General features: G+C 72.3%; 45 protein-coding genes and 2 tRNA genes. 33 read left to right on the top strand and 14 right to left on the bottom strand.

The genetic code is table 11. From position 1 onward, the window contains the following. Positions 1-8: 8 nt before the first annotated feature. From cobA to ACFQRF_RS13580, 7 genes are all read left to right on the top strand, one after another. Positions 9-1,340 (top strand): uroporphyrinogen-III C-methyltransferase, encoded by a 1,332-nt coding sequence (gene cobA / locus ACFQRF_RS13610; protein ID WP_379871442.1) that lies wholly within the window; start codon positions 9-11, stop codon positions 1,338-1,340. 32 nt (positions 1,341-1,372) lie between these two features. Then, a complete protein-coding gene (locus ACFQRF_RS13605; protein WP_379871749.1) occupies positions 1,373-3,259 on the top strand; it encodes a GTPase in 1,887 nt (628 codons plus the stop codon). Beyond that, a complete protein-coding gene (locus ACFQRF_RS13600; RefSeq protein WP_379871441.1) occupies positions 3,256-7,707 on the top strand; it encodes a GTPase in 4,452 nt (1,483 codons plus the stop codon). The genes ACFQRF_RS13605 and ACFQRF_RS13600 overlap by 4 nt, the downstream gene beginning before the upstream one ends. A 637-nt stretch (positions 7,708-8,344) precedes the next feature. Continuing rightward, a complete protein-coding gene (locus ACFQRF_RS13595) occupies positions 8,345-9,631 on the top strand; it encodes a GGDEF domain-containing protein (RefSeq protein WP_379871440.1) in 1,287 nt (428 codons plus the stop codon). A 116-nt stretch (positions 9,632-9,747) separates the two neighbouring features. Beyond that, the gene (locus tag ACFQRF_RS13590; protein WP_379871439.1) at positions 9,748-10,869 is read left to right on the top strand and encodes a DUF4192 domain-containing protein; all 1,122 of its coding nucleotides are present in this window, start codon (positions 9,748-9,750) and stop codon (positions 10,867-10,869) included. Positions 10,870-10,886: 17 nt separating this feature from the next. Continuing rightward, positions 10,887-12,551 (top strand): energy-dependent translational throttle protein EttA, encoded by a 1,665-nt coding sequence (ettA, locus tag ACFQRF_RS13585; protein ID WP_379871438.1) that lies wholly within the window; start codon positions 10,887-10,889, stop codon positions 12,549-12,551. A gap of 188 nt (positions 12,552-12,739) precedes the next feature. After that, complete coding sequence (locus ACFQRF_RS13580; RefSeq protein WP_379871437.1) at positions 12,740-13,231, top strand: globin; 492 nt, start codon at positions 12,740-12,742, stop codon at positions 13,229-13,231. Here ACFQRF_RS13580 and ACFQRF_RS13575 read toward each other — a convergent pair. Next, positions 13,224-14,426, bottom strand: a complete 1,203-nt coding sequence (locus tag ACFQRF_RS13575; RefSeq protein WP_379871436.1) for an MFS transporter — start codon at positions 14,424-14,426, stop codon at positions 13,224-13,226. The two genes, ACFQRF_RS13580 and ACFQRF_RS13575, sit on opposite strands and share 8 nt — an antisense overlap. 96 nt (positions 14,427-14,522) lie before the next feature. Between ACFQRF_RS13575 and ACFQRF_RS13570 the strand changes: the two genes are divergently transcribed. Together ACFQRF_RS13570 and ACFQRF_RS13565 are read left to right on the top strand one after the other, a co-directional pair. Further along, positions 14,523-15,305, top strand: a complete 783-nt coding sequence (locus ACFQRF_RS13570) for a MerR family transcriptional regulator (RefSeq protein ID WP_379871435.1) — start codon at positions 14,523-14,525, stop codon at positions 15,303-15,305. 1,221 nt (positions 15,306-16,526) lie between these two features. After that, positions 16,527-17,189: a hypothetical protein gene (locus tag ACFQRF_RS13565; RefSeq protein WP_379871434.1), complete on the top strand. Its 663-nt coding sequence runs from the start codon at positions 16,527-16,529 to the stop codon at positions 17,187-17,189. Between the two features lie 98 nt (positions 17,190-17,287). On the opposite strand, the gene ACFQRF_RS13560 is transcribed toward ACFQRF_RS13565, so the two are convergent. Both ACFQRF_RS13560 and ACFQRF_RS13555 read right to left on the bottom strand, forming a co-directional pair. Then, positions 17,288-17,740, bottom strand: a complete 453-nt coding sequence (locus tag ACFQRF_RS13560) for an acyl-CoA thioesterase (RefSeq protein WP_379871433.1) — start codon at positions 17,738-17,740, stop codon at positions 17,288-17,290. 98 nt (positions 17,741-17,838) lie between these two features. Then, positions 17,839-19,965 carry a prolyl oligopeptidase family serine peptidase gene (locus ACFQRF_RS13555; RefSeq protein ID WP_379871432.1) on the bottom strand — a complete coding sequence of 709 codons (2,127 nt, stop codon included), beginning with the start codon at positions 19,963-19,965 and terminating at the stop codon, positions 17,839-17,841. A gap of 362 nt (positions 19,966-20,327) precedes the next feature. Here ACFQRF_RS13555 and ACFQRF_RS13550 point away from each other — a divergent pair, with 362 nt between their 5' ends. Beyond that, entirely contained in the window at positions 20,328-20,828 is a 501-nt protein-coding gene (locus tag ACFQRF_RS13550) for an HNH endonuclease (RefSeq protein WP_379871748.1), read from the top strand. 51 nt (positions 20,829-20,879) lie between these two features. Here ACFQRF_RS13550 and ACFQRF_RS13545 read toward each other — a convergent pair whose 3' ends face one another. Next, on the bottom strand, positions 20,880-21,251 hold the full coding sequence (locus tag ACFQRF_RS13545) for a hypothetical protein (protein WP_379871431.1): 372 nt from the start codon (positions 21,249-21,251) through the stop codon (positions 20,880-20,882). Between the two features lie 153 nt (positions 21,252-21,404). On the opposite strand from ACFQRF_RS13545, the gene ACFQRF_RS13540 reads away from it, so the two are divergent. Next, on the top strand, positions 21,405-21,614 hold the full coding sequence (locus tag ACFQRF_RS13540; protein WP_379871430.1) for an FmdB family zinc ribbon protein: 210 nt from the start codon (positions 21,405-21,407) through the stop codon (positions 21,612-21,614). A gap of 88 nt (positions 21,615-21,702) precedes the next feature. Here ACFQRF_RS13540 and ilvD read toward each other — a convergent pair whose 3' ends face one another. Further along, entirely contained in the window at positions 21,703-23,574 is a 1,872-nt protein-coding gene (gene ilvD / locus ACFQRF_RS13535; RefSeq protein ID WP_379871429.1) for a dihydroxy-acid dehydratase, read from the bottom strand. A gap of 249 nt (positions 23,575-23,823) precedes the next feature. After that, positions 23,824-24,654, bottom strand: a complete 831-nt coding sequence (locus ACFQRF_RS13530; RefSeq protein WP_379871428.1) for a nuclease-related domain-containing protein — start codon at positions 24,652-24,654, stop codon at positions 23,824-23,826. Positions 24,655-24,818: 164 nt separating this feature from the next. On the opposite strand from ACFQRF_RS13530, the gene ACFQRF_RS13525 reads away from it, so the two are divergent. Continuing rightward, positions 24,819-26,246 carry an amidase gene (locus tag ACFQRF_RS13525; protein ID WP_379871427.1) on the top strand — a complete coding sequence of 476 codons (1,428 nt, stop codon included), beginning with the start codon at positions 24,819-24,821 and terminating at the stop codon, positions 26,244-26,246. A 326-nt stretch (positions 26,247-26,572) separates the two neighbouring features. On the opposite strand, the gene ACFQRF_RS13520 is transcribed toward ACFQRF_RS13525, so the two are convergent. Then, positions 26,573-27,787 (bottom strand): MFS transporter, encoded by a 1,215-nt coding sequence (locus ACFQRF_RS13520; RefSeq protein ID WP_379871426.1) that lies wholly within the window; start codon positions 27,785-27,787, stop codon positions 26,573-26,575. 158 nt (positions 27,788-27,945) lie between these two features. On the opposite strand from ACFQRF_RS13520, the gene malQ reads away from it, so the two are divergent. Next, entirely contained in the window at positions 27,946-29,991 is a 2,046-nt protein-coding gene (gene malQ, locus ACFQRF_RS13515) for a 4-alpha-glucanotransferase (RefSeq protein ID WP_379871425.1), read from the top strand. Positions 29,992-30,061: 70 nt separating this feature from the next. Here malQ and pepN read toward each other — a convergent pair whose 3' ends face one another. After that, positions 30,062-32,605, bottom strand: a complete 2,544-nt coding sequence (gene pepN, locus ACFQRF_RS13510; protein ID WP_379871424.1) for an aminopeptidase N — start codon at positions 32,603-32,605, stop codon at positions 30,062-30,064. A gap of 244 nt (positions 32,606-32,849) precedes the next feature. Between pepN and ACFQRF_RS13505 the strand changes: the two genes are divergently transcribed. The 5 genes from ACFQRF_RS13505 (at position 32,850) to ACFQRF_RS13485 (ending at position 36,021) form a co-directional block, all read left to right on the top strand. Next, positions 32,850-33,461, top strand: coding sequence for a mycothiol-dependent nitroreductase Rv2466c family protein (locus ACFQRF_RS13505; protein WP_379871423.1), 612 nt, complete (start codon positions 32,850-32,852; stop codon positions 33,459-33,461). A 29-nt stretch (positions 33,462-33,490) separates the two neighbouring features. After that, complete coding sequence (locus ACFQRF_RS13500; RefSeq protein ID WP_379871422.1) at positions 33,491-33,655, top strand: hypothetical protein; 165 nt, start codon at positions 33,491-33,493, stop codon at positions 33,653-33,655. An 88-nt stretch (positions 33,656-33,743) separates the two neighbouring features. Beyond that, positions 33,744-35,174, top strand: a complete 1,431-nt coding sequence (locus ACFQRF_RS13495; protein ID WP_379871421.1) for an aldehyde dehydrogenase family protein — start codon at positions 33,744-33,746, stop codon at positions 35,172-35,174. Between the two features lie 102 nt (positions 35,175-35,276). Beyond that, a complete protein-coding gene (locus ACFQRF_RS13490) occupies positions 35,277-35,429 on the top strand; it encodes a hypothetical protein (protein WP_379871420.1) in 153 nt (50 codons plus the stop codon). A gap of 124 nt (positions 35,430-35,553) precedes the next feature. Continuing rightward, positions 35,554-36,021, top strand: coding sequence for a ribose-5-phosphate isomerase (locus tag ACFQRF_RS13485; RefSeq protein WP_379871419.1), 468 nt, complete (start codon positions 35,554-35,556; stop codon positions 36,019-36,021). A gap of 556 nt (positions 36,022-36,577) precedes the next feature. On the opposite strand, the gene ACFQRF_RS13480 is transcribed toward ACFQRF_RS13485, so the two are convergent. Further along, the gene (locus ACFQRF_RS13480; RefSeq protein WP_379871418.1) at positions 36,578-37,861 is read right to left on the bottom strand and encodes a GNAT family N-acetyltransferase; all 1,284 of its coding nucleotides are present in this window, start codon (positions 37,859-37,861) and stop codon (positions 36,578-36,580) included. Between the two features lie 420 nt (positions 37,862-38,281). On the opposite strand from ACFQRF_RS13480, the gene ACFQRF_RS13475 reads away from it, so the two are divergent. The 4 genes from ACFQRF_RS13475 (at position 38,282) to ACFQRF_RS13460 (ending at position 42,408) form a co-directional block, all read left to right on the top strand. After that, the gene (locus ACFQRF_RS13475; RefSeq protein ID WP_379871417.1) at positions 38,282-39,385 is read left to right on the top strand and encodes a PP2C family protein-serine/threonine phosphatase; all 1,104 of its coding nucleotides are present in this window, start codon (positions 38,282-38,284) and stop codon (positions 39,383-39,385) included. Positions 39,386-39,797: 412 nt separating this feature from the next. Then, entirely contained in the window at positions 39,798-41,138 is a 1,341-nt protein-coding gene (gene mgtE / locus ACFQRF_RS13470; RefSeq protein WP_379871416.1) for a magnesium transporter, read from the top strand. A 112-nt stretch (positions 41,139-41,250) separates the two neighbouring features. After that, positions 41,251-41,460, top strand: coding sequence for an antitoxin (locus tag ACFQRF_RS13465; RefSeq protein WP_379871415.1), 210 nt, complete (start codon positions 41,251-41,253; stop codon positions 41,458-41,460). Between the two features lie 84 nt (positions 41,461-41,544). Further along, a complete protein-coding gene (locus tag ACFQRF_RS13460) occupies positions 41,545-42,408 on the top strand; it encodes a peptidoglycan DD-metalloendopeptidase family protein (protein WP_379871414.1) in 864 nt (287 codons plus the stop codon). Between the two features lie 6 nt (positions 42,409-42,414). Here the strand turns inward: ACFQRF_RS13460 and ACFQRF_RS13455 are convergent, their stop codons facing one another. After that, complete coding sequence (locus ACFQRF_RS13455) at positions 42,415-43,239, bottom strand: ABC transporter ATP-binding protein (RefSeq protein WP_379871747.1); 825 nt, start codon at positions 43,237-43,239, stop codon at positions 42,415-42,417. 215 nt (positions 43,240-43,454) lie between these two features. Between ACFQRF_RS13455 and ACFQRF_RS13450 the strand changes: the two genes are divergently transcribed. Next, positions 43,455-43,952 carry a (2Fe-2S) ferredoxin domain-containing protein gene (locus tag ACFQRF_RS13450; RefSeq protein ID WP_379871413.1) on the top strand — a complete coding sequence of 166 codons (498 nt, stop codon included), beginning with the start codon at positions 43,455-43,457 and terminating at the stop codon, positions 43,950-43,952. Between the two features lie 115 nt (positions 43,953-44,067). After that, positions 44,068-44,286 (top strand): EF-hand domain-containing protein, encoded by a 219-nt coding sequence (locus ACFQRF_RS13445; protein WP_379871412.1) that lies wholly within the window; start codon positions 44,068-44,070, stop codon positions 44,284-44,286. Positions 44,287-44,445: 159 nt separating this feature from the next. On the opposite strand, the gene ACFQRF_RS13440 is transcribed toward ACFQRF_RS13445, so the two are convergent. Beyond that, positions 44,446-45,498: an aldo/keto reductase gene (locus ACFQRF_RS13440; protein WP_379871411.1), complete on the bottom strand. Its 1,053-nt coding sequence runs from the start codon at positions 45,496-45,498 to the stop codon at positions 44,446-44,448. 149 nt (positions 45,499-45,647) lie between these two features. On the opposite strand from ACFQRF_RS13440, the gene ACFQRF_RS13435 reads away from it, so the two are divergent. The 3 genes from ACFQRF_RS13435 to ACFQRF_RS13425 all read left to right on the top strand — a co-directional run bounded on the left by ACFQRF_RS13435 (position 45,648) and on the right by ACFQRF_RS13425 (position 48,873). Continuing rightward, on the top strand, positions 45,648-46,259 hold the full coding sequence (locus tag ACFQRF_RS13435; RefSeq protein WP_379871410.1) for a TetR/AcrR family transcriptional regulator: 612 nt from the start codon (positions 45,648-45,650) through the stop codon (positions 46,257-46,259). Positions 46,260-46,443: 184 nt separating this feature from the next. Next, entirely contained in the window at positions 46,444-47,046 is a 603-nt protein-coding gene (locus tag ACFQRF_RS13430; RefSeq protein ID WP_379871409.1) for a TetR/AcrR family transcriptional regulator, read from the top strand. Between the two features lie 210 nt (positions 47,047-47,256). Next, positions 47,257-48,873, top strand: coding sequence for an MDR family MFS transporter (locus tag ACFQRF_RS13425; RefSeq protein ID WP_379871408.1), 1,617 nt, complete (start codon positions 47,257-47,259; stop codon positions 48,871-48,873). A 113-nt stretch (positions 48,874-48,986) separates the two neighbouring features. Here the strand turns inward: ACFQRF_RS13425 and ACFQRF_RS13420 are convergent, their stop codons facing one another. Further along, positions 48,987-50,876, bottom strand: a complete 1,890-nt coding sequence (locus ACFQRF_RS13420) for an ABC transporter ATP-binding protein (protein WP_379871407.1) — start codon at positions 50,874-50,876, stop codon at positions 48,987-48,989. A 612-nt stretch (positions 50,877-51,488) separates the two neighbouring features. Here ACFQRF_RS13420 and ACFQRF_RS13415 point away from each other — a divergent pair. Further along, complete coding sequence (locus tag ACFQRF_RS13415; protein WP_379871406.1) at positions 51,489-52,700, top strand: IS701 family transposase; 1,212 nt, start codon at positions 51,489-51,491, stop codon at positions 52,698-52,700. Positions 52,701-52,758: 58 nt separating this feature from the next. Here ACFQRF_RS13415 and ACFQRF_RS13410 read toward each other — a convergent pair whose 3' ends face one another. Both ACFQRF_RS13410 and ACFQRF_RS13405 read right to left on the bottom strand, forming a co-directional pair. Continuing rightward, positions 52,759-53,262 (bottom strand): adenylyltransferase/cytidyltransferase family protein, encoded by a 504-nt coding sequence (locus tag ACFQRF_RS13410; RefSeq protein ID WP_379871746.1) that lies wholly within the window; start codon positions 53,260-53,262, stop codon positions 52,759-52,761. A gap of 270 nt (positions 53,263-53,532) precedes the next feature. Further along, positions 53,533-53,606, bottom strand: a tRNA-Gly gene (locus tag ACFQRF_RS13405). Positions 53,607-53,716: 110 nt separating this feature from the next. Between ACFQRF_RS13405 and ACFQRF_RS13400 the strand changes: the two genes are divergently transcribed. The 5 genes from ACFQRF_RS13400 to ACFQRF_RS13380 form a co-directional block, all read left to right on the top strand. Further along, positions 53,717-53,791 (top strand) — tRNA-Pro (locus ACFQRF_RS13400). Positions 53,792-54,028: 237 nt separating this feature from the next. Then, positions 54,029-55,468: a trigger factor gene (gene tig, locus ACFQRF_RS13395; RefSeq protein ID WP_379871405.1), complete on the top strand. Its 1,440-nt coding sequence runs from the start codon at positions 54,029-54,031 to the stop codon at positions 55,466-55,468. Between the two features lie 295 nt (positions 55,469-55,763). Continuing rightward, entirely contained in the window at positions 55,764-56,327 is a 564-nt protein-coding gene (locus ACFQRF_RS13390) for a ClpP family protease (protein ID WP_379871745.1), read from the top strand. Between the two features lie 69 nt (positions 56,328-56,396). Next, complete coding sequence (locus ACFQRF_RS13385) at positions 56,397-57,056, top strand: ATP-dependent Clp protease proteolytic subunit (protein ID WP_379871404.1); 660 nt, start codon at positions 56,397-56,399, stop codon at positions 57,054-57,056. Between the two features lie 278 nt (positions 57,057-57,334). Then, positions 57,335-57,671 (top strand): ClpX C4-type zinc finger protein (locus tag ACFQRF_RS13380; RefSeq protein WP_379871403.1); only part of this gene is annotated, 337 nt, incomplete at its 3' end.

Below are 57,671 nucleotides of genomic sequence, written 5' to 3'. Positions count from 1 at the left end.
CTGTCTCGGTGACGTATCTTCTTGGGTTGCGCCTTGAGGGACGCGACGTGCTCGTGGTCGGGGGTGGTCGGGTCGCCCAGCGGAGGGTGCCTGTTCTTCTCGACGCCGGCGCCCGCGTCACCCTGGTGGCACCCGAGATCACCGCCGCCCTTGAGGACCTCGCCGCCGCCGGCCGCATCACCTGGCAGCGCCGCCCGTACCGCCCGGGCGACGTGCACGACGGCGAACTCGGCGACTTCTGGCTGGTGCACGCCGCCACCGACGCCCCCGACGTCAACGCCACGGTCGCCGCCGAGGCGGAGACGCGGCGGATCTGGTGCGTGCGTGCCGACGACCGGCACGCCTCCACCGCGTGGACCCCGGCCAGCGGGACCGCCGCGGGCGTCACCGTGGGCGTGCTCGCCGACGGGGACCCGCGCCGGGCGGCCGGCCTGCGCGACGCCATCACCGACGGCCTCGCCGACGGCACCCTCGACGCCAGACGCGGCCGGGAGCCGCTGCGCGGTGTGGCCCTGGTCGGCGGCGGTCCCGGCGATCCTGGGCTCATCACCGTGCGCGGACGCCAGCTGCTGTCGCAGGCCGACGTGGTGGTCGTCGACCGGCTCGCACCCGCCGCCCTCCTCGACGAGCTTCCCGGCGACGTCGAGATCGTGGACGCCGCCAAGATCCCCTACGGGCGGTCGATGACCCAGGAGGAGATCAACCGGGTCCTCATCGACCGTGCCCGGGCCGGCCGGTTCGTCGTCCGCCTCAAAGGCGGCGACTCGTTCGTGTTCGGCCGCGGCGCGGAGGAGATCGCGGCGTGCGTCGCCGCGGGCGTGCCGGTCACCGTGGTCCCCGGTGTGACGAGCGCGCTCGCCGGACCGGCGGCCGCCGGCATCCCCGCCACCCACCGCGGGGTGGCGCAGGACGTCCACATCGTCTCGGCGCATGTGGCCCCCGGCGATGAGCGGTCGACCGTCGACTGGGCCGCCCTGGCCCGCTCGCACGGCACCATCGTCGCCCTCATGGGAGTGGAGCGGATCGACCGCATCGCACGCGCCCTCCTCGACGGAGGGCGGGCCCCCGACACACCGGTCGCGGTGGTCCAGGACGCCACACTGCCCACCCAGCGGACCATCACCGCGACCCTGGGGACCGTGCACCAGGCCGCCACCGACGCCGGCGTGCGGCCTCCGGCCGTCGTCGTGATCGGAGAAGTGGTCAACGTGGCGCGCGACCTTGACATACTGCACGGGGGTCGATACGTCGCCTTCCCGGGGCTCCCGACCGCGCAGTCCGCGGCGGCGACGGCCGCGACCACGAGTGATACGGCCTCCAGAGGGAATCGGGTTCCGTGACCGCGAAGACCGACGAGAAGGGCGGTACCGCCATGACTCGGCCGCCTGCTGTGCCAGCCACGACGGAGCAGGCCGGATCCACGCCGGACGACACCCCCGAGGCCCCCGCGGTCGCCGCGTCCGCGGTCGAGGCGGCGCCGGTGTCACGGAAGCCGCCGGCACCCCCGCGAGCGGGTGTGCCCGACGCGCCACCGGCCGCACCCCGCCCCGTGGGCGCCCGCAGCCGGGCCAAGCACCGCGGTCCCGTCGCGAGCGACGCCCAGCTGGAGCGTCAGCTGGAGGAGCTGCGCACCCGGGTCAGGAGCATCGAGTTCGCCCCCGGCCTTCCCGGTGCCACGGAGGGCGAGACCGCGCGCGCGGACGTGCTGGACCAGCTCAACGACTACCTGCTGCCCCGGGTGCGCAACGCCGACACGCCGCTGCTCATCGCCGTGGCCGGGTCCACGGGGGCCGGCAAGTCCACGCTGGTCAACAGCCTCGTCGGCGAGCAGGTCACCACCACCGGCGTGCGGCGCCCGACCACGAACAGCCCGGTGCTGGCCTGCAACCCCGCCGACGTGCACTGGTTCAGCGAGGCCGCGTTCCTGCCCAGCCTGCCCCGGGTCCGCCAGCAGGGGCTCGCCATGCCCGGCAAGGACGGGATGCTGGTGCTGGCCGCCAGCGAGTGCATGCCCCAGGGGGTCGCCCTGCTCGACACCCCCGACGTCGACTCCGCGGTCTCGGCGCACCACGAGTTCGCCGCCAAGTTCCTCGACGCCGCCGACCTGTGGGTGTTCGTCACCACCAGCCGGCGGTACGCCGACGCACGGGTCTGGGAGTTCCTCCAGGTGGCCCGGGACCGCGACACCTCCCTCGCCGTCGTGCTCTCCCGGGTACCCCGCCGTGGGCGGGAACAGCTCACCGCCCACTTCGGCGCGATGCTGGCCGCCAACGGCCTCGGCCACGCCGCGCGGTTCACCATCCCCGAGACCGACCAGATCGCCGGGGGCCGGTTCACCGCCAACACCGCCGACCAGATCCGCAACTACCTCGCCGACGTCGCCGGCGACCTCGCCAAGCGCGACCTCGTCTCCCGCCGCACCTTCGTGGGCGTGCTGGATAGCTTCCGCACCCGCGTCCCCGAACTCGCCCGGCAGGTCGAGGTGCAGGCGGAGGCGGCCAGGAGCCTGACCGCCGCCGCCGAGCGCGCCTACTCCGCCGGACTGGCCGAGATCGACGAGGCGACGCGCAACGGTTCCCTGCTGCGCGGCAAGGTGCTCGCCCGCTGGCAGGACGTCGCCGCCAGCGGCGAGCTCGGGCGGTCGCTGCGTGTGCGCGGGCGGCGCAAGGCCAAGCCCGAGGGGATGGGAACCCGGGCACAGGGCCTGGAGAAGGCCATCCGCGATGCGCTGGAGGCGCTGATCGTCTCCACGGCGGAGCGTGCGGTCGAGGACATCGTCGAGCAGTGGGACGAGATCCCCGGCGCGCGGGAACTGGCCGACACACACGGCCTGACCACGCTGCCCGAGGAACTGCCGCGACAGGCGCGGGCCGCCGTCACCGAGTGGCAGCGCCGCGTAGTGCGGCTCATCGCCTCCGACGGGGTCACCAAGCGCTCCGTCGCCAGATTCGTCACCTACGACGAAGAGGCGTTCGGCCTCGTTCTCATCGTGGGGCTGCTAGGGTTCGGAACCTCTGAGGTGACGGTCTCGGGAGGAAGCAGCGCCGCGCCGCAGCGCTTGCTCAAAGGCGTGTTCGGCGCCGAGTCCCTGCGTAACATCGGGGCTACGGCGCGTCAGGACCTCCGTGACCGCATCAGTGGGCTCTTCGAGGATGAGCAGCGGCGATTCGCCGAAGCGCTGGCCGCCGCGCGCGTCCCCGGCGACGATGACGCCGCCCAGCTCCATCAAGCGACGAACAACCTTGAGATTGCGCGATGACGACTCACCGGAACTCCGCTCACTCCGACGACGAAAGGGAGGTGGCGGAGAACCAGGGGGAGACCGTGGAACCCGCCGCGAACGGCCCGGCCGCACCGGCTGACCCGGGCACCGGCGACGCACCCGCTGCCGAGCACACCGGCGGCGACGCGTCCGCCCAGCGTGGCACGGCACCCGCCCAGGCCACGGGAGACACAGACCCATCCGATCCGGCCGGCGCACAGCGGACCGGCGCGGCCGTCCCGGACCCGGCCCGGCCGGACGCCGAGGACGGGGCCGCCGACCGCTCGGCGGAGAACCCGGCGTGGTTCCGGGATCCCGAGACGACCGGCGGCGTCGACGTCGAGTGGTACAGCCGGGTCTACGACCAGGCCGGTGTCGGGTCCCGTACGGCGCCCGGGGAATCCGGCGACCTCCTGGACCCGGCCTCCAACCCCTACCCCAGCCTGCGCCGCGCCGTCGATCGCGCCAGCGAGACCGGCCCGCAGCCGGTGGACCGGCACGGTCCCGGCGAAGCCGGGCGGTCACCCAGCGACCCGCAGCCCGGCGCTCCGGCCGCACCCGACGCCGGATGGCACCGGCCCACCCCGTCCACGAGCAGCGAAGCCGAGGACGGCGCGACGACCGGGGGAGACACCCCCGGTCGCCCCATGGAGACCCCACGGCACCGGCCCACCACGGCGGGAACCGTGTCCGCCGCATGGCCGGAGGCCACCGACACCGGCTGGCTGCGCCCGCTCCCGCCGCCCGAGCCGCCCGTGCCGGACCCGGCGCCCTCGGCCGAACCCGGTGACGGCCGGCCCGCCGCCGGAACCGCCGGGCAGTGGCGCTCCGACGGCTTCGAGACCGACGAGCGCGGCGGGTGGTTCGACCAGCACTCCTCCGGCGGCGCCGCGACCACGCCAGCACGGCGTTCGCCGTGGCCCGCGGCCCCGGACGCCGACCCGGATCACGGCCGGGTAGGGGCGTCGCCTGACCAGCGGTCGTCCGGCGCCGGCGAACCGGTCTCCGGACGGCGACCGCAGCCCACCGGGGAACACGGGGGATCGGACGGCGGGGGCGCCCGGGGCGTGGCCGAGAGCGGTGCCGCCGACGTCCTGGCGGGGCCCGGACGCCGGTCGGCGCCTTCGGCCGGCCCCCGGTCCGGCGGCGCGGACGCGCCCGACGCCGGGTGGCGTTCGGAAGCGGCGGACGCCGGTGCGCACGTCGGTGGTGCGGTCGAGGGCCGTGCCGTGGGCGATCGGGCGGAGGAGGGCCGCCGTTCCGTCGGCCCGTCCGACCCGGGCTCCCCGGACACCGCGGTTGCGGCGCCGGGCCGGCGCCGGGCCGTGCCGGCCGATGACCGGCGTGGCGCCGCGACCGGCGGGCACGCCGCACGCGCCGCCGCGCCGCCGAGTGACCTCGATTCCGCGTCCGGTGACCGTGCCACCGAAGGGACGACGGCGGACGGCCGGGCCGTGTCGCCCCTCTCGGACCCGCCGTCCGCTCCGTGGGCGTCGCGAGCCGACGTGTCCGCCACGGACCGGTCCCGCCCCGATGCGGGCACCGACCGGCACGCCTCCGGCGCGGCGGCCGGGCCGGAGGGCGGCACCGGCAAGGGGCGGGACGCCGGGCGAACCATCGAGTCTCCGGCACCACCGTGGCCCGGTGGCGTCAACGAGCCGAACGCGGGATGGCGGCACCCGGAGTCGGCGGCCACCCAGAGCGGGGCACCCGCCGATACCGCGGGCGGCCGGCCCGGCGGCGACGAAACGGACGCCCCTGCCGGACCCCCGGCGGCGCCGGGGGTGTCCGGTGGCACCGTTCCGGACGCGGGCTGGCGACGGCCGATGGCCGAGGACCGAGGCGCCCCCTCCGGTACCGGAAGCGGCACCGGCGTGCCGGGCGCGGATCGGCACCGGCCGGAGGCGGCCGAGGAGTCGCCGTCCGCTGTCGCCGACGCCGCCGCGGCCGACCGCCGTGCCGATGGCGGCGCCGCGTGGTCGCAGGGGGCCGACGTGCCCGACGCGGGCTGGCGGCGGCCCGAGACGGACGACGAGCGCCGCGCCCCCCGGTCCGGGACGCACGCCGACGAGCTCGGGACGGCGGACCGTGGCGCCGACGCGGCGGCCGAGCCGGCCGGATCGGAGGACGGCGCCGACCGGCCCGCCCTTCCCCGGCGAGGGTCGCACGGCAAGCACGCGGCACCGTCCCGGCGCAGCGCGGCGGCCGTCTCCGGACCGGACGCGCGACCCCGTGGCGATGACGCCGACGGCGGCGACCGGCTCGACCCCGACGACCCGGAGGACCTCGCCGGGTGGGTCGGCAGCCTGGCCGAGGCGGTCGACGACGACAGCATCGCCGGTCGCAGGACAGGGCCGCAGGCCAAATACGTGGCCTACGCCGTCGACGCGCCCATCGCCGAGGAGAACCGGCATCCGGCCGAACCGGCGGCCTCGGCCGACGGCACGGCCGACGACGCCTCCGACCCCGGCGAACGTCCGGCGGCGGCCGGACCGGCGGGCGAGATGGACGCCCCCGCCGCGGCCGAAGCCGCAGCCCGGGACGACGACGCCCAGGACGGCGACGCTTCCGAGCCGTTGGCACGGACCGGCGGCGATGACCCCGTGACGGCGCCCGTGGCCGCCGAGCGCGAAGACGACCAGCCGGCCCGGGAATCCGTCGCCGAACCCGCCGCCTCCGTGCCCCCGCCCCAGACCGCCGCTGAGCCCGGCAGCGGAGACGCGGAGGAGGAACCCGAGCCGGAGTGGGAGCCGAGCCCGGTCTCCGTCGTCGAGGAGGACGACGAGTACCAGCCGGTCACCCGCGAAATGTGGCAGCCCATGCCGGCCACCACCCGCGAGGAGCTCATCGCCCGGCTGGACGGGCTCGCCGCCATGCTCGAAATCGGCGGCGACGACATCGACGCGGACCTCGCGGCGCGCGCCCGGCAACTGCTCGACCACGCGGGGGCGCGGCTGCGGCTGTCCGCCGACCACACCGTCGTCGCGCTCGCCGGTGGAACCGGAAGCGGCAAGTCCTCGCTCTTCAACGCGCTGTGCGGGCTGGAGTTCTCCCGGGTCGGCATCACCCGGCCGACCACCTCCTCCGCGCACGCCTGCGTGTGGGGGAACGAGGGCGCCGACGGCCTGCTCGACTGGCTGGGCGTGCCGCCGCGGTACCGCCGGTCCCGCACCAGCGAACTCGACCGGGGCGACTCCGAGCTCACCGGGCTCATCCTGCTCGACCTTCCGGACCACGACTCGGTCCGGGCCGCGCACACGGTCGAGGCCGACCGCCTGATCGGCACCGTCGACCTGCTCATCTGGGTGCTCGACCCGCAGAAGTACGCCGACGCCGCCGTCCACCACCGCTACCTCGCCGAGATGGCCGGCCACGGCGCGGTGACGGTGGCGGTCCTCAACCAGGTGGACCGGGTGGACGGTGACGAGGTCGAGGAACTGCTCACCGACCTGCGCCGGCTGCTGGAGACCGAGTCCGGGGTCCAGCCGCGCGTGCTCACCACCTCCACCGTCACGGAGGAGGGCATACCGGCGCTGCGCGAACTGCTCCGGGAGACCGTGACCGAGCGGCGGGCGGCGATCGACCGTCTCGTCGCCGACCTGGAGCGGGTCACGAAGGACTTCGAGCCGTACAGCGCCGCCGTGGACGCGCCGACCCGCGTGCCCGACGCGGCGCGGGAGTCGCTGACCACCGAGCTGACCGGCGCGGGCGGCGTCCCCGCGCTCGCCGACGCGGTCGAGACCGCCCACGAGCGCCGGGGCACCCGCATGGTGGGATGGCCGATCACCCGGTGGCTCCGCCGGTTGCGGCGGGACCCGTTGCGGTCGATGCAGCTCGACTTCCTGCACGAGGACCTCACCGACGCGGCGACCGCCCCCGTCGGCGCGCAGCAGGCCGAGATCGACACGGCCGTCGGCGCCGTCGCGGACGAGGTGGCGGCCGGGCTACCGGCCCCCTGGCCCCGACGGGTCCGGGCGGCCGGGCGCGGCGTCGCCGACGAGGTCGCCAACGAACTCGGCGCCGCCATCGCCGGCACGGTGCCGGACCCGAAGGAGACGCCGTCGTGGTGGCGGGTGGTCCGGGTCCTGCACTACCTGCTGGTGGCGATGGGCGTGGCCGGTCTGGCGTGGCTGGGCGTGCTGGTGGCCGGTCAGTTCACGGGCGCGCTGACCGCCGTTCCGGCGCTGAGCGCCCCGGTCTTCATGGGATTCGCGGGAGCGGTGGTCGCCGCCGCGCTTCTGGTCGGCTGGCTGACCGGGGTCGGCTGCCGCAACCTCGTGTCGGTCGCCGCGGCGCGCAAGCGGGAACAGGTCGCGACGCTGGGCCGGGAGCGAGTGGCGGCCGTGGTCGCGGACAAGATCGTGGCGCCCATCGAGGCGGAGCTGACGGAGTACCGCCGCTTCACGTCGGGGCTGCGCGCGGCGCGGGGCGACGAGACGTCCTAGCAGGGACGGGAGATAGGACCTGCGGGCCGCACATAGCGGCGAACGCGAGCCGGGTGAGGGGACGTCCTCCGCCCGGCTCGCGCGGTTCGGGCTCTGGACCCGTTGGACTAAATCCAGTGAAGATTGCGTCCCATGGTTCCTCCAGAATCGGTCGTGAGCGGACAGACTTCCTTCCCGCGTGCGGTGCCCACTGCGGGAGGATTGTCGCCCTGATCCCCCCAGTTTGTCCGTGCGTGTCGTGGATGCGAGTCAGGACCGCACCATAGTCCGATGAGGTCTACGGAGCAGGCCCCCACGACCTGCGAACCTGACCGTCTTGTGGCATCCACTACAGCGATCAAGGTCGACGTCGTCGCCTTTGAGCGCCTTCCAAATGTAGCCGCATCCACCACGGGGCGCACGTTTAGCGACTATCCTATTACTGAATGTCACGCTGTGTTGGAGGGCTGTCCATGGCCCGAGGGCAGAGTATGTGCGGATGAGGGACGGGTCAGCGCGCTCCGGTTGATCTGGAGTCGCTCGGCGTCCGGGATCGGGGGCGGTCAGGGTGGCGGCGTCACGGCGAACCGTTGCTTTGCGAGGACGGTTTCGCAGCCACTCGTTCCGCGACTGGCCACTGTTCGCCCAGTCTCCAGCAATGGTCCGCTACTTCTTCGTGGTGGTGATCGCGGCGTGTGTTGCGCTGGTGTTCGAACTGGCGACGACAACGGTGGAAGCCGCGGACCTCATCACCTTTGGAGCATTGGTCGGCTGCACCTCCGTCTGTGTCGAAGCCATGCGGCGGCTGGGTATGCCGGCAGGAATCTCCCGGGATCTGCTGGGGGCCTGGTGGCTGCCCGCGTTCCTGCTGCTCCCGCCGCTGTACGCGTTGCTCATCCCTATCCCGATCTACGTTCTGCACCAGGTTCGGGTCCGGCGAACGCTGATCTACCGCCGCGTCTTCAACGCAGCGACCGTGGCCTTGGCCGGTTATGTGACATCGACGCTGTCCCGTCTGGCCGGGGGAGGGCTCACACCGAACCTGGACGGGCTCGCGGAGTTCACCTCCTACCCGGTTGAGTTCAGTGGACAGGGGCTACTGACATCGATCGTGTGCGGCGCACTGTTCACGCTGCTGGACACGATGCTGATCATCACGGCCGTCCGACTCAGTGCGCCCGAGACTTCGTTGCGGGAACTCCTGTGGGATCGTGAGGATCTGCTCGTCGACACCGCAGAGCTGTGCATGGGCATCATGGTCACGATCCTGTGCGGACTCTCGCTGATACTCGTGGTGATTGCACTGCCCTCGGTTCTCTTGCTGCATCGGAGCCTGCTCTTCCAGCAGTTGCAGACAGCGGCGCGAACCGATCCGAAGACGGGGCTGTTGAACGCTACGACCTGGCAGAGCGAAGCAGAGGCGGAGCTGTCTCGGGCACTGCAGGTCGGTCGATCGATGGCTGTGCTGATCCTGGACATCGACCACTTCAAACGGGTCAACGACACCTACGGTCACCTCTTCGGCGACCAGGTTCTCGCCGGAGTCGCCAACACCATCACCCACCAACTCCGCCAGTCGGACGTCGTCGGACGCTTCGGAGGCGAGGAGTTCGTCGTCCTGCTCCCGGACGCCGACATGGCGGAGGCGTGCCGCGTGGCCGAGCGGTTGCGTTCGAGGGTGGGGCGCATGGCGTTGCCGGTGGACGAGACGACCGTGACGATCACGATCTCGGTCGGCGTGGCGCTGCTGGCCGTCCACGGGCGGGACCTGATCGAGTTGATGGCGGCGGCCGATCTCGCTCTCTACCGTGCGAAGGACGCGGGGCGGGACCGGGTCTGCATGCCGGTCACCAGCAACCTCACCGTGTCCGGCCCGCCGGACACCGCGCGGCGGCGCGGTCCGGCGGCGCGCGAGTTGCGGGGGCGGCCGGCCGCGGCCGAGTGAACGGCGCCGACCGCAGCGGCGGCCGTACCCGCACCTCCCCGCGTCTCCGTACCGGGTTATCCACAGGGCGGAGATCCGGCTTGCCGGCACTGTTTCCGGTAGCCAAGAGTGGCCGTATGACCACGAAAAAGAACGTCGAGTCCGTCTCCGTCCCCGATTCGGTTCCGACGCTCAGGCTCGGCACCCCCACCGACGTCATCGCGGCCGTCCCGTACCTGCTCGGCGTCCGGCCCCGCGAGGAGAGCGTGGTGATTCTCGGGGTGGACCGTGCGTGCCGCAGGGTGCGTTTCGTCAGCCGGTGCGACATCCGGGGCGGCACGGCCGAGGCGGCGCGGCGGCTGGCGGATCGGCTGGTGGAGCCGTTCGCGCGGCACCGGTGCGACCAGGGCCTGATCGTCGGCTATGGGCCGCCGGCCCGGATCACTCCATGTGTCGACGCGCTGCGCGCGGCGATGGCCGCCGCGGGGGTCCGGCCCCGTGACGTGCTGCGGGTGGAAGGGGGACGCTACTGGTCCTACCTGTGCCCGTCCACGGAGTGCTGTCCGCCCGAAGGCGTGGCCTTCGACGTCGATACGTCCGTGGTGCCCGCGACCGCTGTGGCCGCCGGGCTGGCCGCCCGGGACGAGGGGGAGATGCGCGGTCGGGTGGCTCCGGTCCGGGGCGCCGTCCGTACGGCCATGGAACAGGCCACGGTCCGTGCCGAGGCGCGCTGTGCACGCATGTGGGGGCCGGCCGATCACGGCGGGCGGACGTCCTTCGAGACCGCGCTTCGGGTCGAAGGCGTGCGGGCGGTGCGCGCGGCGGTCGCGGGGGCCATGCGCGGCGAACCGCCGAGCGACCCCGACCGCCTCGCCTGGCTCGGGGTCGTCCTTGTCTCCCTGCGAGTCCGGGACGAGGCGTGGGCGCACATCCAGCGCGACCGGATCGAGGCGCACGTCCGGCTGTGGACGCAGGTGCTGCGGCACGTCGAGCCGGCCTACACCGCCGCCCCCGGCGCGCTCCTGGCGTTCGCCGCCTGGCAGCAGGGGGACCGGGGGCTCGTGGAGGCGGCTTTGCGCCGGGTGCACGAGGCCGAACCCGACTACGCGATGGCGGCGCTGATCCGGCAGGCCCTGCGGCGCGGCGTCTCACCGCGAACCTGGCGGCACTTCACTCCGGAGTGGCTGGCCGGCGAATCTCCGGTTCCGGGTGCAGAGGTACCGGGACGTTCCGCCACCTGGCCGGGGCACCGGCCGTGACGCCCTAGGCTTGAGGCATGCCGGAGTACATCTACCAGATGCGAAACGTGCGTAAGGCGCACGGCGACAAGGTCGTCCTGGACAACGTCTCGGGGTCGTTCCTCCCCGGGGCCAAGATCGGTGTCGTCGGGCCGAACGGTGCGGGCAAGTCCACGCTGCTGAAGCTCATGGCCGGCATCGAGCAGCCGTCCAACGGGGAGGCCCGGCTGATGCCCGGATTCTCCGTCGGGCTGCTCGCGCAGGAACCGCAGCTCGACCCGGACAAGACCGTCCTGCAGAACGTCGAGGACGGCGTGGCCGAGACCAAGGCCATGCTCAACCGGTTCAACGAGGTCGCCGAGAAGATGGCGACCGACTACTCCGACGAACTCCTGGAGGAGATGGGCAAGCTCCAGGAACAGCTCGACCACCGGAACGCCTGGGACCTCGACAGCCAGCTGGCGCAGGCCATGGACGCGCTGCGCTGCCCGCCGCCGGACTCCGAGATCTCGGTGCTGTCCGGTGGTGAGAAGCGCCGGGTCGCCCTCTGCCGGCTGCTGCTGGAGCAGCCCGACCTCCTGCTGCTCGACGAGCCCACCAACCACCTCGACGCCGAGAGCGTGCAGTGGCTGGAGCAGCACCTGGCGTCCTACCCCGGCACGATCATCGCGATCACCCACGACCGGTACTTCCTCGACCACGTGGCCACGTGGATCCTCGAACTGGACCGCGGCAAGCTCTACCCCTACGAGGGGAACTACAGCACCTACCTGGAGACGAAGGCCGCCCGGCTCAAGGTCGAGGGCCAGAAGGACATCAAGCGGCAGAAGCGCCTGCAGGACGAACTGGAATGGGTGCGGTCCAACGCCAGGGCGCGCCAGACGAAGAGCAGGGCCCGCCTCCAGCGCTACGAGGAGATGGCCGCCGAGGCCGCGCAGACCCGCAAGCTGGACTTCGAGGAGATCCAGATTCCGCCGGGTCCGCGCCTGGGCGGCACCGTGGTGGAGGTCAAGAACCTCAGCAAGGGCTTCGGCGACCGGGTGCTGATCGAGGACCTGAGCTTCTCGCTGCCGCCCAACGGCATCGTCGGCGTCATCGGCCCCAACGGTGTCGGCAAGACCACGCTGTTCAAGATGATCGTCGGCGAGGAGACCCCGGACACCGGCGCCATCAACGTCGGCGACACGGTGAAGATCTCCTACGTCGACCAGTACCGCGGGCGGATCGACGACAAGAAGAACGTGTGGGAGGTCATCTCCGACGGCGAGACCTTCATCCAGGTCGGCAACGTCGAGATCCCCAGCCGCGCCTACGTCGCCGCGTTCGGCTTCAAGGGCTCCGACCAGCAGAAGTCGGCCGGCGTCCTCTCGGGCGGCGAGCGCAACCGGGTCAACCTCGCGCTGACGCTGAAGCAGGGCGGCAACATGCTGCTGCTGGACGAGCCCACGAACGACCTCGACGTCGACACCCTCGGCTCGCTGGAGAAGGCGCTGCTGGACTTCCCCGGCTGCGCGGTGATCACCAGCCACGACCGGTGGTTCCTCGACCGGGTGGCGACCCACATCCTCGCGTGGGAGGGCGACGCCAGCTGGTTCTGGTTCGAGGGGAACTTCGAGTCCTACGAGAAGAACAAGATCGAGCGCCTCGGGCCCGAGGCGGCGCGTCCGCACGCCGTCACCCGTCGCAAGCTGACCCGGGACTAGGGCGGCGCGCGGACCGATCGGTGCACCCGGCGGCCGCCTTCCCGGGAGACGCGTTCTCCCGGGAAGGCGGCCGTTCCGGTTCCCGTGGCCCTGGCCGCGACGCGCGGCCGTGCCAGGCCGTCTGTGGCCGGTGACCCCCTCAGCACGTAAGCTGGCAGGCGATTATGACTTCCCCACGCGATGACCAAGTGACCTTCTACGAGGCCGTGGGCGGCGAGGAGACCTTCACCCGGCTCGTCCGCCGCTTCTACCAGGGGGTCGCCGACGACCCGGTGCTGCGGCCGATGTACCCCGAGGAGGACCTCGGCCCGGCCGAGGAGCGGCTGCGGCTGTTCCTCATCCAGTACTGGGGCGGTCCGCGCACCTACAGTGAGCAGCGCGGCCACCCGCGGCTGCGGATGCGGCACCACCCTTTCCGCATCGGCGGGGCCGAGCGGGATCGCTGGCTGGCGCACATGCGTGCGGCGGTCGACGAGCTGCGGCTGCCCCTGGCACTCGACCGGCAGCTCTGGGAGTACCTGTCCCAGGCGGCGTACAGCCTGGTGAACGTGCCGGACGAGTTCGAGCGGCCGGCGGCCGGCGAGGTGCCGAACCCCACCGGCATCACGGTGCGGCCCGCGTCCGAGCGGCCCCGCCCCGACGATGACGACGGCGAGGCGATCCGCATCTCCCTCAGGTAGCGGACCAACGGGCAGCGCCCGCCGCACCCCGCCCCGGCCCGGGGACGGCCACGATGGCGAGGGCGGCGAACACTCCCGCCAGGGCGAACGCGGCCGGGAAGCCCCAGCCGTCGACGGTGAGGCCCATCAGCAACGGTGTGACCGTCGAACCGAGCGCCTGCAGCGAGTTCTGGGTGGCCATCGCGCGTCCGGCCCACGCCAGCCCGGCCGTCTCGGCCACGGCGGTGAAGGTCAGGCCGTTGTGGCTCACCGACAGCACCAGGCAGACCAGCAACAGGACGACCGCCGCACCCGGCAGCAGCGTCGACGCGCCCGCGAGCAGCAGCAATGCCGCGGCGCACGCCGCGGCGAGGATCCGCACGGGACGCAGGCGGCTGCCGGTCCGGTCCGACCAGACCCCGGCGGCGAGCCGTGCGAGCGCCCCCGGCACTTGGCCGGCGGCCACCACGGCCCCGGCCACCGGCGCCGGCCAGCCGTGCTCGTCCACCAGGTAGACCAGCGAGTACGTGGCCAGCGTGAACTGCGGAACGATCAGCAGCACGCTGGCCCCGTGCACCCGCCAGATCCGCCAGTGCCGGTACGGCGAACCCGGGTTCGCGGTCCGCGCCGGATCCCCGCCGGAGGCCGGGCTCCGGTCCGGAGCGGTGGCGAACAGCAGCACGAAGGGGACGGTGGCCAGCGCCAGCACCGCCGGAAGCAGCATCGCCACCACGAACCCGTGGTGAGCGGCCGTCAGCGGCAGCACCGCGGCGGCCAGCGCCATCCCCAGCGGCTGCGCCCCCTGCCGGATCCCCATCGCGAGCCCGCGCTCCCGGGGCGCGAACCACCCCAGCACCAGCCGCCCGCTCGCGGCGTTCACCGGCCCGCCGGCCGCACCCACCAGCAGCAGCACCACACCGACACCGGTCGCGCTGTCGGCGGCACCGAGCAGCATCAGGAACCCGGCGGTGAGCAGCAGACTCACCGTCATGGTGAACCGCTCGCCGCGGCGGTCGATGACGACACCCCAGCCGATCAGCGTCAGCAGCAGGCCCAAACTCGGCAATCCGGCGAGCGCCCCGGCCTGCGCGGTGCTCAGGTGGTAGGCGTCGCGAAGCTCCGGGATCACGAAGGGGACGCCCAGCATCCCGGACACGCTGGCGATCTGTGCGACGACGGCGATACCAAGGATGAACCAGCGACTGCCCCTGACCACCTGCGTCAGGGTAGTCAACACCGTTTACGCGTGATCATCCGGGGACCGGATGCCGGACTTGAACCTCCCGTGACGGGAGGCTCTACCGTGGCGGACGTGATCGGGAGAGACCCCGCCGGGCGGCGGTGGAGCATCGGGCAACTCGCACAGGCCAGCGGCGTGACCGTGCGGACCCTCTACCACTACGACGACATCGGCCTGGTGCGGCCGAGCGAGCGCACGGCGTCCGGACACCGCCGCTACACCGAGGACGACCTGCGCCGGCTGTACCGGGTACGTGCGCTGCGGGCGCTGGGGATGTCGCTGGAACAGATCGGGGGCGTGATCACCGAGTCGGCGACGGACTTGGTGACGCTACGCCGGCTGCTCCGTGCCCAGCTGGCCGACCTGCGGACGCAGGCCGGGCGGATCGAGCGGCTCACGGAGCAGGTGCACGGCCTGCTGCGCCGGCTCGACCAGTCGTCGATGCCCGATCCGGACGAGTTCGTAACGACCTTGGAGATGATCTCGGTGCTGGACGGCCACTTCACGCAGGAACAGCAGGAACGACTGGCACGGCGCAGGGCCGAGCTGGGCCACGAGACCGTCGAATCGGCGCGGACCCGGTGGGCCGGGTTGGTGGCGGAGCTTCTCCCGCATGTTCGGATCGGCACCCCGGTGGACGACCCGCGGGTACAGGAACTCGTCCGGCGCTGGGATGAACTCGGTGCCGCCTTCCACGCCGGAGACGGCGACACCGAGGAAGCGGCCCGCCGGATGTGGCGGGACCACCGAACGGAGCTCAGCCGGCGTCTGCCCTGGCCCGCGGACCAGCTGGCGGACCTGACCGGCTACCTGGAACGAGCGAGGACCGCGCGGAGTCACGGCCCGCAGAACTGACGGGCTTGCCCGATGCCGCTGCGGCGCGTCGAGCCTGCCGCATCGCGCTGTCGCCGGCACAGGCACCCGGCTCGCGATCCTGGACCGCCAGGAGGTGGTGGCGGGCCGATGCCGGCGGACAGCGTGCGCCGGTACGAGCGATCGGCGGCTGGAGGTGACTCGCGAACTCTGGCACGTGGAGGGTCGGGGTACGCGGCCATTCGGCGGCGTACCAGGCGTCAGGGAGTGCAACGGGGCACCCAGTGCGCGTCGGCACCGCGCGGGCCCGCAGGCCGCGCTGCGGCGTGTGGGCCCGCCCGCTCATTGCGGCTGACGACTCCCGACCGCCATCGGTACGACGCCCTGGCGTCTCCGGTAGCGCACGCCGTACCCGGCCTCTCCGGCCGAACGCGGGTCTCAGACCGGACGATCCAGCGGGCGCTCCTCGGCCCTGCGGACCCCGTGCCCGTCCCTGGCCCGGACGCGAAGTTCACAGGCGCCCATCGTCGTGCTGAGGAAGACCCGGATGCCATCTTCCTCCCACCACCATTGGCTGCTCCCCGTGGCCTCCGCGATCGGGGATCAGGTCGGCCGGAGTCCAGCCGAGTCCCGGGAACGGGTAGGCCACCGACCCGTCGGCCCGCAGCAGGACAGTGAAGGGGTGCGCCGTGCTGTGCTCGGCGAGTTCGATCCACTCGCTGAGATGGGGCGGTCGGTGGTGGAACCGCAGTCCGCCGTAGCGCTCTTGGGCACCGCGTAGTCGCAGCAGCGCGTGGTCGCCGGTGCCACCGTAGGACTCGCGCAGATGGCCACGCAGGAGGTCGTCACCCGGACTCCCGCAGCGAGCGCGCGGGGACGCGCCGCGCCCGCGTCCGCAGGAAACGCCGGGCCCGCACGCTCGGGTGTGCGCAGTCGTCCAGGATGCGCACGGCCGCAAGAAAGCAGCTTGCTTCCTGGGCCAGTGCGGTGGCTGCTCGCCGCGTGCCGGGCTGAACTCGACACGACGGGTATGGCGCACGGCGCACGTCACCCCGTCCGGCCACGGCGAGGCTCGTGGTCTCTTCGCGGTGCCGCGGCACGCGGAGACGGCGGTTCGCGCCGCGGCGGCCGGTCCGGCCCGGATTCCCCGGCCGCCGCCGGACATGCCCGCATCGACCGTGACTTCCCAACGATGCACCGGAGGAGGGGCACGTGCCGGGGTGTGGTTCGTGACCGCCGACCCCACTCGTCTAACCTGCCGGAGTGAGTTTCCGCGGGTACGCGCGCAAGGTTCGGGACCCCCGCGAGCCGTATCGACGCCGGGTGGCGGCGCTGCGGTCGTGCGTCCAGCTGTATCGGCCGCTCGGATTCTTCGTGACCCTGGACTACCTGGAGACGGTGGCCGGCCGGTACCGGCGCGATGAGCGGGCCCTGCTGCGCGCGTTGCGCGCCGTGGAGGCCAGCCGCGAGCTCTGGCAGGCGGAGCTCCGGGTGTACACGGCCGCCCGGCGGGCCGCGAAGCGCCGGGGTGAGCGGCGGCCGCCGCCCGGTGCGGCGGACCCGAACCGGCCGGACCGCTGGTACGGCGCCGTCCGGCAGGCGGCGCTGCACGCCGTGCGCTATCACCACACCCGCCGCGGCATGCCTCCGGCGGACTCGGCGGACCCGGTCGTCCGGGACGCCGAACGGTGCGTGATCGCCTGTCTGGAGTCCGACGGCCGGATGACGCCCGGCATGCGGGCGCTGCTCGCGGCGTGCCGGGCCGAGTTCGGCCTACGGATGCGGCGCACGGCACGCGTCGACCCGGCCGCTTACGCCGAAGCCCGCCAGATCCTGACGGTGCTGCGGCACGTCGAGGTGGCGGCCGACGCCGTGGACGACGGCCCGTTCCGGATCCCCCGCCCGCCTCGGGGACGCGGGGCATGACCGGGGATCCATTGGCAGGCGCCGGGGCGCGGGCGGCCGGAGCCGACCGGGTCGGTCACCTGGACCGACGGCGCTCCCTCGGCTCGCCCCGCTCTGGATCACCCGGCCGGGGCCAGGTACTCCGCCAGGTGCGCCCGCTGCCGGTCGTCCAGACGCCGGACGCGCTGGGTCTCGGCGTCGAAGCCGACCAGCACCGTCGTGGCGCGCAGGTACACGTGCTCGTCGTCGCGGATCTCGTAGGCGAGCGTGAAGCTCGCGTTGCGGACCTCGGTCACCCACGTCTCGACGCGGACCGGGTCGCGGCGCAGCAGGAGCGGGCGCAGGTAGTCGACCTCCTGGCGGGCCACCACGACCCCGCCGAAGCCCGCGCCGTCGGGGTCGACGTCCCAGCGCAGGAAGGACACCCGGGCGTCCTCCAGGTAGGTGAGCATCCGGACGTTGTTGACGTGATTCAGCGGGTCGAGGTCGGCGAACCGGATCTGGGCGAAGTGGACATGCCGCCGCGGCGGGTCCCCGTGCTCCGCGCGGCCCGTCGTGCCCGTCTTGGTCACGGCCTCTGCCACTGTGCTCCGCCCTTTCGTCGCCGTTCCCTCCGATTGTGTCAAGCGGCGGGGGCGTGCCGCCCGGCCCGCTCCCGCCGCGGCTCGGGCTACTCGGCCGCCTTGCCGGGCCCGGTCTCCACCGGAATCTCCAGACCGGTGTACCGGGCGAGGAACGCGAGCTGATCGGCGCTCAGCCGCACGCTCCGGCTGACCGAGCGCGAACTGTGCCCGACCTCCGCCTCCCGGCGCAGCACGATCGGCCGTTCCTCGGGGCCGGCCGATGTCGCGTGCTGCAGCGCGGCGCACATCTTGCGCGCGTGCAGCGGATCGACACGGGTGTCGTTGTCGAAGACGGTGAACAGCGTCGCCGGATACCGCACGCCCTCGCTCACGTTGTGGTACGGGGAGTAGGCGAGCAGCCAGCCGAGCGCCTCCGGATCCTCGGCGCTGCCGTACTCGACGTTCCAGAGCTGGCCGAGCCCGAACCGCTCGTAACGGACCATGTCCAGCAGCGGGGCGGAGCAGACCGCGGCCGCGTACAGGTCCGGGCGCTGAGTGATGGACGCCCCCACCAGCAGCCCGCCGTTGCTGCCGCCCATGATCGCGAGCCGGTCGGAGGCCGTCACCCCGGTGGCGATCAGGTGTTCCGCGGCGGCGGCGAAGTCATCGAAGACGTTCTGCTTGTTCCGCAGCATCCCGCCGCGGTGCCACTCTTCGCCCTCCTCCAGTCCGCCGCGCAGGTTGGCGATGGCGTAGACGCCGCCGGCCCGCACCCAGGCGAGCGCCGTAGCCGAGAAACCGGGCGTCAGCGAGACGGAGAAACCGCCGTAGCCGTACAGGATGGTCGGCCGCGGCCCCGAGGCCGCCGCGGCGGGGGACACGACGAGCATCCGGACCGCCGTCCCGTCGTGGGAGGTGTAGGTGACCTGTTCGGTCCGCACGTCCGGCCGGGGGACCGAGCCCGGAGCCGCCGCCCACGACGTGACCCGGCCCTCGAGCGCGTCATAGCGGTACACATGGACCGGCGAGGTGTGGTCGGTGTAGGTGAACCACGCCTCATGCCCGCCCTCGGGGCGTTCGGCCAGCCCGCCGATGGACCCGAGGCCGGGCAGCGGCACGGCGCCGCGCCGCTCGCCCGTGGCGAGGTCGTGCACCGTGACCTCGCTGACCGCGTGCCGTCGCCAGCCCACCAGCAACAGCGGCGTCTCCAGCCGGTCGCCGTCCAGGATCGCGAAGTCGCTGAGCACCGCATCGGGATCGGTCTCGACGAGGGTCCGCCAGTGCTCGTGCTCCGGCCGCTGCGGCGAGGTCACGCACAACCGGCCGCGCGGCGCCTGATGGTCGGTGAAGAGGTAGAGCCGGCCGTCGCGTCCCACGTAGGGCGAAACCTCGGAGTCCACCCCCTCCTGGATCACCTTCAGCCGCGGCCGCTCCGGCCCGGTCTCGTGCAGGTCCGCGATCCAGGCGTCGTTGCGCGACGCCGTGCCCTTGGTGGCGGTGAGCAGCAGCCACCGGCCGTCGCGGCTCACCGCGACCCCGTAGTACTCGGTCTTGTCCCGGCCGGTCCCGAAGACGAGAACGTCGTCCTCCGCCGGAGTACCGACGCGGTGCAGATACACCCGGCGGTGGTACTGCTCCTCGCCCTCCGGCACCTGCCCCGGCGGGAGCCGGCGTACGTAGTAGAACGCCTCGCCGTCGGGCAGCCAGGCGATCGGGGAGTACCGGCACCGGTCGATCGGCCCGTCCACGATCTCGCCGGTGGCGACGTCCATGACGCGCAGCCGCGACTCCTCGTCGCCGCCCTCGGAGATCTGGTAGGCGAGCAGCCGCCCGGAGCGGTCGGGCCGCCAGGAGTCCAGGGTGGTGGCACCGCTGGGGTCGAGCGCGGTGGGGTCGACGAGCACCCGCTCGGCGCCGTCGGCCGGATCCACCGTGTACAGCACACCGTGCTCCTGGTCGGCGGTCCGCCGGGTGAAGAACCGCCGGTCTCCGCGCCAGACCGGTGCTCCGACGAAACCGGCCCCCATCAGCCCCTGCACCCGGGCGGCGAACCACTCGCGCCCCGTCAGCTCGCCGGCGACCTCGGAGAAGAGCGCGTCCTGGCCGTCCGACCACTCCTTGGTACGGCGCGCGTCGGCCTCCTCAAGCCAGCGGTAGGGGTCGGCGACGTCGTGCCCGTGCAGGTTCTCGGTCAGCGGCAGCCGCTCGGCTGCGGGGTAACGGCGATGAGGCATGCCTTGAACTCTATCCGGCGGAGGAGGGCCGCTTCCGGGTCCAACGGCCCGGGCGGTTTCGGACGAACGCGAGGCGCCCGCCCTGCGTCGTTTTGATGACACCCCCGGTAAATGGGGTGGCGGTAACCAGGTCGGACCAAGCAAACTGAATGCGGGACGTTACTCGGCGGGAACCACCCACGGGAGGTCCGTGTGGCAACTCAGGCAGTGCCGGCCGCGAGGCCGGTCAACAGGGAGGTCGCCTGGCTGGCCGATAGGCTGGCCGGGGACGAGACAGCGACACAGCCGGTCGGTACACCGACGGCCCGGGAGCTGGTATGAGCGCCGGGCGCGGTACGGAGGGCGGCACAGTCAGCCGCCACGTGCTGCTGCTCAACGCCAGCTATGAACCGCTCACCACGGTACCGCTGCGCCGGGCGATCCTGCTGGTGCTGCGGGAGAAGGCCGAGGTGGTGCACGGCGACTCGGCGGGCACCGTGCTGCACTCGGCGACCACGGCGCTGTCGGTGCCGTCGGTGATCCGGCTCCACCGCTACATCCGGGTGCCCTACCGGCGGCGGGTCCCCCTCACCCGGGTGGCGCTCATGCGGCGGGACGGCTACCGGTGCGCCTACTGCGAGAAGCGGGCGGAGACCATCGACCACGTCATCCCGCGCAGCCGGGGAGGTGCGCACATCTGGGAGAACGTGGTCGCGTCGTGCAAGACGTGCAACCACCGTAAGGCGGACCGGCTCCTCGACGAACTGGGCTGGGAGCTGAACGTGACCCCCACGGTCCCACGGGGGCTGCACTGGCGGCTCATCAACGGTGAGCAGCACGGCGATCCCCTGTGGGCACCCTACATGGCCAGAACCGCGGCCTGACCGCGCGTCCCGGAGCCGGGACCGGTCCCACCCGGCTCCGGGACGCGCGGGTTACAGGCGGTCCTCGCGCAGTTCGGAGACGATCTGGGCGGTGTCGACGTCGGTCGCCGGCTCACCGGGCGGCCGATCGAACCCTGGCGGTGAGGTGGGCGGCCTGACGCCCACTTGAGTGACAAGCGCGGCGTGTTCTCCCTCGTAGACCCATGCGACGTCGAACGCGTCATAGTCGATGTCGAGGAGGAGCGCCAGCGCGTCGCGCAGCTCGTCCTCAAGCTCCTCCCTGCGCTCGGCTTGGACGGCGGCCCCCACGATCCCGTCCACTTTGGCGACCCACCAGTGGTCCTCGGCGCTGACAAGGACGCGGTAGCACGGCCTGCCCACGGTCACGTCCGTCGACGACCCCGGACCTGTGCTGGATGGCATCGGCATGTCCTCCTTTATCGCAACCGTAGCGACGGTCGTTTCCTTGCCGGTCGGGGACCTGCGGCGGCGCGATAACCCTAGAACGCCCGATCATCAGTTGTCCGGCGGTTCGGCCAACCGGCCGACCGAACCGTGGGTGCCTATCCTGGTGCCATGCCTCGATACGACTACCGCTGCCGCGCCTGCGGCGACACCTTCGAACTGTCCCGCCCCATGGCGCAGGCCAACGACCCGGCCGAGTGCCCGCAGGGGCACGACGACACCGTGAAACTGCTGTCCACCGTGGCCGTCGGCGGCGTCGCCGCGCAGCCCGCGGGCGGTGGTGGCGGCTGCTGCGGTGGCGGGTGCTGCGGCGGGGGTTGACCCGGACACACGCGAGGGGGCGCCGCGATCGCGGCGCCCCCTCGTAGCCTGCGTGGCGATTGAACGCCGGGGAGCGGTCGGCGGCCGGCTACCCCTGCGGGCGGGACAGCTGGTCGACGTCGCGCGCCGCGCCGGTCGAGGCCGATGTGGCCATCGCCGCGTAGGCGCGCAGCGCGGCGCTGACCGGGCGGTTGCGGTTGCGCGGCCGGAAGCCGCCCAGTTCGGCGACGAGGCGCTCCCGGCGGGCCGCCAGCTCGTCGGGAGAGACCTCCAGCGTGATGGTGCGGTTCGGGATATCGATCGTGATGACGTCGCCGTCCTGGACCAGCGCGATGTCGCCGCCGGCCGCCGCCTCGGGGGAGGCGTGGCCGATGGACAGCCCCGACGTGCCGCCGGAGAACCGGCCGTCGGTGATGAGCGCGCACGCCTTGCCCAGGCCGCGGCCCTTCAGGAAGCTCGTCGGGTACAGCATCTCCTGCATCCCCGGGCCGCCCTTGGGGCCCTCGTAGCGGATCACCACGACGTCGCCCTCGACGATCTGCTTGTTGAGGATGCCGTCGACCGCGTCCTCCTGGCTCTCGAACACCTTCGCCGGGCCGCTGAACGTCCACAGCTCCTCGGCGACACCGGCGGTCTTGACGATGGCGCCGTCGGGGGCGAGGTTGCCGTGCAGTACCGCCAGCCCGCCGTCGGCGGTGTAGGCGTGCTCGACGTCCCTGATGCAGCCGGACTCGCGGTCGGTGTCGAGGGTGTCCCAGCGGACGTCCTGCGAGTAGGCGCGGGTGGTGCGCTTGCCGCCCGGCGCCGCGTGGAACAGGTCCACGGCCTCGGGCAGCACGTTGGCGGACCGGATGTCCCACGCGTCGAGGAACTCGCCGACGGTCTTGCCGTGCACGGTGGGCAGCGAGGTGTCGATGAGCCCGCCGCGGGCCAGCTCGCCCAGGATCGCCGGGATGCCACCGGCGCGGTGCACGTCCTCGATGTGGTACTTGTTCGTGTTCGGCGCGACCTTGCACAGGCACGGCACGCGGCGGGACAGTTCGTCGATCTCCGGCAGGCCGAACTTGACTCCGGCCTCGGTCGCCGCGGCCAGGAGGTGCAGGATCGTGTTGGTGGAGCCGCCCATGGCGACGTCCAGCGCCATGGCATTGGCGAACGCCGCCGGGGTGGCGATGGACAGCGGCAGCACCGAGGAGTCGTCCTCCTCGTAGTAGCGCTTGGCCGCCTCGACGACCAGCCGGCCGGCGTCCTCGTAGAGCCGGCGCCGGGCGACGTGGGTGGCGAGCACCGTGCCGTTGCCCGGCAGTGCCAGGCCGATGGCCTCGGTGAGGCAGTTCATCGAGTTGGCGGTGAACATCCCGGAGCAGGAGCCGCACGTCGGGCAGGCGGCCTCCTCCAGCGCGCTCAGCTCGGCGTCGGAGACGCTCTCGTCGGCGGCGGCGACCATCGAGTCGATCAGGTCGAGCTTGCGCACCGTGGTGGCGGTCCCGTTGACGACGGTGACCTTGCCGGCCTCCATCGGGCCGCCGGAGACGAACACGGTGGGGATGTTGAGCCGCATGGCGGCGAGCAGCATGCCCGGGGTGATCTTGTCGCAGTTGGAGACGCAGACCAGCGCGTCGGCGCAGTGCGCGTTGACCATGTACTCGACGGCGTCGGCGATCAGTTCCCGGCTGGGCAGCGAGTAGAGCATGCCGCCGTGGCCCATGGCGATGCCGTCGTCGACCGCGATGGTGTTGAACTCGCGGGGCACGCCGCCCGCCTCGCGCACCGCGTCCGCCACGACGTCGGCCACCTCGCGGAGGTGGACGTGCCCCGGCACGAACTGCGTGAAGCTGTTCGCCACGGCGACGATCGGCTTGCCGAAGTCCGCGGCCTCCACACCGGACGCGCGCATGAGTGCGCGAGCGCCGGCCATGTTCCTGCCGTGGGTGACCGTGCGTGAGCGAAGCGCGGGCATGGGGTCAGCTCCCGTCGATACGAACCTGGGCCGGACGCCCGGAGCGGGAACGGACCGGGGCCCGGCCGGGAGTCGCCGCTCCGCGGGGTCGGCCTCGACCGCCGGTCCTCTCATCCGGGCCCGGCAAATGTGCAGTTCCCTCGATGGTAGCCCCGTCCGCCACCCGGTCGTGTCTCGGGAGCGAAGACCGGCCGCCCACATAGTGAGACGGGCGGTGACGTGTCACCGCCCGTCGCCGTCCTGTGGAGGTCAGTAGGCGGGTGGGAGCACCCGCTCGGCCGCCTCGAAGATCTCGTCGATCTCCTCCTGCGACAGCCGGTCCTTGCCACTGCGCAGCCACTTGCGGACCTTCGTGCCCGTGATGATGTCGACGCCGCGCAGCCGATGGCTGTCCCACGGCATTCCCGGCCCGTAGATGGCCAGGGCCGCCCGGACCGAGATGGGCCGGCCGAGTTCCGCGCTGATCAGCCGCTCGGCGTTACGCGCCTCCTCCAGCGCCTCGTCGATGCGCTCGTTCTTGGAGAACCGGCCGTGGTAGAGCTTCTCCAGCTTGTTCCGCAGCGGAAGCCGCTTGTCCCACGCCTCGGAGTCGATGGCGAAGGCGCCGCGCCGGCCCACGATGAAGTGGTCGATCTGGCCGTTTCCGTCGGAGATGCGGCGCGCGTGCAGCACTCGGTAGCCGAGGCGCTGCATCACCCGCAGTTGCACCTCGGTGCGCCTTTGGGCCGCCGAGGGACGCTGCCACTGCGGGACCTCGGACTTGCGGCTGGCGCGGACCACGAAGAAGGCGAGTGTCCCGACGCCGAAGAGCGCGCCGATGCGCCAGTCCTGAGTGAGGAACCCGGTGCACAGTCCGACAGCGATCGCGATCAGGCCGCGGAGCGCCCAGCGCCGCGGTGCGCCGGGCTTGAGGAGCGCCTGGTAGGAGGCGCGGGCGGTGCCCCCGGGGCTTCTGCCATCACGCGAGCGACCGCGCTCGCGCCGGGGAGCGACGAAGGGGGAGGTCGAGCCCGTCCCGTTGGCCTCGGCCCGATTGCCGGCCGAGGTCTTGCCGTTCTTGGCGCTGGTTGCCGATTCCACGGTGCAGAAGCGTAGTTGCATCTCAGACGCCGTCCTAGTCCATCACGACGCACACTTCCGTTTCCGGCGGATGGACGTTTGTCACGTGTTCGGACGTCTCACAACGGGCATCATGATTATTTGCCATCCTCTCTAGAGAAGTCCGCACCGGCTACCGTCGAGGCGTGACAGATATTCACGACCTCACCGCGATTCAGCAGGTGACGGCGGTGCGCCGCCGCGAACTGTCCCCCGTCGAGATCACCGAGCACTACCTCGCCCGCATCGACCGGTTGAACGAGCAGGTGGGCGCCTATGTAACGGTCGCCGCCGAACCGGCGCGGCAGCAGGCCCGAATGGCGGAGAAGCGGCAGCTGACCGACCCGCCGGACCGGCTGCCGCCGTTGCTGGGACTGCCCGTCCCGATCAAGGACCTCGACATGGTCGCCGGCCTTCCGTGGACGCAGGGCACCCGGCTCTACGCCGAGCAGACGGCCCCCGCGGACGAACTGTTCGTCGAGCGGCTGCGCGCCGCCGGCACCGTCATGCTCGGCAAGACCAACACCCCGGAGTTCGGGCTGCCCTGCTACACGGAGGGCACGGTGGCGCCCCCGGCACGGACGCCGTGGGACCTCGCCCGGTCCGCGGGCGGCTCCAGCGGGGGCGCCGCGGCAGCCGTCGCGGCCGGCCTCGCCCCGGTCGCACAGGGCAGCGACGGCGGCGGGTCGATCCGCATCCCGGCGAGCGTGTGCGGGCTGTTCGGCATCAAACCCTCGCGCGGCCGGATCAGCGCCGCACCGCGCCGGGCCGATCTCTTCGGGCTGGCGACCACCGGCCCACTGGCCCGGACCGTGCGGGACGCCGCGCTGCTGCTCGACGCCATGGTGGTCTCCGCCCCCGGCGATCTCTATTCCGCGCCCGGGCCGCCCGCCGGCCAGACCTTCCTCGACCAGGCCGACCGCGACCCCGGCCGGCTGCGTGTGGCGCGGTTCAGCGTGCCACCGGTGAGCGGCGTCCGGCCGCATCCCGACGTGCTGGCCGCCCACGACTCCGCCGCCGCGCTCCTGGCCGACCTCGGCCACGACGTGGAGGAGATCGACACCCCGTTCGACGACACGCTCTTCACCCTCTTCGAAGAGGTCTGGGCCGGTCTCGCCTCGGCGGCGCCGGTGCCCCCCGGCGCCGAGGACCGGCTGCAGCCCATCACCCGGTGGCTGCGCGAGCGGGCGGACCGCTCCTCCGTGCGCGCCTTCCTGACGGCCGCCGCCGGCCTGCAGCAGCAGGTGCGGGCCGCCCTGCCGCGTCTGGCGCCGTTCGACGCCGTGCTCACCCCCACCCTCGCCAGCCCGCCGGTACCGCTCGGCTTCTTCACCCGCTCCGGCCCGGAGGAGGAGTTCCGCGCCATGGTGCACTTCACGCCGTACACCTCGATGTACAACGTCACCGGCCAGCCCGCCGTCAACGTGCCGCTGCACGTCAACGACGCGGGGCTGCCGATCGGCGTCATGCTCGCCGGCCGACCCGGCGACGAGGCCACGTTGATCTCGCTCTCCGCCCAGCTGGAGGCCGCGCGGCCGTGGATCGGCCGCACCCCGCCCCTCTGGTCGCAGTGACCGGGGAACGTGCCGTTGGTGCTGCTCGCCGTGTTGCTTCCTCTGCCGCTGACGTCACCCGGTCTTCGGCGAGTGGCGTCGGCGGGTCTGGAGGGTCGACGGCTCGCCGCTGCGTGGCCTTGGTCGCGCTTGCCGTTTCGCTCCCCTCTGCCGCCAACACAGAGAGGGCTACGCTCGAGGCGTTGGCGGCTCCGGACGCTCGACGGCTCGCCACTGCGTGCTTCTGGTCGTGCTCGCCGTCTCGCTCCCCTCCGCCGCCGACGCGAATCGGCCTTCGGCGAGTGACGTCGGCAGCTCCGGACGCTCAACGGCTCGCGACTCCGTGGTCAGGCCACATCGACTCCCCGAGGTGCCGCCCGTGGGACTCCGAACGTCAGCAGGGCGGCGGCCAGCGCCATGACCGTCGCCCCGGCCACGCCGCTCGCCGGGCCGCCCGTGTCGATCAGCCACCCGGCCAGCGGCGCCGACAGCGAGACCCCGGTCGTGGTCGCGGTCGTGAGCCAGCCGAACGCCTCGGCGCGGCGGTGCTCCGGCGCCAGTTCGCCCAGCCGCGTCATGGCCGCCGCCACGGTCGGCGCGATGGCGAGCCCGGCGGTGAAGAACGCCGGTGCCACCAGCCACGGCGACGGCAGGCTGAGGGCCGGAGGCAGCAGCGGCACGAGCACCGCGAGGCCCGCCGCGGCGGCGAAGGCCCGCCGGGTCAGCCGGGGCGTGCCGATCAGCCCGCCCGCCACCAGGCCGCCGATCGCCGAACCCGCCGCCCACACCGCCGCCACGCCGCCCGCGAGACCTGGCGTGCCCAGCTCCCGTGCCCACGCAACGATCACCAGGTCCACCGCGCCCAGCCCGCCGACCAGCAGCAGGGAGACGAGCGCGATCAGCAGTAGTGGCCGCTGGGCCATCAGCGAACGCCGCCGCCCGACCTCCGGGCCGGTGTCCCCGCGCTCCGGCACCCGGTGCAGCCCGGCCCTGCGCAGTGCCATCGCGAACCCGATCGATCCCGCCAGCGAGATACCGGCCATGAGCGCCACCGCGAACGGCGCGCCGGCCAGCCCGACGGTGGCCGCGGCCAGCAGCGGGCCGACGATGAACAGCAGCTCCTGAAGGGTCGCCTCTGTCGCGTACATCGTGTCGCGGACCGGTCCTGACGTGATGCGCGGCCACAACGCCCGCCCGATCTGGCTGGCCGGCGGCTGGAACAGGCCGGTGGCCACCGCCAGCGGGACGGCCAGCCACCACAGTCGCCCCGGAAGCAGGGCGATGGTGGCCAGCCCGCCCGCGAAGACCAGCCCGCACACCAGCATCAGCCGGTCGGTGGCGCGGGTGTCGGCCATCCGCCCCCGGACCGGCCCGGCCAGCGCGGTGCCGACCGTCAGCCCGCCCGACACCAGACCGGCCAGCGCATAGGAGCCGGTCCACCCGGCGACGAGGAAGGTGATCGCGATCGCCTGCCCGCCGATGTGCAGCCGGGCGAACAGCGACCAGAAGAGGAGAAGAGGCAGGTGGGGGACGTCGGACAACCGACGATAGGAACGTAGCATTTCTTGGATTATGCATGGCGGTAGTGACGAAATCAGGAGGTTTTCCGCGGCGGCCGGGGCCAGGTCGGGCCACCGCCGGGCCACCCCCCGCGCGGCTTTACGAACACGCCCGCGCCGCGGCTCCGGCCGCGGGCCCGATTAGGGCATGATCGGTTACCGTGAGTGATGTCGACCTGGCTCAACTGGCGGACGAGTGCGGCGTCGCGACGTCCTACGCGGACTGGCGCGGCGAGCGGGTCCCCGTGTCCGTCGACACACTGCGGCACGTGCTGGCGGCCCTCGGCGTCGACGCCGCCCGCCCGGCCGCCGCGCTGCGCGAGCGCCGCCAGGAGGCCGCGGCCCGGCTGCTGCCCCCGGTGGTCGTCACCCGCGCCGGCCGCGTGCCCGAACTGCCCGCCGCGGCCCGCGACCACGCCCAGGTCGAGCTGGACACCGGAGCCTGGAGCAAACCCGGGCCAGACCTCCCGCTCGGCCGGCACCTGCTGCACGCCGAACGCGGCGGCCGCAGCGCCACGGCACCGCTGCTCGTGGTGCCGGACCGCCTGGACCCGCCACCCGAGGTCGGCGACCGGCGGGTGTGGGGACTGATGGTCCAGCTGTACTCGCTGCGGTCCCGCGCCTCGTGGGGGATGGGCGACCTGCGCGACCTCGCCGAACTCGCCGATTGGAGCGCCCGCGACCTGCACGCGGCGTTCACCCTGATCAACCCCATCCACGCCAGCGAACCCACCACGCCCATCGAGCCCTCGCCCTACCTGCCCGTCAGCCGCCGCTACACCAGCCCGCTGTACATCCGGATCGAGGACGTGCCGGAGTACGCCCGGCTGGAGCCCGCCCAGCGGGAGGCGATCCAGCGGCTGGCCCGCCCGCTGCGCGACCGCGGCCACACCGCCGACCTGCTGGACCGCGACGTCGTCTGGCCGGCCAAGCGCGCCGCGCTGGAGATCCTCTACCAGGTGCCGCGCACCCCGGCCCGCGAGGCCGCGCTCACCGCCTTCCTGGAGCGGGAGGGCGCCGACCTCATCGAGTACGCCACCTGGTCGGTGATCGCCGAGGAGTACGGGCACGACTACCGCACCTGGCCGGCCCGGCTTCGCCACTCCGACGCCCCCGAGGTCGCCGCCGAGGCGCTGCGCTGCTGGCCGCGCATCGACTTCCACCGCTGGACCCAGTGGATCCTGGACGAGCAGCTGGCCGCCGCGCAGGCCGCCGCGCGCACCGCGGGCATGCCCATCGGGATCATGCACGACATCGCGGTGGGCGTGCAGCGCGGCGGCGCCGACGCGTGGATGTACCGTGGCGCGCTCGCCGCCGATGTCAGCGTCGGCGCGCCGCCCGACGAGTACAACCAGCAGGGCCAGGACTGGGCCCAGCCGCCCTGGCACCCGCTGCGGCTGGCCGAGCGGGGCTACGGCCCGCTGTTCGGGCAGTTCCGCCAGGCCATGCGGCACGCCGGTGGTATCCGCGTGGACCACGTGATGGGCCTGTTCCGGCTCTGGTGGGTGCCCGCCGGCTCCTCGCCCGCCGAGGGCACCTACGTTCGCTACGACCACGAGGGCATGGTGGGCGCGCTGCTCCTCGCCGCCAGGGAGGCCGGCGCCGTCGTCGTCGGGGAGGATCTGGGCACCGTCGAACCGTGGGTGCGGGAGCACCTCGCCGGGCGCGGCGTCCTGGGCACCTCGGTGCTGTGGTTCGAGCGCGATGGGGACGGCCGCCCGCACCGCCCCGAGGAGTGGCGCACCGACTGCCTGGCCACGGTGGCCACCCATGACCTGCCGCCCGTGGTCTCCTACCTGTCCACCGAGCACGTCGACCTGCGCGACCGGCTCGGCCTGCTCACCCGGCCCGCCGCCGAGGAGCGGGCCGACGCCGAGGCGCACGTCGCCGCCTTCTGCGACCTGCTGGTGCGTCTCGGGCTGCTGGATCCGGAGACCGACCCGGTGTCCCAGCCGACGGCCGTGGTGGCGGCACTGCACGCCTACCTGGCCCGCACCCCGTCCCGGATGGTGGGGATCTCCCTCGCCGACGCCGTCGGTGAGCGCCGGATGCAGAACCAGCCCGGGACCAGCAACGAGTATCCCAACTGGCGGATCCCGCTCACCAACGCCGAGGGCGAACCGGTGCTGCTGGACGAGCTGATGGTCGACCCGCGGCTCACCGCGTCGCTGCGCCGCTCGCTGCGGCCGCTCACCGGCCCGTGGTAGCCCTCGGCCCGAGACGCCGGACGGCCGCCGCGCGATGCGCGGCGGCCGTCCCGGGCCGTGCGGTCGTGGCCTAGGCGGCGGCGTCCTTCGCCCGGGCGCGCAGCGCCCGCTCGACGCCGGCGCGGCCCTCGACGAGCAGCCGGCGCAGCGCCGGGGCCGGCCGCTCCCGCTCGATGTAGGCGTCGGTGGCGCGCAGCGTCTCCTCCTCGATCAGGGCGCTCGGGTAGCCCAGCTCGGCGAACGTCTGCGCGAACTCCCCGGTCCAGTTCCGCCACGCCTCGCCCACCAGCTCGAAGTACCGGCCGACGTAGGGGCGCAGCAGCTCGGCGTGCGCCGGCTCGGAGAAGCCGAGCAGGGTGGCACGGAACTCGGCGTTGGCCATCTTCTCGGCGGAGCGCAACCGCTCCCAGGTCGCGGCCTTCGCCTCGGCCGTGGGGATGGCCGCCCGGCATCCGGCGGCCGACCGCTCGCCCGTGGCCGTCGGGTCCGACTCCAGCTCGGCCTCGATCTCGGCCGCGCCGGCGTGGCCGTGCACCACCAGGCGGCGCAGCAGGGTCCACCGCAGGTCGGTGTCCACGGCCAGGCCGTCCACGGTGATGGCGCCGTCGAGCAGCCCCTGCAGCAGCGACAGGTGCTCGCCGGACACCGCCGCGTCGGCGAAGCCCTGGGCGTAGACGAGCTGCAGGTCGCTGCCGGGCTCGGCCGCCGTGAGCAGGTCGCGGAGCCGGCCGGCGAGCCGGGCGAATCCGGTGGGGCGCCACTCGGGGTCGGCGTAGTTGTACAGCGCCGAGACCGCCTGACGCAGCAGCATCTGCGCCACCGAGACGTCGCTGACCCCGCCGATGCCCGAGATGACGAGGCTGACGTAGTCGCGGGCGGCCATCTCGGCGTCGCGGGTCATGTCCCACGCGGCCGAGAAGCACAGCGCGCGCGGCAGCGAGCCGCGGATGTCGCCGATCGACTCGATCACCGTGCGCAGCGACCGCTCGTCCAGCCGGATCTTGGTGAACGTCAGGTCGTCGTCGTTGACCAGCACCAGGTCCGGCTGGGCCTGCCCGACCAGCTCCGGCACCTCGGTCCGCTCGCCGGCGACGTCCAGCTCGACGCGCTCCCGGCGCACGATGCCGTCCTCGGTGCGGTCGTACAGCCCGATGGCCAGACGGTGCGACCGCAGGGTCGGGTGCTCCGCGGTGGCCTCCTGCAGCACGGCGAAGGAGGTGAACGCGCCGTCCTCGCCCACCGTGAACTCCGGCCGCATGGTGTTGACGCCCGCCGTCTCCAGCCACTCGCGCGACCACGTGGACAGATCCCGGCCCGACGCCGCCTCCAGCTGGCGGAGCAGGTCGCCCAGCTCGGTGTTGCCCCACGCGTGCTCGGCGAAGTAGGCGCGCACCCCGGCGAAGAACGCGTCCACGCCCACGTAGGCCACCAGCTGCTTGAGGACCGAGGCGCCCTTGGCGTAGGTGATGCCGTCGAAGTTCACCTCGACGGCCTGCATGTCGGGGATGTCGGCGGCGATGGGGTGCGTTGAGGGCAGTTGGTCCTGGCGCAGCGCCCACGCCTTCTCCACGTTGGCGAAGGTCGTCCAGGCGTCCTTCCACCGGGTGGCCTCGGCCTGGCAGTAGACGCTGGCGAACGTCGCGAACGACTCGTTCAGCCACAGGTCGTCCCACCAGCGCATGGTGACGAGGTCGCCGAACCACATGTGCGCCATCTCGTGCAGGATGGTCTCGGCACGGCGCTCGTAGCGGGCGTCGGTCACCCGCGAACGGAAGACGTAGTCCTCCAGGAACGTCACCGCGCCGGCGTTCTCCATGGCCCCGGCGTTGAACTCCGGCACGAACAGCTGGTCGTACTTCTCGAACGGGTACCGCAGGCCGAACAGCCGGTGGTAGAAGTCGAAGCCCTGCTTGGTGACCTCCAGGATCGCGTCGGCGTCCAGGTGCTCGGCCAGCGAGGCGCGGCAGTAGACGCCCAGCGGGATTCCGTCGTGCTCGTCGCGCACCGCGTGGTACGGGCCGGCGATCAGCGCGGTGATGTAGGTGGAGACCGGTTTGGTGGGCGGGAAGTGCCAGCGCGCCCCGGACCGCTCCGGGTCGGCCACGGGTTCACGGGAGACGTCGGGGGCGGTGTTGGACACCACCTCGAAGTCCGCCGGAGCAAGGACGGTCAGCTCGAAGGTCGCCTTGAGGTCCGGCTGGTCGAAGCACGCGTACATCCGGTGCGCGTCGGCCGTCTCGAACTGCGTGTACAGGTAGGCGTTGCCGTCCACCGGGTCGACGAAGCGGTGCAGGCCCTCGCCGGTGCGCATGTAGGCGGCGTCGGCCGAGACCCGCAGCTCGTTCGTGGCGGCCAGGCCGGGGAGCGTGATGCGGCCGTCGGCGACCACCTCGGCGGGGTCCAGGGCACGTCCGTTCAGCACCACGGAGCGCACCCGGGGCGCCACGAGGTCCACGAAGGTGCTGGAGCCCGGCTCGGAACAGTCGAACCGGATCACCGTGGTGGACGCGAACGTCTGATCGCCTCCGGTGAGGTCGAGCTCGACGTCGTAAGAGGCGACGTCGAGGATGCGAGCCCGTTCCCTCGCCTCGTCGCGCGTCAGGTTGCCCGCCACGTACCGCTCCCTTCAGGGCCGCCCGTCCTCGCCGGCCGTGATGGCCGGCCGCCGGCGCCGCGGACGGCGGCACGGGTGGCGGCCTCGGTTATCGGTTGGATTCCGGAAACGATCCTGCCACGCATCACCCCGGAATGCGGAACCCACCACGGTGGTTGGCCCATGGTGGAAGTCGCCGGATACGGCCACCGGAACGCGCGGGCCGCCCGGCGCGATCGTGGGACGCGGAAAGAGGTGGGCGAGCTTGACCGAGACCCCGACACCGGTCGACCTGTGGTTCGATCCGGTATGCCCGTGGGCGTGGATGACCTCGCGCTGGCTGCTCGAAGTGGAGAAGGTCCGGCCGGTGCGGGCGCGCTGGCACGTGATGAGCCTGGCCGTGCTCAACGAGGACAAGGACGTCCCCGAGGAGTACCGCAGGATGCTGCCCGACACGTGGCGATACGTGCGGGTGTGCGTCGCCGCCGAGCAGCGGCTCGGCGCCGAGGTGCTGGGGCCGCTCTACACGGCGCTCGGCACCCGGCTGCACAACCGCAAGGAGCCCCGCGGGCTGGACACGATCGCGGCCGCGCTCGCCGACGCCGAACTGCCCGCCGACCTGATCGAGGCGGCCGACTCCACTGACTACGATGAGGCCGTGCGCGCGTCCCACGCGGACGGGATCGAGCGGGTCGGTCAGGAGGTCGGCACCCCGGTGATCTCGGTCGAGGGCGTCTCCTTCTTCGGCCCGGTGGTCTCTCCCGCCCCCAAGGGCGAGGCGGCCGGCCGGTTGTGGGACGGCGTTCTGCTGGTGGCGGGAACCGACGGCTTCTTCGAACTGAAGCGCAGCCGCACCCGCGATCCCATCTTCGAGTAGCCGAGACATCCCTGTGGAGGGCACGAGCGATGAGCTCCCCTGACGACGAGCGCCGGGTCGAGATGTTCGACGACGACCTGGACGTCCTGCCCGACGTCACCGGTGACGAGCGGGGACCGGGATGGGGCGAGTCGGCGTTCGACGCCGACGAGGCCGATCGCCTGCTGGAGGACCGCCCTCCGCACTGGGCGTGACCCGCGCGGGGGAGCCACCGCACGGTGGCTCCCCGGAACGGCGTCGTGGCGGACGGTAGCCGCCGCCGATTCGGGGAAGGGTGCCGGTATGCGATCCCTCTACATCGACGGAGCGTGGACGAGCTCCGTGGCATCCGAGCCCATCGACGTCGTCAACCCCGCCACCGAAGAGGTCATCGACCAGGTCCCCGCTGGGGATCCCAAGGACGTCGAGCGCGCCGTGGCGGCCGCCCGGGCCGCCTTTCCCGGCTGGAGCGCGCTCCCTCCCGCCGAACGCCATGGCCATCTCATCCGGGCGCTCGCCCTGTTCCAGGAGCGTGCCGACGGCATCGCCCGCGTCATCGCCACCGATGTCGGCGCCCCCCTGACCTTCGCGAGCCGGGTGCAGACCGGCATGCCCCTGACGATGTTCCGCACCTTCCTGGACCTCGTGGCCGGCGAGGTCGGTGAGCGCTTCTTCCAGGGGGAGCGGGTCGGTGGTTCCCTGGTGGTGCGCGAGCCCTACGGCGTGGTGGGCGCCATCACCCCGTGGAACTATCCGCTGCACCAGATCGTGCTGAAGGTCGTCCCGGCGCTGGCCGCCGGAAACACCGTGGTCCTCAAACCCACCGAAGTGGCCCCGCTGGCCGCCTACGCCTTCGCCGAGATCCTGCACGACGCCGGCCTGCCGGCAGGGGTGTTCAACATGGTGTCGGGCACCGGCCCGGTGGTCGGCGAGGCGATCGCCGCCCACCCCGACGTCGACATGGTCTCCTTCACCGGCTCCGGACGCGCCGGCAAACGCGTGGCCGAACTGGCGGCCGGCACCGTCAAGAAGGTCGCCCTGGAACTGGGCGGCAAGTCGCCCAGTGTCATCCTGCCCGGAGCCGACCTCGCCCGCGCGGTGCGGCGCGGCGTCGCCGACGTGATGCGCAACAGCGGGCAGAGCTGCAACGCGCTGACCCGGATACTGGTGCACCACGACCTCTACGACGCGGCGGTGGAGATGGCGGCCGGGTTCGCCGCCGAACACCCGCTCGGCGACCCGTTCGCGGAGGGCGTGCGCATGGGGCCCCTGGTGTCGGCGGTGCAGCGGGACCGGGTGCGCGGCTACATCGAGCTCGGGGTGTCCGAAGGAGCCCGGCTGGTCACCGGCGGGGCCGAACCGCCCGAGGACCTGCCGAAGGGGTACTACGTGCGCCCGACCGTATTCGCCGACGTGCGCAACGACATGCGGATCGCCCAGGAGGAGATCTTCGGGCCGGTGGTCTCGGTGATCGGTTACCGGACGGAGGAGGAGGCCGTGCGGATCGCCAACGACACCGTCTACGGGCTGGCCGCCGCCGTGTGGGCCGCGGACGAGGACCAGGCCCTGGCGGTCGCCCGGCGGCTGCGCGCGGGGCAGGTCGAGGTCAACGGCGGGGGCTTCAACCCGCTGGCGCCCTTCGGCGGCTACAAGCAGTCGGGAGTCGGCCGCGAATGGGGCGTCGCCGGCCTGGAGGAGTTCTGTGAGACGAAGGCCATCCAGCTCCGCGGCTGATCGGTGCCTCGCGGCGCATAGCGTGGGGGGCGGGCCGTGTGCCCGCTGACCTGTGCCACAATGCCGAGCGGCAACGTTCGGTGACGCTAGTCGAGGTGTGAGTTGAGCAAGCCCGTGCAGTCCAAGGCCGGACCCCTGAGCGCGGACATCAAGGCCATGGTGATGACCAACGTCATCGCGGTGGGTTCGCTGGTGCTGTTCGGCGCGATGGGACTGGCCATCGCCACGGTCGCGACCGGGATGCCCTGGGGATAACGCCGCCGGGTCCGGACGTCCGGCCGGCCGCAGCCGCTCGTGCGGCGGGCGGGTTCCGGGCGTCCGGTCGGCGAGTGGGCCCGCCCGGACGACGGCCGCCCGGCTGACCTGCCAGACTGGGGCCGTGCGTGTTTATCTTGGATCCGATCATGCAGGCTTCGAACTCAAGGAGCACCTCGTCTCCTGGCTGAAGGAGCGAGGCCACGACGTGGTGGACGCCGGCCCGGCCCACCTCGACCCCGCCGACGACTACCCGCCGTTCGTGCTGCGCGCGGCCGAGGGGGTCGCCGCCGACGAGGGGGCGCTCGGTGTCGTGATCGGCGGGTCCGGCAACGGCGAGCAGATGGCCGCCAACAAGGTCCGTGGGGTGCGGGCCGCGCTGGTGTGGAACGTCGAGACCGCCGAGCTCGCCCGCCAGCACAACGACGCCAACGTCATCAGCATCGGCGCGCGGCAGCATTCTCACGAGGACGCGACCCGGTTCGTCGAAGTCTTCCTCGGCACCCCGTACAGCGGTGAGGACCGGCACACCCGCCGGATCCGGATGCTGAGCCGGTACGAGGAGAGCGGGGAGCTGCCGCCGCTGCCGTAGCGCGCCGCGGGTGCCGAACGCCACCCGGAAACCGGGTCCGCCCGAGTGGCCTGCCCGCAGTGCGGCGGTGTCACCGGGAGCGCCGGCGCCGTCGGCGCGCCCGCCGTCGGCCGCCGCTCGGGGCGGGCGGCACCACGAGTTCGCCCGCCGGGCCGCCCGTCTCGCGTTGCGGTGCCGTGGAACCGGCGTGCCGCGGATCGGACGGGGAATCCGGCCCGGCCGCTGTCCTTCGGGAGCCGTCGGGTGACCGCTCGGTGCCGCTGCGCTGCCGTTGAGATGGCGCGGAACCGGAACGCTGCCGCCCGTCGTCGCCCACGGCCGGGCCGGACCCCGCGTGTCCGGGGGCATCACCCACCGAGGAGGTCAGGGGACCGGTGCGCGGCCGTGAGACGTCGCGCGCCCGCATCGCCGCGGACAGACTGATGTGCGTCCGTGCCACCGCGGATCCGCCCGTCCCTTCCCTCGCTCGTCCGTTCACGCTCTGCCGCGACGTTAGTACGGGCTCGCGGCGCTGAAAACCCCCTGGCGGGGGAGGACCGCCTGGCCCGCCGGCGGCTCAGAAGATGACGCCGCAGTGCGGGTGCAGCGGCCAGGACAGCGCGGCGTCGAGTTCGGCCACCGCGTGGTCGCGGATCTCGGTGACCCGACCGGCCGCCGCGAGCGCGCCCAACCGGATGCCGCCCAGGTAGGCCGCGCCCAGGTCGGCCACGTCCAGCCGCAGGTCGGGCTCGCGTTCGGTGCGCTCGCAGGCCGCGCCCCGAGGGTCGGCGGACAGCCGCCAGCGTCCGGCGTTCCATGGGCCCGCCGTGTCGGTCACCTCCACGACCACGTCGACCGGCGCGGAGTAGGCGCGTTGTTCCAAGGCGCGCGGCAGGTCGACCAGCCGGATCCAGAGCGCGTCGCTGACGACCGTCCGGGCGCGGTAGTAGTCGGCCAGCAGGTGGTACAGCGGGTCGTCCGGCGGTCGAAGGTCGGCGGTGACCGTGGCGACCAGATCGCGCTGCAGCACGTGCTCCCACAGCATCGCGTAGGCGGCGGGCGCGGTGGCGTACAGCTCCTTCACCTGCAGCTCGCCGGCGGCCACCCCGTAATCGTCCCATCCCGGCCGGACCCGGTACAGGGCGTAGCCGAGCGGGCCCGCGCCGTCCTCCACCAGCACGCACGTGTGGGCGCCGAACCCGCCCCGGGTCTCCTCGGGGTCGGCCAGGATGCGCCGCCACCACCGCTCGTCGCGAGCGAACGTGCCCGGGCGCTGCAGCATGGTGGCCTCGTGCACAACGGCCAGTTCCTTGGCGGCGTCCTCGGGGGCGGTCAGCCGCAGCCGGAGCGCGGGGTCGCGCGGTGCGTCGGCGCGCAGGGCGCCCTCGCCGCGGCCGATCCGGATCGACACGCCGCTGGACGCCGCCCCGTATCCGAACCGGCCGTAGATGCCGCCCTCGCTGGCGAAGAGGGCCGCGACCGCCTCACCGTGCTCCCGCAGGTCGGCGAGCTGGCGGCGCATCAGCGCGCTCAGCACGCCGCGCCGGCGGTGCGTGGGCCGCACGCCCACCGCGCTGACGCCGGCCACCGGCCGCGGACCGCCCGGCAGGGTCATCGAGAAGCGGTGCGCGAGCGTCGTGCCGACGATCCGGGCGCCGTCGAAGGCGGCCAGCGTACGGTCGGGCTCGATGAGCGGGCGCCAGACCTCAGGAGGCGGCCCGGGCGTGGCCGACATGAGCATGGCCTCAAGGCCGACCTGCCGGAAGTCGTGGAGTTCGTCGGGGACGATCGGGCGGATGGTCCAGGGTTCCTGGCCGCCGGAAGACCGGGTGGCGGGGTGGCCGCCGTGTGCGGTGGACATGTTCCGTCCCTACCAAGGGCGGGCGGGCGCACGCCACCGGTTTTTCCGGCGGGCCGGGCGGCACGGGTGCCGGGGGGGGGTACGGGCCGGCGGGGCCGTGCGCGCGGGGCGGCGCGGATTGTGAGGGACCCTAACGGGGGATTCATGATCGCCCCGCCGCGTGATTTCCCGCCGAATCGGGGGTAAACCGCGCCGGACGCCTGACGTCCGCACGGTTCTCGGCTCATACTTAACCATGAGAAGTTCTGCGGAGTATTCGGTGCGCACGCTGGGTGGATATCGGTTGATCCCATACATGACGCCTGTGGCCGGTCGCGGGCCGCGTGAGACCCCGGGACGGGACCGGCCCACCACGGGGCCTCGCTCCGCAGCTACTCGGACCTTTCCCCGCTCCGCAGCCGCTCGGGCTGAGCAGCAGCGATGAAGGCGTCGTCGGCCTCGAAGATCGCCCGGCACGTGCGCTCCCTCGCGCAACGTGCCGTCGCGGCGTTGCGGCGCAAGGTGCTCTTCCGGTACCGCCTGGTGCTCATCACCCTGGTGGTGCTCGCCGTCGGCATCGGCGTCGGCGCCGTCTGGGGTCCCACCGGCTGGTTTCCGCCCAGCGCGGTGATCCTCACCGTGCTCGCCGGCGGCCTGCTGCTCAAACGCAAGAGCCTGGCGTTCCTGCTGGCCGTGGTCGCCGCGGTGCTGCTGTTCACGGCGTTCGCCCTGGACTTCTCCCAGGTCGGCCCGGGGCTGCTGGTCACCATCGGGGTGACCGCCGTACTCGCCTACCTGCTGTCCGGCGTGCGCGAACGCCTCGGCGTGCAGGGGCTCAGCGGCGAGAAGATGCTGCTGGAGCTGCGCGACCGGCTGCGCGCGCAGGGGCGGCTGCCCGACCTGCCGGACGGCTGGAACTCCACGGCGGTCCTGCAGCAGGCCGGCGGCTCGTCCTTCGGCGGCGACTTCGTGGTGTCCATACGCCGCGGCGACCAGCTCGACCTCGCGGTCGTCGACGTCTCCGGCAAGGGGGTCGACGCCGGGACCCGCGCGCTCCTGCTGTCCGGCGCGTTCGGCGGGCTGATCAGCGCCGTGCCCAGCGGCGACTTCCTCGCCCACTGCAACGACTACCTGATGCGCACGGCGGTGGGGGAGGGGTTCGTCACCGCCGTGCACCTCAGCATCGACCTCGTCAGCGGCGACTACCTCATCGCCTCCGCCGGCCACCCGCCCGCGGTGCAGTTCGACAGCGGCGCCGGCAAGTGGACCACCACCGACGCCAAAGGCGTGGTCCTGGGCGTCATCCCGGAGATGAGCTACACGCCGGTGAAGGGGCGGCTGCGCCCCGGCGACGCCATCATGCTCTACACCGACGGCCTCATCGAGACGCCGGGCGAAGACCTGGACGCCGGGGTCGACCGGCTGCTCGGCGTCGCCGACCAGCTCGTGACCAAGGGGTTCCGCGAGGGAGCCAGCGAGGTCGTCCACACCCTCAGCAAGGACAAGAACGACGACTGCGCGCTCGTGGTGATCTGGCGCTCCTGACGCCCCCGGGCCCCGCTCACGTGAACACCGTGTAACACCTGATGGGCCGTTCGCGGTCCGGCCACGGCGTGCGGCCCGCCGCAGGCGTCCGGCCTCCGCGATGCCGGTAAGGTCGGTGTGTTCCCCGGGCAGACGAGCGGCGCCGCGCACTGCGGCGCGCCTGGTCTGTGCGGCCACGCGGGCGTCGGCAGTGGCCGGAACCGCGGACGTCGGCACCGGGACTCGCCGTTGCGCTTCTCCCACCCGGGTGCCGGTCCGCGCCTGATCACCTCCCACCCCGGCGGCTCACGACCGTCCTTCGGCCGCGAGCGGGGCCCGCGCGTGCCCGGGGACCGACGTGAACCGACGTAACCGACGTAAGAGGTCCGCCGGAACCGGCCGGCGGCGCGCGGGTGACGAGGGGGTGCTCAGCATGGCTGACGACGAGCGGGTCGAACTGGTCGATCTGGTCGAAACCAACGATCTGACCGGTATCCGACTGTGGCTGGCCGAACATCCGCCCTACGAGATTGCCGACGAGCTCGCCCGCATGGACAGCCACCTCGCCATCATCCCGTTCCGGCTGCTGGACAAGGACCGCGAACTGGAGGTGTTCGAGGAACTGGACCCCGGCCAGCAGCAGGCGATCCTGATGGGACTGCGCGACTCCGCCTTCCGCGAGCTGCTGGAACAGATGGACCCCGACGACCGCGCCCGGCTCATCGGCGAGGCCCCCGCCAAGATCGCCACCCGGGCGCTGGCCGGCCTCAGCCCCGCCGAACGCAAGATGACGGCGGCGCTGCTCGGCTACCCGGAAGAGTCGGTCGGCCGGTACATGACGCCCGAGACCGTCATCCTGCACCGCGACCTGCAGGTCGGGCGGGCACTGGAGGTCATCCGCGCCAAGGGCGCCGAGGCCGAGACCGTGTACACGCTGCCGGTCGTGGACGACGGCCGGCGGCTGGCCGGCACGGTCCAGCTCAGCGACCTCGTGGTGAACGGCCCGGACACCGTCCTCAAGGACGTGGTCGACGTCTTCGCGCCCCGCGTGCGCGCCACGGAGCCGGCCGAGGGCGCCGCGCGGCTCATGCAGGAGGCCAACCTCGTCGCGCTGCCCGTGGTGGACTCCGAGGACCGGTTCGTCGGCCTGCTCACCTTCGACGACGCCCTGGAACTCATCGAGGCGGCCGACTCCGAGGACATCGCCCGGCAGTCGGGCGCCAGCCCGGTGACCGGGCACTATGCGGCCGTGGGGGTGCTCCGTCTGGCGCGCGCCCGATCGGTCTGGTTGCTGCTGCTCATCGTGACCTCGACCCTCACCGTCAACGTCATGCAGGGCTTCGAGGGCGTCCTGGAAGAGGTCACGGCGCTCGCGCTGTTCGTACCGATGCTGACCGGCACCGGCGGCAACGTCGGATCCCAGTCGGCGACCGCGATCGTACGTGCGCTCGCCGTCGGCGAGGTACGGATCCGCGACCTGCCGCGAGTCGCCTGGAAGGAGTCCCGCGTCGGCCTGCTGCTCGGCCTGATGCTGGCGTCCATCGCGCTGCTCATCGGCTCGTTCCTGGTGGGCGGGCGCATCGCGGTGGCCGTGGCGCTCTCGGTGACCGCGGTGTGCACCTGGGCCGCCATCATCGGCAGCAGCATGCCGCTCCTCGCCCGCCGGGCCGGCGTCGACCCGGCCGTCGTCTCGGCACCGCTGGTCTCGACCCTCGTGGACGCCACCGGGCTGCTGATCTACTTCACGATCGCCCGCGCCGTCCTCGGGATCTGACCGCCCTGGAGAACCGGCCCCACTCGGCCGCCCCCGCACGGCGTCAACCCGGGGTGAGTGGGTATGGCAGCAGGGACACCAGTGATGTCCGGCACGACAGGGGGTTGTGACCATGGCTGGGCTCGGTGAAGCGTTCGAGAAGCTCAAGAAGGCGGCGACGGAGAACCGCGAGAAGGTGCAGGAAGGCATCCACAGAGCCGCGGAGGCCGCGAAGGACAAGACGGGCGGCAAGTACGACAAGCACATCGACAAGGCCACCGGCAAGGCCCGCGACTACCTGGACCGCGAGGCCGAGCGCGACCGCCGCGACGACGACCGGTAGCCGTCACGCGCCCTCCGGGAGCGGGCGCGTCGCGCCCGGGCGGTACGTACCGGGGCGGCGCCGTGATCCGGGAGGATGGGGCGCATGGCGCCGTCGTCCGATCCCGCCCGCCTCCGCCGCGGACCGATCCTCCCCGTCCTGCTCGCCCGGGCCCGGATCCCGCTCATGTGGGTCGGCACGGCCGCGCTGGTGTTCGGCGGCCATCTGGGCCTCGGGTGGTGGGGCCGGCTCACCGTCTTCGCGGTGGCGCTGCTCGTCTACCTGCGGCTGGGCCGGATGGACCGCGCACCGCGCACCGTGCTGCCGCCGGTGCGCGGCCGGTGGATGGCGCTGAACAGCCCCGCCGACCACGTGCCCAGCCAGGGCACCCACGCCTACGGGCAGACCTACGCCGTCGCCCTGGTGGCCGAGCCCGCCGACGGCGGCCGGCCCGACATCGGCTGGCGGCCCTTCACCCGGCCGCCCGAGGACTTTCCCGGGTTCGGTGCCACCGTGTACGCCCCGGCCGACGGAACCGTTCTGCGGGTCCATGACCGCCAGCACGACCACCGCAGCCGCAATTCCTGGCCGTGGCTCGTCGGCATGGTGGCCGAAACCGCCGTGCGCGAGCTGCGCGGTCCGGCCGGGCTGCTCGGTAATCACGTGATCATCGACATCGGCGACGGGTGCTATGCCTTGCTGGGGCACCTGCGCCGGGGGTCGGTCACCGTGGCCGCCGGAGACCGCGTCACCGCCGGGCAGCCGATCGCCCGGTGCGGCAACTCCGGCGCCTGCACCGAGCCGCAGTTGCGCTTCCAGCTGATGGAGCACCGCTGGCCGCTGGTCGCCGCCGGAGTGCCGTTCCGGTGGGCGGTCCCCGCCGCCGTCCCGGTCGGCGACGGCTCCGGGGCCGACGCGGCACCGGCGGGCACGGCGCCGCCGCGGAGCTGGCGGCCGTTCACCGTCTGAGACCGTTCAGCCGGCCGGCTCCGGCAGGAGGCCCGCCGTCGCGCGGTCGGTGGCCGGCGGCATCGGCGCGGTGCGCGCGGTCCAGCGGCCGGCCCGGCGCTCGATCCCGATGGGATGGTCGAAGCAGGCGCTGACGGCGTCCGTGGTCAGCACGGAGTCGGCGGGACCGGAGGCCACCACCCGGCCGCGCCGAAGCAGCAGTGCGTGCGTCGTACTCGCCGGGAGGTCCTCCAGGTGGTGGGTGACGAGCACGCTCGCCAGCCGGGGGTGATCCCGCCGCAGCTGGTCGACGCTGGCGAGCAGCTGCTCCCGCGCCGCGACGTCCAGCCCGGTGGCGGGCTCGTCCAGCAGCAGCAACCGCGGGGCGGGCATCAGGGCGCGCGCGATGAGGAGCCGGCCGCGCTCGCCCTGCGACATGGTGGTCCAGTCGGCGTCGCGCAGCCGGTCCACGCCGAGCGACGCCATCAGCCGCCGGGCCCGCCGCTCCTCCTCGGCGGAGGGCCGCCAGCGCGGCGGCGGTTGCACGCTGCCCGTGACACCGGTCAGCACGACCTGCCGTCCGGTCAGGGCCGAGGAGAGCGGGTGCCGGGGGTTGACGTGCCCGATGTGCCGGCGCAGCTCGCGGACGTCGACCCGGCCGAGCCGATGGCCCAGGACGTGCACCTCGCCGCGCGTGGGGTGCGTCTGGGCGCCGAGCAGACCGAGCAGCGTGCTCTTGCCCGCCCCGTTGGGGCCCAGCAGCGCCCAGTGCTCGCCGGGGCGGACCACGAGATCCACCCCGTCGAGCAGGACGTTGCCCCCGCGAACGAGGTCGACCCCGCGCACCGCCATGATCGGCTGCTCCGCGTTCACCGCACACCCTTTCCGCCGCTCACCGGCCGCCGTGGACATGATCCGCCACGGTACCCCCGACCGGGCGCCGCGCCGGGCGTGGGTTCCGGCGACACCGGGCCGGCACGGGCGGGGCGGGGAGCTGCGCGGATACCGTGATGAGGGATCGGGAGCGGAATTCGCCGGATGCCGGACCAGGGGGAGGTGCGCGAGCCGTGACGTCGCCGGGGCCGCCGACGCGGCTCGTCGTGTGCCGTGGCTGCTGCTGCGGCACCCGGAAGAAGCGGCCGGGAGTCGACCACCGGGGACAGCTCCGGCGGTTGCAGGCGTTGCGTGACCCCGCCGACCGGCCGGTTCCGGTGCGGGTCAGCAAGTGCCTGGGGATCTGCTTCCAGGCCAACGTCGTCGTGGTCCAGCCCTCCGCCGCGGGCCGCGCTGCGGGAGCGCGGCCGGTGTGGCTGGGGGAGTTCACCGAGGACGTGCTGATCGACGAGCTGGACGCCTGGATCGCGGCCGGAGGCCCGGGGGTGGCGGCGATGCCGGAGTCGCTGGTGCCGCACGTGACCAGCAAGGACGCGAAGAAGCCGAAGAAGAAAAAGCGCAAGAAGATCAAAAAACAGCAGCTCAAGAAGGCCAAGAAGGCCAAGAAGCTGCAGAAGGCGGAACGGCGCGCGAAAGGTGCGGGGAAGCGCGGCCGGAAGCACAAGGCTTGACTCACGGTGCAGGTCCGGCATGTGTGGTATCGCGCGACCTGTACCCCCGTGCCGTCGCCGCTGTAGGGTACGGGCCGACAGCGATCACCCAGCCGACACGGGGAAGCACGGCACAGTGACTGACAACAGCGCGTACGCGGAGATCTTCGACCTGGTCGACACCGACGACAACGGCCGCATCTCGGTGGAGGAACTCCGGGGGCTCGTGGAGCGCCTCGGCGAGCCGGTGAGCGAGGAGCGCATCGACGAGGCACTTCGGGTGCTCGACACCAGCGGCGACGGACTCGTCTCCCTGGAGGAGTTCGCCCGGTTCCTGAGCGAACGGAGCGCCTGAGCCTCCGGGCCGACGACGCCGGGTCGGTGAGCGGGCCGACCGACACCGCGCGTGGGGTGCTCCGTGAGGGGGCGGCCGGCAGCGTACGCTGCCGGCCGCCCCCTCACGCGTCGCGGGACGGGGGTCCCGCCGACGGCGGTCCAACGGGTCGCCGGCCCGTCACGCCGCGGGAACGGCGCCCCGCATCGGCGGATTGAGCCGGGCGAAGCCCTCCTGCCGGTGGTACGGGAAGTACGGGTAGGGCGGTGTCACGGTGCTGGCGTCGTCGAGCCGTGCGACCTGTTCGGGCGTCAGCGCCCAGCCGACGGCACCGAGGTTCTGCCGGAGCTGCGCCTCGTCGCGGGCGCCGATGATGACCGAGGCGACCGTCGGTCGGTGCAGCAGCCAGTTGAGGGCGATCTGCGGAACCGCCTGGCCGGTCTCCTCCGCGATCTCCTCCAGGACGTCGACCACGCGGAATAGGCGCTCGTCCTCCACCGGGGGGCCGTAGTCGGCGGTCTGGTGCAGTCGGCTGTGTGCCGGGAGCGGCCGGCCGCGGCGGACCTTGCCGGTCAGCCTGCCCCAGCCCAGCGGACTCCAGACGAGGGCGCCGACGCCTTGGTCCTGCGCGAGCGGCAGCAGCTCCCACTCGTAGTCGCGGCCGACCAGCGAATAGTAGACCTGGTGTGCGACGTAGCGCGGGTAACCGGACTGCTCGGCGATCGCGAGCGACTTCATCAACTGCCAGCCCGAGAAGTTCGAGACGCCGACGTAGCGCACCTTCCCCGCGCGCACGAGACCGTCCAACGTGGACAGCACCTCCTCGATCGGGGTTCCGGCGTCGAACGCGTGCAACTGCAGGAGGTCGATGTGGTCGGTGCCGAGGCGGCGCAGTGCGTCCTCGCACGCCCTGATCAGGCGTGAGCGTGCCGATCCCGCGTCGTTGGGGCCGTCGCCCATGGGCAGGCTGGTCTTGGTGGACAACAGCACCTGGTCCCGTCTGCCCTTGATCGCCTCGCCCAACACCTCCTCCGAGGCGCCGGCGGAGTAGACGTCGGCGGTGTCGAACATCGTGACGCCGGCGTCCAGGCAGATGTCCACGAGTCGTCGTGCCTCGCGGGCGTCGGTGCTGCCCCACGCACCGAAGAGTTCGCCGCGGCCGCCGAAGGTGCCGGCTCCGAAACTCAGCGCCGGGACCTTGAGGCCGGACGCCCCCAACCGTCGGTACTCCATGGTGGATCCTCCTTTGGTGCGGTGTCAGTCAGCCGCTCCGTCGGTCGCCCGTGCCGGGCACGGCGGAGCCGTCGACCGCTAATGGTTCTGTTGTTCCATTAAGCGTCACGCTAGCATGGGGAAGGAGCTAAAGGAACTGGAGACCCGTTATGACGATCGAGGGTGCCGAACCGGGGACCGTCCGGCCCGGAGGGCGCACGGCGCGGGTACGGGCCGCTGTGCTGCGTGCGGCGGGTGACGCGCTGGCGGAGCAGGGCTTCGCTCACCTGGACCTCGCTGACGTCGCCCGCCGCGCCGACGTGGGCAAGACGACGGTCTACCGCCGCTGGGGGACGGTCACCGGACTGGTGGCGGATCTGCTGCTGGACATGGCGGAGCAGTCGCTGCCCCGGACCCGGACGGGCTCCCTGCTCGGTGATCTGCGGGCCAACGCCCGCCTCGTGCAGCGCACCCTCACCGACCCGCGGCAGGGGCCGCTGTTCAAGGCGGTGATCGCGGCCGCCACCTGCGACGAGCGGACCGCCGGCGCCCTGCGTCGCTTCTACCGCACCCGCATCGAGGAGTGGGCGCCCTGCGTGCGCGAGGCCGTCGAACGGGGTGAGGTGCCCGAAGGCACCGACCCCCACGAGGTGATCCGCGCGGTCTCGGCGCCGCTGTACTACCGCCTGCTCGCCAGTAACGATCCCGTCGACGAGGCCACCGCAGATCGGGCGGCCGAGGCGGCCGCCATCGCGGCGCGGGCGGGCGCCTATGTCAACTGACGCGGCTGAGGAATGGGTCACCTCCGTGCCGTGGAGGTGGTGTGACGGGAACCACGTGGTCGGGTCCGTGATACCGCGGAATGCGGCGGGTTCCGACGCTGTTGATCCCCCTCGGACGGGCAAGACTGCGGAGTCTGCAGCTTTTCGTTCTGCGTAAAGTTGCGTGTCGTGCAATAATGGCGGGGTGGGTGACGTGGATGCGATGGGGCTGCGGGAGCGCAAGAAGCAGGCCACGCGGCGGGAGTTGCGGCGGGCGGCGTTGCGGCTGGCCGCCGAGCACGGCGTGGAGAGCGTGACCGTCGACGAGATCGCGGCCGCGGCCAATGTCTCCCCCCGGACGTTCTTCAACTACTTCCGGTCCAAGGAGGACGCGCTCCTGGAGTTCGCCGCCCCACGGCCGACTCCGGAGGCGCGTGCGTCGTTCCGCGGCGGCGGACCCACCGGAGTGCTCGTCGAGGACCTGCGGGTCTACGTCGCCTCCGCCCTGCCGGACGAGGAGGCGCTGCCCCTCGCCGAGGAGATCCGCTGGCGGAAGTGTCTCCTCACGCGGGAGCCGCAACTGGCCAAGCGGTTCATGTCGGCGTTCCAGGCCACCGAGTCGGAGATGGCCGAGGACGTCGCCGCCCGTACCGGTGACACGCCCGACGACGTCCGGCCGCAGCTCACCGCGGCACTCGCCACCGCGGCCATGCGGTTCGCGATGCGCCGCTGGGTGCAGTCGGAAGGACGGGACGACCTCCGGGCGATCCTGTCCGGCACCTTCGAGGCCCTGAAGCGGGGCCTCTGACGCGGCGCCCCGGCAGCAGGGCGACCGCGCACCCCGAACCACCCCGACCGCCCGTCCCGGGCCGGCCGCCCCTGACCCCGGGCACGGCCGGTGACGGGACGTCTTCCCCACCGCAGTACCCCGCATGACCCCCGGGCCGCGGGCGCCGACGCCGGTGCTTGCTGTCCGGTATGTACCTTTGATCACTCTCGTCGGGAAAGCGAGTCCCGCATGACAACCACCACCCGCGCGGAACAGCCGTTACCGGAGCCCGCGCCGGAATCAGAATCCGACGGCTTCAGCAAGCGGCAGATCACCTGGATCTTCGTCGGCGTGATGCTGACCATGCTGCTGGGCGCCCTGGACCAGACCATCGTCTCCACCGCGTTGCCGACCATCGTCGGCGAGCTGAACGGGCTCGAACACCTCTCCTGGGTGGTCACCGCCTACATGCTCGCCTCGACGATCGGCATGCCCATCTATGGCAAGGCTGGTGACCTGTTCGGCCGCAAGGTCGTCTTCCAGTTCGCCATCGTGGTCTTCCTGGTGGGCTCGGTGCTGTGCGGCATCGCCCAGGACATGACCCAGCTCATCATCTTCCGCGCGATCCAGGGGATCGGCGGCGGCGGGCTGATGATCGGCGCCCAGGCGATCATCGCCGAGGTGGTCTCGGCGCGCGAGCGCGGCAAGTACATGGGCTTCATGGGCGGTGTCTTCGGGCTCGCCTCGGTCGGCGGCCCGCTGCTCGGCGGCCTGTTCACCGACCAGCTCGACTGGCGGTGGATCTTCTACATCAACCTGCCGCTCGGCGCCGTGGCCCTGTTCGTCACCGCGGTGGTGCTGAAGCTCCCCAAGCGCTCGGGGCCCAAGCCCAGGCTCGACTACCTGGGCACCATCCTGCTGGCGGCGGCCAGCGCCGGCATCGTCCTGGTCACCAGCTGGGGCGGCGGCGAGTACGCGTGGACCGACCCGGTCATCCTGGCGCTGATCGCCGGTGTCATCGTGGCGGCCGTGCTGTTCGTGGTCGCCGAGCGGTTCGCCGAGGAGCCCATCATCCCGCTGCGGCTGTTCCGGGACCGGGACTTCGTGCTGACGGCCCTCATCGGCATCACGGTCGGCGTGGGCATGTTCTCCACCGTCTCCTACCTGCCGACCTTCTTCCAGATGGTCAACGGGGCGTCCGCGACCGAGTCCGGCCTGATGGCGCTGCCGATGGTCGTGGGCATGCTGGGGGCCACCATCAGCACGGGGCGGATCATCTCCGCCACCGGCCGGTACAAGGTGTGGCCGATCGTGGGCACCGCCGTCATGATGGTGGGCCTGGTGCTGCTCTCCCAGATGGACGCCGACAGCGGCTACCTGTTCAACGCGTTCGGGATGCTGGTCATGGGCGCCGGTGTCGGCATGGTGATGCAGAACCTGGTGCTCATCGTGCAGAACACCGCCCCTAAGCGGGACCTGGGCACGGCCACGTCGGCGAACAACTACTTCCGCCAGATCGGCGCCTCCTTTGGCATCTCGATCTTCGGAACGCTGTTCGTCAGCCGGCTGAACGACCTGACGGCCGACGCCCCCGGCCGGCTGGCCGGGCTCCAGGTGCAGGCGGGGGAGGGCGGTCTCAGCTCCCTGACCCCGGAGATGCTGCGGGCGCTGCCGAGCGAGGCGCGCGACTTCATCGTGCGGTCGTTCGCCGAGGCGCTGCCGCCGATCTTCCTGTTCGCGGTGCCGGTGGCGTTCCTCGGGTTCGTCCTGAGCTTCTTCCTGGTGGAGAAGCCGCTGTCGACCACGGTCGGCGGTGCGCCGGAGCGCCCCGCGGACGACCGGGACCCCGTGGCGGCCGAGGCGTAGGTCCGGCGGCCACCGGGGACGGTGTCTCCGCGGCGGCGACGGGAAACGACGGGGGCGGGTGTGCCGGACGCACACCCGCCCCCGTCCGCCGTTCCCGGGCTTTTCCGCCCCCCTCAGCGGCTGCCGGTGGCGCTGCGCCGCTCCTGGGCGGCGAACTGCGTGCGGTACAGCGCGGTGTAGAGCCCGCCGTGCGCGAGCAGCTCCTCGTGGGTGCCGCGCTCCAGGATCCGGCCGTCCTCCAGGACGAGGATCTGGTCGGCCTCGCGGACCGTGGCCAGCCGGTGGGCGATCACCAGGGAGGTGCGGCCGGCGAGCGCGGTGCGCAGCGCCTCCTGCACCGCCGCCTCCGACTCCGAGTCCAGGTGCGCGGTGGCCTCGTCCAGCACCACCACCGCGGGCGCCTTCAGCAGCAGCCGGGCGATGGCCAGCCGCTGCTTCTCGCCGCCGGACAGCCGGTAACCGCGATCGCCCACCATCGTGTCCAGTCCGTCAGGCAGTGCGTCGAGCAGCGGACCCAGCTGGGCGGCGCGCATGGCCTCGGCGAGTTCGGCGTCGGTGGCGTCCGGCCGGGCGTACCGGAGGTTCGCCCCCACCGTGTCGTGGAAGAGCTGGGTGTCCTGAGTGACCACGCCGACGGCGTCCCGCAGCGACTGGGCGCGGACTTCACGCAGGTCCAGCCCGCCGATCCGCACGGTGCCCGAGGTGGGGTCGTAGAGCCGCGAGACCAGGTGGGTCAGCGTCGTCTTTCCCGCCCCCGACGGGCCGACGAGTGCGATGAGCTGGCCGGGCCGGGCCGTGAGGCTCACCTCGCTGAGCACCTGGGTGTCGTCCAGTGTCTCGGCGTGCGGGGTGAGTTCCAGGGAGGCGAGGGAGGACTCCGCGGCCGTCGGGTAGCGGAACGAGACCTCGTCGAACTCCACCGACAGCGGGCCGTCCGGCAGGTCCCGGGCGTCCGGCCGCTCCTCGATCATCGGCCGCAGGTCCAGGATCTCGAAGACCCGGTCGAAGCTGACCAGCGCGGTCATGATCTGCACCTGCACGTTGGACAGCGCGGTGATCGGGCCGTACAGCCGGACCAGCAGGGTGGTCAGCGCCACCAGGGTGCCCAGCTCGAAGGCGCCGCCCACCACCAGGTTGCCACCCGCGCCGTACACCACGGCGGTCGCCATGGAGGTGATCAGCCCGATCATCGTGAACAGCAGCCCGCCGACCACGGCCTGGGTGACGCCGATGTCGCGGACCCGGCCGGCGCGCTCGGTGAACCCGGCGACCTCCGCCTCGGGCCGGCCGTACAGCTTGACCAGCATCGCGCCGCCCACGTTGAACCGCTCGGTCATCAGCGAGCTCATCTCGGCGTTGAGCTGCATCCCGTCACGGGAGATCCGGGCCAGCCGGCGCCCGATGTACCTGGTCGGGATCAGGAACAGCGGCACCAGCAGCAGCGCGACCAGGGTGATCTGCCAGGACAGCACCAGCATGGTCACGAGGACCGCGGCGGTGCTGATGACGTTGGAGACCACGGACTGCAGGACCGAGGTGATGGCCTGCTGCGCGCCCACGACGTCGGTGTTGAGCCGGCTGATCAGCGATCCGGTCTGCGTGCGGGTGAAGAAGGCCAGCGGCATCCGTTGCACGTGCGCGAACACCTGTGAGCGCAGCAGGTAGATGACGCCCTCGCCGATGCGGGCCGACAGCCACCGGCCCGTCAGCGACAGAGAGGCGTCCAGTACGGCCAGCAGCGCCACCGCGACGGCCAGCAGGGTGACCAGCCGCCCGTCGCCGTGCGCGATGCCGTCGTCGATGATGGCCCGGAGCAGCAGCGGGTTGGCCACGATGATCGCGGCGTCGACGGAGGTCACCAGCAGGAACACCGCGATGGACCGCCAGTGCGGCCGTGCGTACCCCGCCACCCGCCGGACGGTCCCGGGGGCCAGTTCCGCCCCCTTCGCCGAGCCGTCGTTCACCAGGGACCGGAAATGCGGCGGTCCGCCCATCATCGCCATGACCGACTCCGATTCGTGCGAGTTCGCGACGCTCTGCGCCAGATACCTCAACGCGTGCGGGCGGCGCGGGCTTCCCGGAACGGAGCGGGGGGACGCGCGGTGAGATTCAGCCACGGAACGTGAGTGCGGCGTCGCGCATTGTCGCACCTCCTCTCGTAATTGAAATGCCGACCGGCCGGGAAATCGAAATTGTCGGCAATTCGGCGCGGAGGTGGAGTGTTGCCGGTGCAGTCCACAGTCGGCCATTTCTCCGAGTTGCCAATGATCTTCGGGCAGCGAAGGATGATCCTGGGAAGTTGAGCGATTTCCTGCAACGGGGGACGACGGGTATGGGGCTGTACCGTCGGCACGCGGGGGCTGCGGGGCGTCTGTGACATCGCGTGACCGTGGTTCAGGGCAGTGCAATTGTGCACACCGGCGTGCACGTCGAGGAGTTCCGAGGAGAAATGCCTTCCTTCCTCGGCGAACACCGGGCACACCGTGAATCCCGCTTTCCGGCCTTCGGGGAATTCCTCGATTTCCGCGGTAGGTGATCGCTCCTGTCCGCGCGCGCCCGCGTCGGATCGATGCGGTGCGCCTACGGGCGGGACGGAAAGAAGAAGGGGATGCCGGGTGGCCGACGAACTGACCGAACTGTGCCAGGATCTGCTCTCCTCCCTGCCGCGGCGCGACCAGCGCCGCTGGGGAGCGACCTACGTCCGGGGGCTGGTCAGCTGCCAGGGGCGCAAGTCGATCCAGAACATGGCCGCCCTGGTCGAGGACCGAGGTGCGGACCAGAGCCTCCAGCAGTTCGTGAACCAGAGCCCGTGGGACTGGAGGCCCGTGCGCCGCCGGCTCGCCCAGCGCGCGGTCGCCGTGCTGCGCCCGCGCGCGTGGGTCGTCAACGAGGTGGTCTTCCCCAAGACGGGGCGGCACTCGGTCGGGGTCGAGTACCAGTTCGCCGGGACGCTCGGGCGGGCCGTGAACTGCCAACTCGGCCTCGCGCTCTCGGCGGTGGGCGCCGACGGCGACGCCGTGCCGCTGAACTGGCGGCTGCAGCTACCACGGAGCTGGGACGGCGACACCGAGCGCCGCCGCCGCGCCTACCTGCCCGACGAGGAGCGGTACCGGTCCCTCGGGGTGCTCCTGGTGGAACTGGTGGAGGAGAGCGTGCGGGAGTGGCGGCTGCCCCCCGCGCCCGTCCTGGCCGACACCCGGCACTGCGTCGGCGCCGAGCGGCTCGCGGCGGCGCTGCACGAGCGGGGCGTCGGTTACCTGCTGCGCGTCAACGGCGGATTCACCGCGCGGCTGGGCAACGTGCCTCCGGCCGCCCCGCGCGGCGTCCCGGTGCCAGGGCGAGGCGCGCAGGCCGGCGTGCGGCGCGTCTCCGAGCTGGCCGACGCCCTCGTCACCCGGCCGCGCGGCGCCGGGGCGCCGCCCGGTGGGCGGATCGCCGTGGGTCGTTCGGCGCACCTGCTCACCGTGCCGGTCTCGCCGGAGGCGCCGCGGGGGCGCGGGCTGCGGCGGAGCGCCCAGCAGCGGGTGACGCCCGCCCGGCTGCTGCTGCGCTGGCCGGCCGGGCGGCCGCAGCCGGAGGCGTACTGGATCACGAACCTGGGCGGCCGGACGCCACAGGACCTCGTCGAGCTCTGGGACGGCCACGCGTTCGCCGACCGTCACCTCGGCCGGATGCGCGAGCGGTACGGACTCGCCGACTTCGAGGGGCGTTCCTACCGGGGCTGGCACCACCACGTCACGCTGGCATCGGTGGCGGCGGCGTCGGAGATCGTCGGGCGGCCGGGGGCGGGCGAACTGGCGCTGGACGGCGGCGCCCGCGCGGAGTGATCGGGGCGGGCGCCCCGGGCCACGCCTGCCGCACACGGTCAGGCGGTTGCGGCGGCCGTCACAGCGAGCGCGACAGGTACTCCAGCGTCGCCGTGGTGGATCGGCCCCGGGTGAGCGGCAGCTCCCACGCCTCGGCGCCCAGGGCGTGCGCCCCGCGGCGCTTGGCCGCGGTGTAGGGGTCGCCGGCCGTGTAACCGAGCGCGGCCGGCCGGAGCGGCCGGAGCAGCTCGGTGTAGTGCTCCCAGTCGTTGACCTCTGGCGGCCCCGACACGACGAAGACTCCGTCGACGCAGGACAGCGCCGCCAGCACCTCGGCGCGCTCCACGGCCCGGTTCACCGGCCGCCCCGGGCCCTTCCAGTCCCGCACCCGGTCATCGTCCTCGACGCCGACCAGCAGCGGGCGGCCACGCTCGCGCAGCGCGGTCAGGAAGCGCACGTGCCCGACGTGCAGCACGTCGAACACCCCGGTCACCACCACCGGCGCCTCAACGGACTCCGGCTCGGCGAACCAGGCGAGCGTCAGCCCGGCCTCCGGGACGTCCGTCGGATCCGAACTCGTCATCATCCACCCATCACAGCGGCAGGGGACCGGTCGCCTGCTCCCGCGGCGCGTCGCCGGTCCCGAACGGACCCGCACGACCCCGAACAACCTGGAACGGCCTCGACCGGAGGGGCGAACCGCGGTGCCCGGCTCTCAACATACCCGGGCACCCTCACGACGTTGCGCGAAGCGACCCCCGGCCGGGAACGTACGGGCCGAGGTGGCGGTCACCCGGCCGTCCCCGGGAACGGACAAGGGGCCGGATCCCGTGGACACGGCCCCTTGTGGTAGTGGAGCGGGCGACGGGAATCGAACCCGCACGACCAGCTTGGAAGGCTGGGGTTCTACCATTGAACTACGCCCGCATGGCACCGGCTGCCTTGAGTTTCCTCTAGACTCGTTGCGCCGACGGGGACCAGAGTACAGTCTCCGAAGCGTGGCTCGCACATGGAAAGCGCGGACCGCGCGTGGTTCACGGGGAGTAGCGCAGCTTGGTTAGCGCGCATGCTTTGGGAGCATGAGGCCGCGGGTTCGAATCCCGCCTCCCCGACGGAAACGGTTCATGCCGTCGGGGGGCTCGCCCGGTGGCCGGAAGGGGCTGCCTGTCTGCCCTAGACTTGGCGTGATGAGCAAGGATCCGTGAATCACGTTCGAGATCTAGTCTCTCGTGTCTTGTGACGTCCCGCAGTCGGTGCCCGCCGACCGTCGCGTCTCGCGTCGTGGTCGTGTGCCGTGCCCTGTGCCGGGTCGTACCGGAAAACAGCCGGAAATCTAGGAGTACCGCCCCGTGAAGACCGATGTCGAGGAGCTCAGCCCGACCCGGGTCAAGCTGACCATCGAGGTTCCGTTCGAGGAACTCGACCACGCCTTCGACGTGACATACAAGTCGCTCGCCAAGCAGGTCCGGATCAAGGGCTTCCGCCCGGGTAAGGCGCCGGCTCGGCTGATCGACCGCTACGTCGGCCGCGGTGCGGTCATCAGCGAAGCGGTGAACCACGCGGTCCCGGAGCTCTACAACGAGGCCGTCCAGAAGGAGGACGTCTTCGCGCTGGGGCAGCCGGAGGTCGAGATCACGCGGCTGGAGGACGGTGAGCAGCTCGCCTTCACCGCCGAGGTCGACGTCCGGCCGAAGTTCGAGGTCCCGGACTTCGACGGCCTGGAGGTGACCGTCGACGACGCCGCCGTGACCGAGGAGCAGGTCGACGACCAGCTCGGCAACCTCCGCGAGCGCTTCGCCACGCTGACCGGCGCCGAGCGGCCCGCCCAGACCGGTGACCACGTCTCGATCGATCTGTCCGCCGCCGTCGACGGCGAGAAGCTGGAGGACGTGCAGGCCAGCGGCGTCTCCTACGAGATCGGCACCAACACGATGCTGGAGGGCCTGGACCAGGCCCTGGAGGGGCTGTCGGCCGGCGAGTCGGCGACCTTCGCCACCAAGCTCGTCGGCGGTGAGTACGAGGGCCGCGAGGCCGACGTCACCGTCACCGTGCACAGCGTCAAGATCAAGGAGCTCCCGGAGCTCGACGACGAGTTCGCCCAGATGGCGAGCGAGTTCGACACCATCGAGGAGCTGCGGACCGACGTCCGCACCCGCCTGGAGCAGGTTCGCCGCCTCCAGCAGCTCTCCCAGGCCCGCGATCGCGCGCTGGAGAAGCTGGTCGAGTCCGTGGACATCCCGCTGCCGGACAGCGTGGTGCAGGAGGAGATCGACCGCCGGCGCGAGTCGCTGGAGCAGCAGCTCAGCCAGAGCGGCCTGACCCGCGAGGCCTACCTGGAGTCGCTGGAGCAGTCCGAGGAGGAGTTCGAGGAGGAGCTCACCAAGGGCGCCACTTCCGCGGTCAAGGCCGGGTTCGTCCTGGACCAGCTCGCCATCCAGGAGGAGCTGGCCGCGGACAACTCCGAGCTCACCGAGTACGTGGTGAACCAGGCGCAGCGCATGGGCGTCTCGCCGGACCAGCTCGCGCAGCACCTGGTGGAGTCCAACCAGATCCGGGTCGCCTACACCGAGGTCGTGCGCGGCAAGGCCATGGACCTCGTGGTGAGCAAGGCCCGGATCACCGACGAGTCGGGCAACGAGGTCAAGCCGGACAACGCGTCCGAGGACGAGTCGGCGCCCGCCGCGGAGGAGGCCACCGCGGAGCCCACCGAGGCTGCGGAGGACACCGAGGCGGCAGCCGCGGCCGAGCCCACGGAGACGGCCGCCGAGGACAAGCCCGAGAAGTCCTAGCAGCGTCCGAAGGGCCGCCGAAGCGCCCCGAGGAGCCTGGCGGAGCCCCGCCGCGCGACGACCGTCGCGCGGCGGGGCTCTCGCGTTCGCCGGCTGCGGAAACGCCAGGTCGCGGGCGGCGGTACCTGCGCTCAAAGCGAACAGGGGCGTGATCGGTGCGAGCGAGTCCGGGAAGCGCGTTAGTGTCGCAAGCGTCGCAACCGTTTCGATTCCGGAGCAGGTGACGAGAGTGCCGCCGACCTTCAACGAGTCCATGCGAATCGATGCCCGTACGGCCGAGTCGCCTCTTCCCCCGATGTTCGACCAGACGACGCAGCGTCTGCTGCGCGAGCGCATCGTCTTCCTCGGCCAGCAGGTCGATGATGACATCGCCAACCGCATCGTGGGCGAACTGCTGCTGCTCTCCGCCGAGGACCGCCAGCGGGACATCACGCTGTACATCAACTCGCCCGGTGGTTCGGTGACCGCCGGTATGGCGATTTACGACATCATGCAGTACATCCCCAACGACGTCCGCACCGTGGGCATTGGCCTGGCCGCCTCGATGGGGCAGCTGCTCCTTTGCGCGGGTGCCCCCGGAAAGCGCTACGCGCTGCCGCACACCCGCGTGATGATGCACCAGCCCTCCGGAGGGATCGGGGGTACCGCCTCCGACATCCGCATCCTGGCCGACCAGCTGCTCTACGTGAAGAAGATGTTCCTGGACCGGGTCTCGACGCACACCGGCCAGACGGTGGAGCAGATCACCAAGGACGCCGACCGGGACCGCTGGTTCACGGCCGCCGAGGCCAAGGAGTACGGCTTCATCGACGAGGTTCTCGCCGACACCCTGGACGTCACGTCCGGAGGCGCCAACTAGCTCACGACCTCGCCGGGTGACCCCGACGAACCGCCCCGTCTGGACATGCGCAGCGTGGAAGGCCAGAACATGACCGCATACAACCTCAACCCCGACCCCTACGGTGCGGCTCCCCGGAGCCCGCAGAGCCGTTACATCATCCCCTCCTTCGTCGAGCGCACCACGTACGGCGTCAAGGAGATGAACCCGTACAACAAGCTCTTCGAGGAGCGGATCATCTTCGTCGGGGTGCAGATCGACGACACCTCGGCGAACGACATCATCGCGCAGTTGATGACGCTGGAGCACATCGACTCCGACCGCGACATCCAGATGTACATCAACTCGCCGGGCGGGTCCTTCACCTCGCTCATGGCCATCTACGACACGATGCAGTTCGTCCGGCCGGACATCCAGACGGTCTGCGTCGGCCAGGCGGCCTCGGCCGCCGCGGTGCTCCTGGCCGCCGGCACCCCCGGCAAGCGCGCCTGCCTGCCCAACTCGCGGATCCTGATCCACCAGCCCGCGACCGAGGGCAGCTACGGCCAGGCCAGTGACATCGAGATCCAGGCCAACGAGATCATGCGGATCCGCAAGCAGCTGGAGAGCGCGCTCGCCCGCCACACCGGGCGCACCGAGGAGGAGATCTCCAGGGACATCGAGCGCGACAAGATCCTGACGGCCCAGGAGGCCAAGGAGTACGGGATCGTCGACGACGTGATGCCGTACCGCAAGGCGTCGGCCAAGTAGGGTCGAAGGACGCCATGGAGCGACGAAGCGGGCCGGCCGGCGCACACGCCGATCGCCGCGTGCGGTGAAGCCGGCCCACTTCTTCGCTTAGGCTCGGAGGACGACGCACAGCTCACCCTGTTAGTCGCTCGGCGTGGAGCGCTTATCCTGAAAAGCGGTAGCCTGCTCGCGACAAGGGCTCGCCACCGCCTACGGGGAGGGGCGTCCGACGGACGGGCGCCGCCGCACCACGGACGTGGCCCGGTGACGGGGTGGCCTACGTTTTAAGGAGTAGCTGGGTGGCACGCATCGGCGACGGCGGAGACCTGCTGAAGTGCTCGTTCTGCGGCAAGAGTCAGAAGCAGGTGAAGAAGCTCATTGCCGGGCCGGGCGTCTACATCTGCGACGAGTGCATCGATCTCTGCAACGAGATCATCGAAGAGGAACTCGCGGACGCCACCGAGCTCAAATGGGACAGCCTTCCCAAGCCCCGTGAAATCTATGAATTCCTCGACTCCTATGTGATCGGTCAGGAGCAGGCGAAGAAGGCGTTGTCGGTCGCGGTCTATAACCATTACAAGCGGGTGCGGTCGGAGAGTGATCGTCCGCGTGATGAGGATGTGGAGATCGCGAAGT

The sequence above is a fragment of the Marinactinospora rubrisoli genome, from assembly GCF_042664915.1.
Classification (GTDB): domain Bacteria; phylum Actinomycetota; class Actinomycetes; order Streptosporangiales; family Streptosporangiaceae; genus Marinitenerispora; species Marinitenerispora rubrisoli.
This window is presented reverse-complemented; position numbering and strand designations above follow the sequence as displayed.

Bases quoted from the DNA above. Each gene is read 5' to 3' on its own strand.
- ACFQRF_RS13390 (WP_379871745.1), top strand. From the start codon at position 55,764: ATGTTCGACCAGACGACGCAGCGTCTGCTGCGCGAGCGCATCGTCTTC.
- ACFQRF_RS13385 (WP_379871404.1), top strand. From the start codon at position 56,397: ATGACCGCATACAACCTCAACCCCGACCCCTACGGTGCGGCTCCCCGG.
- ACFQRF_RS13410 (WP_379871746.1), bottom strand. From the start codon at position 53,262: ATGACGAGTTCGGATCCGACGGACGTCCCGGAGGCCGGGCTGACGCTC.
- ACFQRF_RS13465 (WP_379871415.1), top strand. From the start codon at position 41,251: ATGGCTGGGCTCGGTGAAGCGTTCGAGAAGCTCAAGAAGGCGGCGACG.
- ACFQRF_RS13460 (WP_379871414.1), top strand. From the start codon at position 41,545: ATGGCGCCGTCGTCCGATCCCGCCCGCCTCCGCCGCGGACCGATCCTC.
- ACFQRF_RS13480 (WP_379871418.1), bottom strand. From the start codon at position 37,861: ATGTCCACCGCACACGGCGGCCACCCCGCCACCCGGTCTTCCGGCGGC.
- ACFQRF_RS13555 (WP_379871432.1), bottom strand. From the start codon at position 19,965: ATGCCTCATCGCCGTTACCCCGCAGCCGAGCGGCTGCCGCTGACCGAG.
- ACFQRF_RS13520 (WP_379871426.1), bottom strand. From the start codon at position 27,787: ATGCTACGTTCCTATCGTCGGTTGTCCGACGTCCCCCACCTGCCTCTT.
- ACFQRF_RS13500 (WP_379871422.1), top strand. From the start codon at position 33,491: ATGAGCTCCCCTGACGACGAGCGCCGGGTCGAGATGTTCGACGACGAC.
- ACFQRF_RS13425 (WP_379871408.1), top strand. From the start codon at position 47,257: ATGACAACCACCACCCGCGCGGAACAGCCGTTACCGGAGCCCGCGCCG.
- ACFQRF_RS13595 (WP_379871440.1), top strand. From the start codon at position 8,345: ATGGTCCGCTACTTCTTCGTGGTGGTGATCGCGGCGTGTGTTGCGCTG.
- ACFQRF_RS13435 (WP_379871410.1), top strand. From the start codon at position 45,648: ATGACGATCGAGGGTGCCGAACCGGGGACCGTCCGGCCCGGAGGGCGC.
- mgtE (WP_379871416.1), top strand. From the start codon at position 39,798: ATGGCTGACGACGAGCGGGTCGAACTGGTCGATCTGGTCGAAACCAAC.
- ACFQRF_RS13455 (WP_379871747.1), bottom strand. From the start codon at position 43,239: ATGGCGGTGCGCGGGGTCGACCTCGTTCGCGGGGGCAACGTCCTGCTC.
- ilvD (WP_379871429.1), bottom strand. From the start codon at position 23,574: ATGCCCGCGCTTCGCTCACGCACGGTCACCCACGGCAGGAACATGGCC.
- ACFQRF_RS13540 (WP_379871430.1), top strand. From the start codon at position 21,405: ATGCCTCGATACGACTACCGCTGCCGCGCCTGCGGCGACACCTTCGAA.
- ACFQRF_RS13590 (WP_379871439.1), top strand. From the start codon at position 9,748: ATGACCACGAAAAAGAACGTCGAGTCCGTCTCCGTCCCCGATTCGGTT.
- ACFQRF_RS13495 (WP_379871421.1), top strand. From the start codon at position 33,744: ATGCGATCCCTCTACATCGACGGAGCGTGGACGAGCTCCGTGGCATCC.
- ACFQRF_RS13440 (WP_379871411.1), bottom strand. From the start codon at position 45,498: ATGGAGTACCGACGGTTGGGGGCGTCCGGCCTCAAGGTCCCGGCGCTG.
- ACFQRF_RS13605 (WP_379871749.1), top strand. From the start codon at position 1,373: ATGACTCGGCCGCCTGCTGTGCCAGCCACGACGGAGCAGGCCGGATCC.
- ACFQRF_RS13475 (WP_379871417.1), top strand. From the start codon at position 38,282: ATGAAGGCGTCGTCGGCCTCGAAGATCGCCCGGCACGTGCGCTCCCTC.
- ACFQRF_RS13545 (WP_379871431.1), bottom strand. From the start codon at position 21,251: ATGCCATCCAGCACAGGTCCGGGGTCGTCGACGGACGTGACCGTGGGC.
- ACFQRF_RS13420 (WP_379871407.1), bottom strand. From the start codon at position 50,876: ATGGCGATGATGGGCGGACCGCCGCATTTCCGGTCCCTGGTGAACGAC.
- ettA (WP_379871438.1), top strand. From the start codon at position 10,887: ATGCCGGAGTACATCTACCAGATGCGAAACGTGCGTAAGGCGCACGGC.
- ACFQRF_RS13600 (WP_379871441.1), top strand. From the start codon at position 3,256: ATGACGACTCACCGGAACTCCGCTCACTCCGACGACGAAAGGGAGGTG.